The sequence below is a fragment of the Streptomyces sp. NPDC051104 genome (assembly GCF_040682835.1).
Lineage (GTDB): Bacteria > Actinomycetota > Actinomycetes > Streptomycetales > Streptomycetaceae > Streptomyces > Streptomyces cynarae.
Genome location: NZ_JBFBBS010000044.1, coordinates 1 through 46,332, shown reverse-complemented (window position 1 = coordinate 46,332; position 46,332 = coordinate 1). Strand labels below are relative to the sequence as shown.

Here is a 46,332-nt window from a genome sequence, read left to right as displayed (position 1 = left end):
TGACGAACTACACAACGTTACCAGGGGATATTTCTACCCCAACCCGGAACCGGCGAGCGTCTGACCTGCACCGACGTGCTAACTCACCGGCATTGTTCTGACCTGGGACGATGGGACTTGTCTAGGGTCCTGTTCGTCGTCAGGAAAGCTGCACTCCTCAGGTGAAGAAGAATACCGGGTCGTACCCCCGTGTCCGTGTTGAGGGCGGTGGCCGCGGAGTGGTCTCGCAGGCCGGGGCCGTGCTGTTGGTGGAGACGGTCCGTAAGAGCGGTCTGGATACGGCGATATCGGCGGCGTTGGCGCCGTGGCGCAAGGCGCGGGCGGTGCACGATCCGGGCAAGATCCTGCTCGATGTGGCGCTCGCGGTGGCGCTGGGCGGGGACTGCCTGTCCGATGTCGCCATGCTGCGGGCCGAGCCGGCGGTGTTCGGACCGGTGGCCTCCGACCCGACCGTCTCCCGCCTGGTCGACACGCTCGCCGGCAACGGGAAGCGTGCGCTGACCGCGATCCGCCGGGCCCGCGCCCAGGTCCGCGAACATGTCTGGGCTCTGGCCGGGGACGCCGCCCCCGACCAGAGCGGACAGGTGATCGTGGACCTGGACGGGGTGCTGGTGATCGCGCACTCGGACAAGCAGGACGCCGCGGCGACCTGGAAACGGACGTTCGGCCACCATCCGATCATGGGGTTCGTCGACCACGGGGCGGGAGGCGCCGGTGAGCCGGTGGCGGGCCTGCTCAGAGCGGGGAACGCAGGCAGCAACACCGCCGCCGACCACGTCACGGCCACCCAACTGGCCCTGGCCCAGCTCCCGAAGAGGTTCCGGCGCGGGCGCCGCACACTGATCCGCACCGACTCCGGCGGCGGCACCCACGAGTTCGTCAACTGGCTCGCGGCCCGGGGCCGGTGGCTGTCGTACTCGGTCGGCATGACCATCACCGACGCCATCCACCTGGCTGTGCTCCAAGTCCCGGCATCGGCCTGGACCCCGGCCGTCGAGCCCGGCGGCGAAGTCCGCGACGGCGCCTGGGTGGCCGAGATAGGCGGGGACTGCCTGAAGGGATGGCCGAAGGGGATGCGGCTGATCGTCCGCAAGGAGCGCGCGCACCCCGGAGCCCAACTCCGCTTGCAGGTTCAACGGCTTGCGCGACGTAATGCCTGTGCGTGACAGGAAGCGCCCGAGCGGCTTCGTGCTTGCCCTCAGCCATCGCCCGTGCAGTTCCACGGCTGTAGCTCCTGACGGAGGCGCAGCACTTGGTGGTTGTCTGTCAGACCCCGAACTTCATCTCCACGCGGGCAGCCACACCCGGACTGCGCACCGGGGCCAGCGTCCTGGTTTACTTGGGCCGTATGAGGGAGCGCGACACGGTCGGTGCAGTGTGAAGTCGGTGCCGAGGGACGGCATGAGGTTTGACCGTGAGCTGGTCGAGAAGTACGACATGAGAGAGGGCGCGGAGTGATGCAGCCGGAATTGACGCCGCTCGCACCAATCGCGACGCTCCCCCAACGTGGCGTCATGGGGCGTGCTCTCGGGGGACTGTTCTTCGTTCTCGCTCTGGTGATCTTCGGGGTCGGCCTTTACAACGCGTCCCACGCGGCCGGCGTCGTCGGCATCCATGGCACTCTGACCGTGGAGCGCTGTTGGGTCAAACAAGGTAGCCGCAGCTCCAGTGACACCACGGTATGCGGGGGGACCTTCAGGTCCGACGACGGCAAGGTCGTCGACGATCAGGCGAGCATCCGGGCGAAGGTGAAACCGGGTAGCAAGGTTTCCGTGCAGCAGGCTGGGGGCTGGTACGTGAAGGTCGGCTTCGGTGAGACGACCCGGTGGATCGCCCTGTTCTTCCTCGGCTGGCTCGTAGCGGCGTTCGGCATGGCGTTCGCCGCCACAGGCATGTTCCCCCGCAGCGGGATGCAAGTGGCCCTGATCACCCGGGCGGTATCAGGCACCAGGGTCGGCATGGTGCGAAGGTGGTTCGTTCGCGGAGGCCTCGCCGGTGCTGGTGTCTGCCTCCTCCTGACGCTGCTGGCCTGGCTCCTGAGCTGAGGGCGGCTACACCGCGGGATTGTCATAGCTCTTCCCTGGCTCGGGAAAGCTTTTCAGGGCGACGCTGAGCCTGCCGACCACCAATCCACTGGCGGTCGTGGCCACATCCACGGCTTGCTGGGCAGCACTGTAGGCTTCGGTGATACGCCCCCACGTCTTGATCATCTCGGCGATTTCCAGAGCAGCAGCCGCATAGCCCACGACGGCACCCACACCCGTCTCGGCCAGCAGTGTGCCCGCCGCGAGCTCGACCTCCGCGATGATTGCCTCATCCGCTAGTTGTTCAAGCAGGCCCTTGATGAGGTCTGCACCCCTGGCCACGGCGAGGCCGACCTCCTTGTAGGCGCTCTGAAGCTCCTTCAGGTCCCCGTCCAGGGAGTCGATCTTCTTCGCCAGCTCATTGAAGTAGACGTAGGCGGCATCGGCCGCGTTGCCGTTCCACGTCGCGTCCAGCTCTCTGTTGCCGGACTTCAGGTTCGTTGCTACGTCCTTGGCGAGCTTTCCCGTGTTCGCCCACATTTCGCCGCACTTGACGTACGACTCCCAGTCACCGGTGAACCAGGCGATGGCCTCTTCCAAGGGATTGAAGCCGAAGACGAACTCAATCGTCGAGAGCGCCCATTCGCTGGGACTGAGGAAATCGCTCACCGTGCTGACGGTGTCACCGACAATTCCCTTGGAGAACTCCTCGGGCTGGCTGGGTGCTTTAAGGTTGTCGACAGGTTCGACAGTGTCTGTGAAACTCATGTGAGTAAGGTCTCCAGGTGCGTCAGCGCTTGCTCGGCGGGTACGTGGCGTCGAGCTTTGACGCCTGGTCCTGATCGGTTGTGCGGTAGTACTCTGCGGACTTCGACAGCTCCTTTGCGCTGGCAGTCAGGAGGCCATGAAGTCGGGTGACCACGTCGTTGACCCCGTCCATTGCCTGCGAATGCATGCCGGTCGCCCATAGGAACAGCCCCTGCCCGGTGACTGCACCCATATCGCCGTACTTCTTGATGTACTCCTGCGCCTGATGCACGTCTTCAGCTGCACGCTCCACCTGGCGGCTGAACCCATCAAGATCGTCCGGCTTGACCTGGAACGTCATTCCTCACCCCGTCAACATGCTTCCGATCTACAGCCGCAGCTACTCTAGCGCTGTCCAGGAACCCCACGTGAGGAGCAGTGCGCATGGATGAACGCGAGGTCGGAGACGAGGAATTCCTTGACATCGCCAAGGACCCGGCTCGGGCCCGGGCGTTGCGCAAGTCGCTGCAGAAGCTCGCGGGTAGCGGAGACGAAACCTTGCGGGAGATGGCCCGCGAAGTGCTGGCCGGCAGGGTCGGGTTGCGCCAAGCGATGCGGACGGGAGCCTATCGGGAGGCGCTGCACGAGAGGGCCACGCTGGGAAAGCGTGCGTACGAGCAGATGAGTGCTGAAGAGCGCCGCGCTGCAGAAGCCGAGGGCCAGCGGCAATTGGACGAGTACCAGAAGGAGATCGACCGGGAGCAAGCTGAGCGGCAGGGGGAGCGGGGGACCGGCAAGAAGGGGACGGCAGCTCGACATCATAGCCGTGGCTGGCAGCTGTGAAGCATCCTGGGGGCAGGTGCCGGAGCTCCCACCCATCCGGAGTGCTTCACGCGGCGAGGCGGGGGCAGCAGGGGTAGCCTCCGGCGCGCTTCATCCCGCCTGCATGGACGAGTTCGCGGCAAACATCCCCATTGCTGGGTGAATGATGCGACTCCACTCGCAGAGCGACCGGCGTATTCAGGATTCGTCGGATCCTCACCGTCTTGACCCTGCAGGGTGCCAACCGCAGTCCTCCGACCGATTCGCCGGCCAGCTCGCCCAAGGCCGTTCTGAGTGGCTATCCACTCGTTGTCACGTACACGGTGTCCTTGTGCATGCGGACCACGGGCGCTCGCTGACAACGGCAACAAGACCCACGACGACCTAATTTCCGACCGGCTGCTGCTGAAACTGGACAAGCCAGCGGCATCTCCCTGAACCTCGCCGCGGCCAGGGCCAGGTACCCGCGCCGGGACGGAGCACATAGCCCGGCGCGGGACGCTGTCAGGGGACGGTCTTCATCGTGCGGCGGCAAGTGGAACCCGACCGCGACGCGGCGGCTTCCGCCGAACCAGGCAGACAGCTGCGCGCTGGCAGCGGTCGGTGCGAGCGAGCCCTGTCGACTTCTGCAGCCGCCTGCAAGCGGCAGGCTGCAGATGGCCGATCGAGATCGAGCAGCTGATCGCGGGCTCCGCTCAGCGGAACCCGCTTGCTTCCTGTCCGGAGGGCGACCGCGATTGCTTCCTGTCCGGGTGGCGACCGCGATTGCTTCCTGTCCGGGTGGCGACCGCGATTGCTTCAGGCTGCCGCCACGTGGCTACGAACCGTCTGCGTGGACCGCGTACACGTACCGTTTGCCGACGTACTCGCTGAGGTTCCAGATGACGGACTCGTTGTAGGCCCAGCCGGACGCGCCACTGCTGTGGTAGCTGAGATCCTCGCAGCCGATGGCCAGGTCACAGACGGTGGTCGCGGTCGAGTCGCCGGAGCTGAAGGTGCGCAGCGAACCCTTCGTGGACGGACCGGCGCTCGTCGACAGGTAGTGCTTGCTGTTGCGCGACACCACTCCCTGGATCTTCTGCTGGGCGACGGTGACGGCTTCGGACGCGGTGAGAGAGGCGATCTGCCGATCGGTGTAGTCGAGGTTCCAGCGGACCACCTTGGGCGTGGTCGTACCGGGGCCCGTGCCGTTGCAGGTGCCGTCGGTGTAGTCGACGGTCCCGGACAGGGAGTACTCGCTCACCACCAGGCTGTCGGGGCTGCTGGCCCGGTCGAGCCCGATCGTGGTGTAGCGCAGGTACGTCCCCGCGTTGTCGTAGGCGTGGCTCTGCGGCAGGGCGTACTGGTACCCGTAGCCGTAGTAGGACCCGTCGATGTGCAGGCCGCACACATCCGTTTGAGCGGTGGCGACCTTGAAGAGGGTGTTCAGGTCGAACACCCTCAACCCCTTGTAGGTGTCGACGACATAGAGCAGGTTGCCATACCACATGATGCCGCCGGCGTGCTTGCGGATGGGGTTGAAGGAGTACTCCCCGGTGCCGGTTCTGACCGGCTCGACCAGAAGGACGTGCCGGTACGTCGGCGTGCCGGCGGTGGTGTAGTCGACGAACGTCAGTCGCAGGCCCTTGTCGAGCGCGTACTCGTCGACGCCGTCGTCGTCGGGGTCTGTCTCGAAGTACCAGGAGACGAGGACGACCCTGTTGCTGCCGCCTGCCGGGTAGACCCCGTTGCCGTAGGCGTCGGCGCTGGTCGTGATGCCTTGCGGGATCCAGTAGTCCACCGCCTGGTCGGCGCTGTCCCAGGCGAATCCGGTCGCGAACGCCTCGACGGTGCTGGGGGCGCTCGTGAGGTGGGTGGCGTTGCGGTTGGTGTCGGCGATGACGGTCGTCGCGTCCACCTTGGTCAGCTTGGTCGCCAGGCCGGCGGTCAGATCGGCGAACTCGCCGTAACTGTTGGAGGATCGGATGCTGAGGCTGAACTGTCCCGCGTCGATGGTGGCCGCTTCGGCGACGGTGGGGGCCGTCAGGCTGCCGGCGGCTGCGACGAACGGGGCCGTGGCCAGCGCCTTGAGGATCGTTCTCCGTGTCATGGTCATGAGGCGGAGAGCTAAGCCCACTTGATCGAGCAGTACAACCCGGCTTGCCTCGCTGGCGAACACCGTTGGCATGGCCGGCGGAGAAGAAGGGGCCATCCCCGCATGCGCGGGGAGCACCGCCTCAGAAAGGTGGGTGGATGACAGTCGCGCGCTGGGGGGCCTCTGTCACGCGAAGAACGTCACCAGCAGGCTGATGGCGAACCCGACAACGCCCACCGCGACCAGTATGACGGTGGTGCGCAGGAGCGCCTGGCTCGCCGGCTGCCTGGAGGAGAAGCCGGTGACCGTGCCGAGTAGGCCGACGGCGAGGGGAATCAGGGCGCCGAACCACCATGCGCAGCCGACGGCGATGGCGCCGACCCAACCGTGGTCCAGCTTGTAGGAGGTGTCGCCGCTCTTGCGGGCCTGGAGGACGTGGCCGCGCTGGTACAGGGCGTCGCTCTTGAGTTCGGCGTTGAGGTCCTTGACGCTGCCGTCGTCGGCGGTGAAGGTGCCGTAGCACCACCTGGTCCTGGTCTCCTTCCGCGAACTGCTCGACGCGCCCCGGTACTTGTAGTCGACGGTGCAGGTCTCGACGGTGAGCTTGCCCGGTGTGGACGTGGCGTAGGTGTAGGGGCCGAGGAAGGCGCCGAGGGCCAGGAGGACGAGGCCCACGAGGATCAGGCCCGCGCCGATGAGGCGGCCGAGGCGCATCCGGTCTCCGGATACGGCGGCATTCGTCGCGGCGTTCCCGTGTACTTGGGTCATTGGGGGTTCCTCAGGATGGGAATGCGGGCGTCACAGGGCGAGTGAGCATACGAGCGCTGCCAGGACGCCCACGGCGAAGATGCCGCCCAGGACGGGTCCGGTCACGGTCGCGGCCGGCAGGCTCTGCCAGGAGGCCGTGAACCCGGGGCCGTTGCGTGTGCCGAAGCCGGTGAGGAGGCAGTAGCTGCCGAATGCCAGCAAGGAGAGGCAGAATGCGAGAATCGCGGCGTCTTTTCCGGGATCCCGTTCCTGCGGCTGCTCGAAGGTGTCGTCCACTTGTACAACGGGGATTTTCGTCCCGGTCTCGAAACGCGACGAAGTCTGCACTGCCACGTCCTGGTAGGTCGCCCCACCGTGTTCTGCGGTCCAGGTTCCCGTGCAGCTGAACTTGAGTTCCGTTGTACGCCTGTGCGTGCCGTAGTGGGTCTTCGTGTGCGCTTCGCATGAAGAGACGGTGAGGGTCCCGTCGGTGCCCTCGCCGGCGAGTTCGCTGCGCAGATCCGGAATGGTCAACGCGGCGACGACCGCGGCCACGACGAGCAGTCCCAACCCGAGGAGTCTTCCCGCCCACAGGCTCCCTGTACTGCTGTAACGCGGCTGTGCTGTCAGCACTGTTGGTTCCCCCGGGCGACTTGACGATCTCTTGACTGACGGGCTGGCTGGGTCGTGCGCGAGGAGTCTAAGGTATCGGCCTGTCGTGCAATACGAACAGTTGCAACGGGGAGTCCGGGGGAGAGCGATGGAGTTCGACACCTTTGACGTTGACACGGCCGTGCTCCGGAAGCAGGGGCAGAACTTCGTCGACCTCGGGGGTGATTTCTCGAAAGCCTCCAAAGGGCTTCAGGACACCCTCGAAGGGTTGGGAGAGCCGTGGGAGGACGCGGACTTCGGGGAGCTTTTCGGCCAGGTCTACACGCCGATTCGCGAGGGCATCCTCACATCGATGGACAGCCTTGCGAAACGGCTCCAGCAGTTGGGCCACAACCTGCAGGACATGGCACGTGACTACGACGGATCGGACGCGTCGAACAGCGACCTGCTGAACGGTATTTCCGGCCACATCTAATCAAATACGGGGCTATTGGCATGTCGCTCACACTGCCCGGCGAGCTCGTTTGGGTGCTCGACCTCCTCGGCTACAGCTGGCCCGAAGCCGACGAAGAAGCACTGCACGAGGTCGCCGAGGTCTGGCGGAGTTTCGGCAAGGCGCTCGAAGACATCGAGACGCAGGGCGAACGCTTCGCCCGCACCGTCGTGGCCACCAATGTCGGCACGGCCGTCGACGGCTTCAGCAAGTCCTGGGGCGCCTACACCGGCGCGAACGGCGAGGACAGGTACATCCCCGACGCGAAGACCGCGTGCGAGGGGATCGCCCTCGCCTTCGACGCGGCCGCGGTGGCGGTCCTCACGGCAAAGCTGTCCGTGATCGCGCAGCTCGTCGCCCTCGCCTTGGAGATCATCGCGGCGCAGGCGGCGGCCCCGTTCACCTTCGGACTGTCCGAGATCGGCGGGCTGGGCGCGACGCAGGCCACGCGCGTGATCGTCCGGGAGCTGCTCGACAAGCTCAAGAGGGAGGTAATGGAGGCGATCACCAAGGCAATGGAACACGCCTCCATGGACGTTCTCAAGAAGATCGCCAAGGAGCAGCTCGAGAAGATCACCAAGGAGAAGGTCAAGCAGTACGCCAAGCAGCAGATCAAGGAGCAGTCCAAGCAGTTCGTCCAGGAGAAGGTGGTCGACGCCGCCAAGGACAAGGCCAAAGAGGCCGCCATCGGAATGGCGCAGGACATAGGCCGGCAGAGCATCGAGACCTACTTCGACGCGCGGTCCGGCATCGACCTCGGGGAGACGGCCGGTGTCGCCAAGACGGCGGCCGGCGAGTACGTGGACGGCCTCGAGAACGAGGTCACCGGGGGCGAGGGTTCGACCTTCGCCGACTACACCGACGTGTCCGGGCACGTGGACAACGCCGTGGACAGCGCGACGGAGAAGGTCAGCGGGGCGGTCGGGGACCGCGTACAGCGGGGTGTCGACACGCTGGCCGGACACGGTGCCCATACGACGCAGGCGTCCAGCGGAGCTGAGGCCACCGTCTCCACGGAGGGTTCCGGCTCCTCGGGCACCACGCAGGCGTCCAACAGAGCCGTAGCCACCGCATCCGCGGCGCACTCCAGCTCCTCGAACACCTCGGAGAGCACGGACGACTGGGCTCGAAGCGAGTTCGGATGACGCCGACGCTGCCTTTCCCCGCGCTCACCGCACTCCCCGCCCTCGCCGCCCTCATGCCCGTCAGGAAGGACGTGCCCGACCCATGACCGCCGACCGGGAGATCCAGGACGAGGAACTCATGGGCATCGCCCGGGACCCCGAGCAGGCTCTGCGGCTGCGCCGCTCACTGCGGACCATCGCCGACGCGACATCGCTCGACCCCGCCCTGCGTGACATGGCGAGTGCGATGCTCAGCGGGCGCGTCGACGTCAAAGAAGCCTTCCAGGATCCGCGCTGCACCGAGGCCGTCTACCAGCGGCTCCACGGGATGCGCCGGGCGGTCGACGACCAGACGCACGCGGAACGCCAGGAGTGCAACGCCCGGTTCGGCGAGTGGAACGCGCGGCAGCAGGCGGAACTGGACCGCGAGCGTACCGAGCGGGATGCGCCGGTGCATGGCTCCGACCGGGGAGGGCGGTCTGAGCGGCGCTGAGGTTCGGGTGAGTGTGTCCGAACACGAAGCCGTTCGGATACGGCGCCGTATCCGAGCAAGAAGTCGTTCGGATACGGCGGCACGGTACGGGCGCTTCGGCCCACATCGGTCGAAACGGTGGACGAGCAGGTGGAGTTGGGGATTGCTCCGGTGACGAAGTCGTCGGCTAGGCTGTGCGCCTCGAACTCATGAGTGAGCAGTAGCAACGGGGGTTGCCTTATGTCCACTTGGGTGGACGTGCCATGCCCTGAAGGGCACTTGGGCCGGCCGACCGGGAGCCGACGTGGCTTCCGACTTCTCCCGGCTGATGAAGCAGGACTTCTCCGACCTGGAAGCCGCTGCCAAGGTCTGGCGCAATCTGTCGACGACCATGGACTCCCTGACCGACCGCCACCGTCGGCAGGTCACCGGACCACTGCACCAGTCCTGGAAGGGCGACGACGCCGACGCGGCCCTCTTCTACCTGGAGGACGTCGAATCGCGGATCGGTGTGGTCGAGACGGAGGCCATGGCCATCGCCGAGGTCCTGGACACCACGAAGTTCTGGATGGAGCAGGCCCAGAGGGACCTCCGCAACGCCGTGCGGCGCGCGGAGGAGGACCGCTTCGAGGTCGACGGCGACGAATGGGTCAGCGATCCGACGACCACCGGCCTGCCACACCAGGACCCCGACGCGCGGGAGATCATCGTGGACCGCAGTGCCCTGATGGGAGAGCACCGTGCGGCCATCGACGAGGCCCCGACCGCCGCGCACAAGGCAAGCAATGACGGCGCGAAGGCCCTCGCGGAGCTGAACGGTGACATCCTCACCGACCCGCTCAGCCATGACGCGGCAGCCGAATCCGCCCAGGACGTCAAGAAAGCGATGAAGGCGGTGGGCGTCCAGCCTCCGCAGATCCCCGACGACGACCCGAAGGCCGCTGCCGAGTGGTGGAAGGCCCTCAGTCCCGAGGAGCGTCAGGCCTACACCACGCTCTATCCGAAGGAGATCGGCGCGACCGATGGTCTGCCGACCGATGCACGCGACGACGCCAATCGCACAGCCCTCGCCCAGGAGATCGATCTGGCCCAGGAGGGCAACTACGCCGAGGGGTTCCCGGGCGACAGCCTGGAGACGGTCAACAGGCGCCTGAGCAACATGCTGGTGCTCAACGAGCGGCTCGACGCGGCGGACGGCGCGCCCAAGGGCAAGGAGCTGTACCTCCTCGGCTACGACTCCAAGGACGACGGACGGGCCCTCATCGCCATGGGCAACCCGGACACCGCCGCGCACACCGGAATCCTGGTGCCGGGCACCAACACGAACATGGACGCCGTGCCCGGACAACTCGAACGCATCGACAGACTGCAGTCGGCGGCGGAGCAGCACTCCAAAGGCGAGAGCCTGGCGATGATCACCTGGCTCGGCTAAGACGCCCCCGAGGCTTCCACGACCGACTTCAACAGCGTCGGCGGGACCGGCCGGGCCGATGCCGCCGCTCCGGACCTGCGCCAGTTCGTGGCAGGCACGCACGCCTCACACGACGGATCGCCGAGTCACACCACCGTCCTCGGACACAGTTACGGCTCCACAGTCGTCGGTGCCGCGCGGCGGGGGACTCCGGTCTGGGAGCGGACGACGTGGTGGTGGTCGGCAGTCCGGGGATGACCGTGGACAGAGCCCAGGACCTGCAGATGGATCCGGAACACGTGTGGATCGGCGGGGCGGAGGACGACATCGTCATCAACCACTTCTCCGACTACACCCTCGGCCGCGACCCGATGCTTGGAGCCTTCGGTGGAAACAATTTCGAAGTCGACACCCACGGCCACAGCGGCTACTGGGACAAGGGCAGCGACTCTCTCGACAACCAGGGAAGAGTCATCGCGGGCAGGCAGCCCGCGGAGGTTCCGAAGGAGGGCGGTGACCAGCCGCCGGAGGCCTACATCGTCCCCGGCCTGTAACTCCCTTCTCCGCACGGTACTCGCCGTCTCCGCGGCCGTGCTCCTGACTGGAGGCTGTATGTCCCAGAGTGACGACCGGAATGCCCCGCTGCCCCGCATGGAAAAGGAAGCCGCGCTGAAATGGGCCAAGGACTACACCGAGTACATGGCCCGGCTCACCGGTGTCGAGCTCACCGCCTCGACGGCCAAGGTGCACTTCGAGGCGTGCGTCGGGGAGAACGATGAGGTCGCCGAGGACGGCCGGTACAGCCTCTTCTACTACGTCTACTCCCCGGCCCCTGTCACGGAACACACACGCGTCGCGAAGACGCTGCGCCGGGAACTCTCCCAACAGGGGTATGAGGTCACCTCATACCGGGAGTTCAAGAACGCCTATACATCGATGATCTTCAGCGCTCGCAACAAGAAGAACTCCTATCGGGTCACGGCCGACACCGTCGGTTCCGGCAAGACGGAGCCGCAGGAACTCTCCTTCGCCGTACGCACCCCTTGCATGCTCCCGCCCGGCGTGAAGCAGCAGCAGTTCTGAACGGCCAAGAGGAACTGAGAGGAACCGCACGTGTCCCAGCGCACCGACGTCGACCCGGCTGAACTTCGCGCCTCCGCCGGAGCCTGCGACGGCATAGCCCGGACCATGAAGGACCCCGCCGACAAGGCGGTCAAGGAGACCGGCGCCGCGGGTACCTCACTCACCGGCTGGTCGATCGGACCCGCCCTGGCGGAGATCGCCACCAGCTGGAAGCCCGCGCTCGACGGTCTACACGTCCGTATCCAAACCGGCGGTGACAATCTCAGGTCGTCGGCAGACGGCCATGAGTGGAACGACGAGCGGGTCTCCCAGGACTTCGAGAAGATGGGCGCGGACACCGCGACGCAGGCCACCCCCGGTGTGATGCCCGCGGTGCTGCGCCCGAGCGGGGGCGAGCAGCACCCCGTCCGGCACCCGGGCGCCGCCCCGGGCTTCGACCCGGGGGGCCGCCCATCCGGCGACGGACCACTGGACCCGCGCACCTCGTACGAGTACGGCACCGACATGCCGACATACGACGAGACCATCGGCACCCGCCCCACGCCCGGCACGAACGACTTCGGCTGACTCGCTGCACGTGCCTCACCGAGGTAGCCGCGTACGGCCGCCCCTGGCAGCGTGAGGATCCGCGCACACACTCCCGGTGCCCCTTGCGGTCGGGAACGCCCATGTAGCCGGCCTTTTGCCCATCTTGCTCCGGTGCACCCCGACTCCGGCGAGGCTCACCGCTCTGTGCCCCGGAGGACCGGGGACGGGCAGGATCCGGCCACCGAATGGAGCCCCGCACCGGGCCACCGGGCCGGGCCACCGGGCCGGGCCGGTGGCCCGGTGGCCCGGCCCGGCACCCGACGACGAGTCACGTCGGACGGCGCCTGTTGCCGACGGCGTAGGCAAGACCCCAGGCGGCGGCCGCGGCGACCACGAGGCCGAGCGGGGAGAACCAGTCGACTCCACCGTGGGCTTCACTGGTCCACCAGGCCTTGGCCGGGAAGAAGGGCTCGGCCTCCAGCAGGTCTCCGAGGGCCATGGGCGACCGCTCCCAGGCGAAGATCAGCGGGAGGGCGTTGGCGTAGCCGAAGAAGGCGCCGAGCGCGGCGATGACGGCCCCACCGATCCGGGCGCCGTTGCTCCGGTGAGCCGTCAGGCCGACCAGGGAGCCTACAACCGCGCCGTTGAGCAGCGCGTGGGCCAGGTAGAGGGTGTTCGCCGTGGCCGTCGACTGATCCTTGTACGTGGCCAGGATGAGACCGCTGTAGAGCAGCGAGACGACGACCGAGACGAAGAATCCCAAGAGGACCGCGCCGACCGGATTGCCGCTTGCCTGCGATTGCTGCCCGAAGGTGGCTGCCTGGAAAGGTGGTCCGGGCTGCGTCGGATAGGGCGGTTGCACCGGCGGCCGGCCTGGGACGGGCGGCGGTCCCCCGTACACCGGAGCCTGGCCAGGAATGGGCGGCAACCCGGCCTGCATCGGGGGCTGACCCGGAACCGGCGGCCCGGGCTGCATCGGGGGCTGCTCAGGGGCAGTCGGCGGTCCGAATCCAGGCGGCTGCTGCGGCGGCGGGGCGGGCTGGGCGTACGGGTTGGAGGGGTTCTGCGGTGGCTGCGGTGGTGGTTGGAACGGCGGCTGGCTCATGATTCCCCCATGGAGTCAACTGGCAGAAGCAGCAAGCTATCAGGGACATCAGGAGACGGCCGTCGCAGCCGGAGCGAGCTGCGTGAAGGGTGCTGAGGGGGCAGATGCCACGGAGCTGGCCTGCCGTTTGACGAGGTACGGTCGTCGGCCTGACCCGTCATCAGGAGTGTGGATCACGTTCCTCAACGATGCATCATCAGCAACCGCGGTTGCTGCGGGGCGCGTTGGCCGTCGAGCGAACTTCTCCTAGGAGTCGTATGTCCGAGCTGATCTCCGATCCCGACCCGCTCTCCGCAGCACAGTTGACCGCGCGTGTGGTGGCTTGGTGGCATGAGAGACGCCTCGGCGGGTCCGTGCTCCGGGTCACCAGCCAGTCCGGCAGTGCCCCCGTGTTGTGACGTCGTCGCCGAACTTCCGCCACAGGGCGGCGCACTCCTTGAGCTTGTCCTCGTCTGCCGTCGGCCAGCGGTAGCCGAGCATCTCGAGAACCCATTCGAGCTCGTCCGGCAGCATCATCGACACAGCAGAAAGCACCCCCGTCAGCCGACACGGCCCTCCAACTCCCTCATAGGTCAAGGGAGATCACGCAGGAGTACAGCCGTCCGCAAAGTTTACGGAATCACTCGCGGACGACTTCAGACGTCGCTGTCACAAATCCGTTGCAGGTCATGACGGTTGCTTCGACATACACGACCGTCACCGGCGCACGTCGCGCGAACCGGCCGCCGCCGGCTCCTGCGGACGGCGGCCGAAAGGCGGGGCGACCCGAAGTCAGACCTTGGTGAAGCACAGCGCGTAGCTGAGCTTGTGGCCGTTGCGTACTGAATGCCGTAGTCGTACTCCGACCCGCACTCCCTGTCCTTGCCGGGGAGCATCTCGCCCAACTTGTACTCCGCCTCGCCGGAGTTGCAGTCGACAACCGTAGGAAGCGGCTCGCCCTGAGGGTCCTTTACCTTGACGCAGTCGCCGATCTCCGGGTCGTGAGCCTCCGAGTACACGGACGCCGAAGCCTCCGCCTTCGCCTTGCCGCCCGTGGGACTCGTGTTGTAGTCCCAGACGTAATGGGCCAGGCCGCCGAAGATCGCCATGAGTAGCCTCCGAGGTCAGTCGGCCCCCCCCTCCCGGGCCGGTCAGACGAAGTAGCTGACCAGGAAGGACACCCCGGCTCCCACGATGCCCACGCCGATCATCCCGATCAGGACCGGACGCGTCACTCCCCGCCCCGCCGCCTCCCATGCCTCGTCGTACGAGACGCGGCTCGGGCCGAAGGGCGCGTAACCCGTGGCCAGGCAGAAGACGCCGAGGCCGGTGAGGACCCATCCGCCGAAGAAGGCCCCGAAGAAGCGCCAGGCGCGGTCCATTCCGCCCTGGACGTAGTCGCCGTTCCCCGAGGTGGCCGTCGTCGGCGCGTCCGTCTGCTGCACCGCCAGCCCGGTGCCCTGCGTGTACCGGTGCCTGACCTGCACCGCCGCGGCCGCGTCCTTGCTCTTGCCGTCGTCGGACACGAAGGTGCCCTCGCAGCGGACGGGGCGGCGGTTCTTACGGCTGCTCCGCGAGGCGTTGTTCGGGTAGCTCACCTCGCACTGCTTCACCGTCAGGGTGCCGTGCGTGCCCGCCCAACCCGCCAGGTACGCCCCCTCGTACGCCCCCCACCCGCTCAGGGCGAGGCCGGCGAGCAGGAAGACCAGACCGCCCCAGCGCCCGAGGCGGCCGAAGGCCCTGCCGACGAGACCGGCGGCCGGGGAGCGGTCGGTTCCTTTGTCCTTTCCCGTGCTGTGCGTCTGAGCCATGACGACGAAGTCCTTCTCCTTCTCGGCGGATTGGGGGGTCAGCATGGCATCCACCCGTTACGGGAGATACTTCGGGTGTCCGAGGAACGAGGGCAGCGAGGAGAAGCGGACATGGCCAGGCACCCCGAGAACTCACCGACCCCTTACGGCTCTTCGCAGGACCGCGGGGTGCTGGACGAGGCACTCGAACCGGAGCAGATCCGATCGCTGAACTCCGCCCTGCGCAAGCTGTCCGAGACCGACGGCGTCGGCAAGGACATGCAGGACGCGGCGAAGCGGTTGCTCTCCGGTCGGCTCGCCCTGCGCGACGCCCTGGACGACCCCGCCGTGGCGCGCGCCCTGGGCGGAGGCCTGGCGTCCCTGCGTGGCCAGTGGGAGTCGCTCTCCGAGGAGGAGCGCGAGCAGATCAGGCACGGGGAGCCGCTGTCGGGCGGTGACCCGTCCTCGGGACAGTCCGAGCCGAGGGGCTCGGCCGCCGAGGCCCCGCAGTCGAGGAGGAAGGGCCAAGGGCGGCACAGCGGCGGCTTCTCGCTGTACTGATCCCGTACCGATCACTGGCGCTGTCTGCGGTACAGATCGATGGCCGCCGGGTTCGGGAAGTTGGGGACGGTGACCGTCTCGCCGGTCTCCTTGGAGACGACGATCTTGCTGCCGCCGGGCGGAGCGGGCTGAGGCCGGCCGGCGGCGTCGGTGACCGGCGGGAACTCCGCGTACACCAGGTATCCGATGTCGAATTCCTCGACGCGAAGCTGGGCGGGCGTGCCGTCCGGCAGCTTGGGCTGGGCGTACCGGCTGCGGACGATGTCGAGGGCCTGTTCGGCGGTGGTCGGCGGTGCCGGGCTGTCCGATGTCACGGGTGCTCTCCTTGTTCTCTCGGTTCTCTCAGTTCTCTCGGCGGGGTCTCCAGAGGGCCGATCAGAACAATCCGTGCCACATCTGCTCGACGATCACTGACCACCAGGTGTCGGCGTTGGCCAGAGCGGACGCGTCGACGGCCACCAGCTGCTCCTGCAGTGCCGCCACCTCCGCGCCCGCCGCGACCGGGTCGAGGCCCCGCATCCGCTGCCGTACGGTGGCCAGCAGCGCCAGGGAACGGGCGAAGGCGGCCGCCGAGACGTTCACGTAGCGGGCCTCGGCCGTGACCGGGTCCACGGCCCACAGGGCGCCGAGGCCATCCGGCTCCGTCGTCCCGGGCACGCACTGCACCGCGATGACCGCGACCCCGTCGAAGCCGATCCGGGCCAGGTGGGCCAGGGCGCCGATCTTCTCCTCGCCCGCAGGGCTGCGGCGCTCGCGCAGGTTCGTGGCGACGTCGGTGAACAGGCCGCCGGCCGAAGCGGCGTCGGGCCGGTCCGCGGTGAAGAAGAGGGGAAGGTCGGCGGGGAGTCCTGCCCCGGTGAGCGTCGACTTGGTGGTGTCGGGCAGGGGGCTGTCGGCGACGTCGTCGGCGTCGTAGCGCCGTACGCCCTCCTGGCCGAAGACCTCCTCGAGATGGTGGCCGAGGGCCGCGTCACGCATCGGCTCCGCGGGCGCGACCCGGGCGGGAACCGGGAGGCGGTGCGGGCGGGGCGGCGGCTGCCGGCCGGCCACTCGGTGCAGCATCTCGACCTGCTCGACCAGCGCCGCGACGCCCTGCGCACGCTCCTCGGGCCGGGCTCCGTAGGTCTGCGAGCAGGAGAGCTGGGCGTTCGGGAAGGCATTGAGGAGTTCGGCCGTGTAGCCGCCCGGGAGCAGGCTGGGACGCAGGTCGGTGTGGACGGCGACGACATTGTCGACGGGTACGTTCATCCGCCGGAGCTCGGCCCAGCACTGGTACTCGGCGGGCGGCAGGCCCGGGCCCGAGTTTCGGAAGAGGGTGGTCTCCTCGCCGCCCGCCGGATCGACGTAGGTGAAGACGGCGGTGTTGCCCGGGCCGGTGACCGGACGGGCGTCTTCGGGCGCGTTGGCGCCCTGTACGGCCGCCTGCTCCTGGCTGGTCAAGGGGAGGCTCCTTCGAGATGGCTGGTCCAACGGGTGAGGACGGGGTGTGGCTACGGGTGGGGACGCGGTGTGACTACGAGGCTAGCGTCGCGTCGGTCGGGTGGATGCGCAGGGCCTTCACCCCGCGCTCGGTGGCCACCAGGAGGATGCCGTCCGGGGAGAGGTCGGCGGCGGTGAAGGGCGTGTCGGAGATCAGGGCGGCCACGACCTCCTCCCTCGTCCGGTCCCAGACGCGCAGGTAGTCGGCGCCTCGGCTCAGCCCGAGCTGGGCGGCGGTGCGCTCCTCCTCGGACGGGCGCAGGATCTGTGCGCGATCGGTGCCGCCGAGGTCATCCGGTTGTACGAGGCCGCGGACGAGCATCGCGGAAGTGCTCGCCTCCTCGGGCTCTCCGATCGGGCGCGCACCGGGCGTGCCCGGGGGTACGACGAGGACAGCGACAGCAGTGGCCGGCCCGTCCGGACTCGGGAGGCTGCCGACGGTCACGGCACTCACACCGGCGACCGGCAGGCTCCACAGGGTCCGCCAGGGCAGCTCGAAGCCGAGCCGGTGTATGGCGTCCGCGAACTCGGTCAGGCCGTCCTCGACGAACGCGGTCTCCAGCAGGGCGGCGCGCAGCACGGCAGGGGCCTGCGTGCGGGTCAGCAGGGGGGCTGTACGCAGGTACGTACGGGCCGGCGCACCGAGCGCCTCCACAGGAACGGCCTCGATGGCGGCGCGCAGCGGTACCGGGTCGGCGTGCACGAACAGCCCCGGGTCCGTGAGGAGTTGGGGCAGCAGGCCCGCTTCCAGGGTGTGACCCGCGATGTGGTCGCGCACGTAGGGGTCGGCCTTGCTCCAGTCCTGTTCGGGCACGGCCCCCAGCAGTGCCATCGCGATCTGGGACTGGGCGGCGCGGACGTTCGGCAGGCCGGCGCGGATCTCGTCACCGATGGCCGGGTGCAGCAGCCGGAGCAGCGTACGCCCGCCGTCCCCCTCTTGTTCCTCCGGCTGCACGAACGGCGCGGCGAGCAGCATCCCGCCCGCGAGTGCCTGGCTCATGTCCTGTCCGGCGACCGCGCTCGCCAGCCGCGCCCACAGATCGACCGGAATGCCGTCGGCCTCGGCCAGGGCGAGCGGTGCCAGCATGAGCCGCAGGGTCTGCGGGTCGGCGCCGAGCCGTCCGGCGTGCAGGTCGAGGGCCTCGCCGACGGACGTCGGCAACTGGCTTTCATCGGTCGGATCGAAGCCCTCGGGGGCCATCAGGATGCAGTTGACGGCGAGTTGGACGACCAGTGGACTGGTCCCGGCGCGGCGGCCGACGGCCGCCGCCAGGGCGAGGCGGGCGGCCGGATCGACGGTGAACGGCAGTTCCGGCACACCGAAGTCGGGGTTCAGCGCCGCCTGGGCGTGCAGCACGAGGCCCTCGGGGTCGGCCCACTCCGACTCGTCGAGATCGATGATCCGCACAACGCCCGGCGGCAGCCCCGCGGCCAGCTCGGCGGCCAACGGGCGCGGCACCTCGGCCAGGAGCCGTACCGTCTCGGTGGCGGCCAGCGGAGCGAGGACCTCCCGGACAAGCCGTGCGGGCTCGCCCGTGGCGCGTACCGGACCGGCGCGGTCGACATCGGGTACGACGACGGTCACCGGCTCGTCGAGCGCGGCCAGCCCGGCGTACACGTCCTCGGTGCTGATGGCCCTCAGCTCGTGGTGGTCGGCGAGCAGCCACAGGACCTGGGCCGCGGTCAGCCCGTCGGGGGCCGGCACAGCCGGGGCCGGCAGCTCAGGCGGCACCGTCGACGGATCCATCTCGGCCAACGGCAGCTGCTTGCGGAAGTCCGGCTCGCACAGCATCAGGAACCCGGTGAGCAGCCGCGAACGACCGCTGCCGGAGCTGCCGGTGAGCGCGACCACGCGTGGAGTTCCGGGCGCGGCCGCGCGCCATGCGGCGAGCGCGCGCAGCGCGGCGGTCCGGCCGCCTATATGGGGGTGCGGTGCGTAGTCCTCGGTCGAGCCGGTCATGGGTCCCCGTCCTCCGCCGTCGCGGACGCCTTCGCCTGCGACGTCGATCTTAGGTGCCGATCGCGCCCCGTTTCCCTCACCGTACGGCCGCCGCCGTACGGTGAGGGTTCATTCCGCCGGGGAGCCTTCCCTTTGTCCGCGTCAGTCCGTTGTCCGGCCGGTTCACTGGCGATCAGCAAAGTTGTAGTCCTCGAAGACGCGTTGCCAGCACTGGGCGGCGTAGGCGTCCGGATCGATGCGAGCGAGCCACGACCGCAGGTCGGCTTCAGCGTCTTCGATGGGCCAGTCGGAGGCGAACCACCAATAGTAGAGCCGGACCATGGTGACGAACTGTCGCAACGAACTCCCGGCCAAGGGATCACTGATTCCGGACGATCCGTCCTGCAGAACCTTGCCACTGGTTCCGTTGAGCAGTAGCTGCGCTCCTCGCCAGGTTCCCAGCAGAAATCCGGTCCCATGGCTGACCGGAGAATCGGAAACCTCCGGCAGACCGGAAGCGGTCAGATCCCGGGTTTCAAGCTCCAGGAAGCCGCTGACATGAGGGAAGCCGACCTCGGTCAAGAACTGGCGGGCGCCCGCATCGGAGAGGCTCGAGGGCGGAGCGTCCTGGGCAACCCGCTTGAGCCGGGTTGCGCCCCATACGTTTTCGAACCACTCGGCGGAAGCCCGCAGCGCGTCAGCGGGAAGGCCGACGGTCCCAAGTCTGGCAGCCGTGCGCAACATTCTCTTCAGGACGCCTGCCTGGCCTTCCGCCTCCGTCGAGAGGATGGCAATGGCGAAGACCCCGTCACTGGAGGACATCACAGCACGGTCACCAACACGAACGGCACGTCGTACATGACGCGGCATACGAGGTAGATCGACGTGCCCTTCAGCCGCTCCAGCAGGCCTCCACCCCGAAGGGCCCTGGTCCGCCGCCACAGACTCAGGTGCCGTGGGTGCGTCACCAGGGCCGACAGCGGGCTCTCCGCTGTCGAGGTGCCGCACCACGTTGTTGCCCTGACCATCCGTGGCAATGGCCAACGAGCCCGACTCATCCCGCACCACGTGCAGTGCGCGTACGGTTGGCCGCTTGATCAAGCGCTCGGTGGTGGCGAGCCCGGGACCAGTGCCATGTGCCCACACGGTGTGCCAGGGCAAGGTGGAGGCGTCCACAGCGGCGAGAAGCCGATCGGCCAAGGCCTTGTCCGACGGTCCCCGATTGAGGAGGGAGTGATGCAGGAGAGCCAGCCACTCGCCGTGTGCAGAGGGCCAGACACCACGTTCGGCGAGGTAGTAGAGGTTGGCGGCGAGGCTTGCCGGGGGGATCGGGCGGTCGTGGTGAGCGGCTTCGAATGCCTCGAACAGGGTGTGATGGCCGACCTTTGCCAAAGTGGGCGCGTCTTCCAGCAGAGACTCGAAGTCTCCGGCCGCGGCGGCGTGGCCGGCCGCCGCGCGATGTACGTACCAATGGACTGCGGACGTCGGCTGCGCGGACCGCAAGGCGGAGATCACCTGCACATGGAAGCGCTCTGCCTCTTGCTGAGCGCCCCCGAGTGCAAAGTGACATGGGAGGTGCCCTTTTGGCCCGGAGTTACAGATAGTAGAAATTCTCCTCGTCCAGGACATGTCCCCAGTTCTGCGTTGCCGCGGCGGCCGGGTCGAGGACGGAGAGCCATGCGGTGAGTTCAACGAGCAGATCCTCGCCGTCGAGCCCGCCGGACGTGCGGTAGGCGAGCATGTACTCCCGTTGCAGGCACACCATGGCGACGAACGAGGCAAGGGACGAACCTGCCAGGGGCTCGCCGGGGCTGCTGTCGTCGACGGCGCCCGGCCGTGTCTGACGCAGTACGCGGCCGGTGGGTCCGTCGAGGAGAAGGACGCCGCCGATCCAGGTGCCCAATTCGTAGAACGGGCCGTCACCGACGGGCGTTCCGAAGTCTCGGGCGCCTTCCCACCGGTGCTCCGCCAGGCCGGTCACGAGGAGATTGTGGAGGTTGAGGCTGTAGAAGTCGGAGACGGCGGGGAGGCCGACCTCGGTGAGGAATCGGCGAGTCGGTTCGTGTGTCAGGCCGGCGGGAAGCTGGTCTTCAGTCAGAGTGGGGACGGTATCGGCGCGGAAGATCTCAAGTACCCGGGCCCGGGTGGGGCGGCAGGCGGCCTCGTCGTAGGGGCGCGGTGTGATCTTTCCTCGTGGGCCGACGGCGGGCAGGGCGCGGAGCGGAGCACTGTCGGTGTAGTGGAGGTTGGGCTCGATGGCGTAGATGCCCCGCTTCCCGCCCAGTACCACCAGATCGCCGACACAGATCACGTCCCCCACCGTGGGTGCCTGCACCTGCCGGGTTGTGGACGGATCACCGGCGAGTGTGAGACGGGCCAGGTTCCAGGACTGCTCGGCCCGCCAGACAGCCGTCTGTGCGGTGCCACCCGGCATCGCCTCGCCGGTGTCGCCTCGGTTGCCCTCCTCGAGGAGTTGCCCCGTGGCCGCGTCCCAGACTTGCCGCCCGCCGCCCTTGGTGAGGCCGGTCACCGTGGACTGGGCGAGCCCGGCGTGCAACTGGTCCACCGCCACGCTCCGGGGCGGGTTGGTGCGGAGCCGGCTGGGTGCCCGCCAGTGGGACCACACAGTCTTCCAGGGCAGCGGTCCGCCCTGTTCTGTCAGAGCGTCGGCTCGCTCCTCGTCGCCTTGGCTCACTGCCAGGAGATGCAGAAGCGACACCCATTCTCCGTCCGAGGAGGGTGCCACGCCGAGGGCGTCGAGGTAATGCAGGTCCGCGGCGAAGGAGCCGGCGGGGATGCCATCGGGGAAGGCAACGGGCAGTGCCTCGATCAGAGCAGTGTGATTGCACTTGACGAAGAGGCTGGGAACGGCGAGAAGCTCCTCGAAGCGGCCGACCACGGCTGCGTGAGCGGGCAGAGCGCGGGCCAGGTAGTCCCCGAGCGGGTCATCGTCGCCGGCTGCGAACAGCCGGTCGAAAACGGCATTGTGGAAGGCGCGGAACTCCTCGGGGGACACCTCGGTGTTCCGTAGCCTTTGCGCGTCGGACTCGTGGATGAACGACACGGGCAGATCGCTGTCGCCGTTGATCGAAATGTACTCCGACTCATCTGCGATCGACTGCAGTTCTGAGCGGTCGAATTCGGCGCCGAGGAGAGAACAGAGCGCACTCCACTCTTCCAAACGAATTCTGCGCGGCTCGGCCAATGAAAGGGCGAGGATGGCAGTGCGCTGCCGGGCCGGGAGTGAGTCGAAGGGAGCGCGGGTCGTGGCGGGACGGGAGTCGACCCTGAGGGGGGAGCCGTTGCGGGGGCTGAGATCGTGTACTTCGCTGTCGACTTCGATGACGAATCTGACGCCGGTCTTCCTGAAGTCCAGTCCCAGGTTGCCCGCAAGGTGTTCCGCGGTGTGCCGGGGCTCGGTCGTCGACCGGGTCCGTCCGGCCCACTGCGTGTTGGAAACGAGGACGAGGGAGTGGGCCGGCTCCTGCTCTTCCATGTAGTCCACGAGAAAATAGGCGTCCCGGTAATCCCCGTAGGAGACGCCGAGGGATCGCATGACGCGGTCCAGGACCGCCTCGGTGGAGAGACCTGCGGCATCGATGAGGGCCGTGTCCGGCGTGGCCTCGGCGAAGTCACGAAGGAGCGCACTCTTTCCGGAGCCGGCGGGGCCGTCGACGAAGAGGAAGCCGCGCTTGGGAGAGGGGTCGTTCGCCCATTCGCGTAGTAGGCTTGCGGCGTCATACGGGCTGCTGTCGGGTGTCATCGCCATCGGTGAGTCCTTCCCTGCCGGTGTCACTCTGTGCCGGTGCCCATCAGGCCGCCTTCCGACATCGCGCGTGTCCAGATCTTACCGAGCGCAACAATGTTCTTGGCCAGATCGATGTCGAACCGCTTCTTGTGACCGCCCTTTGGAGATTCGTCAGGGTCTACCACTTCGGCCTGCTTTCGATATCCGGTCCCATAGTAGACGTCGACGCCAGGCATTTTCTCCGAAAGTAGCCTCGCGCAGTTCGCGTACCCTTGGCCACGGCCGCACGGCTCACGGTCCGAGTACATGCTGAGGGGTTCGTACTTCTTCCCGTCCGGGCGACCCTCATTTAGGGTGTCCAGGTAGTCGAGAATGTTCCTCTCTGAATGTTTGCCTTTCTCTCCGCCGCCGGGATTCGGATAGGAACTGTCGACCACGTAACTGATCTTCCCGCTCGCTGGATCGTGTACTTCGACAGCTGCGTAATTCCGTCCGGTGAAGTCGGGGCGGTGTTCCCCTGAATCTCGCAACGCCCCGGTGAACCCTGCCTTTCCGAAGGCCTCATGGATCGCCTTTTCCAAGCCGTCCGGGTCGTCGGACTCGTTCGGGTCCTCCCGCCGGTGCGCTGGGTTCCAGCCCGCGTTTTCATGGGCTTTTGTGGCGTGGTTGGGATACCCCGGCGTGTGTTCCGGGCTCGCTCCCACGGCGTGCGACTCATGGAAGTTGAGGCTCAATCGCGCGAGCGAGGCGACCACCGCGCCGCGTTCCCCGGGATGCATGTCGTCGAAGCCCGGAAGTATGCGGGCGAGGTCCTCGTGCCGCAGAATCCTGGGGGCGTGATCCGGATCGTCAGGGCGCGGGGGAGCGCACTCGCGCAGGGCATCGACAAGGGGGATCCGGGTGCCGTTGCCATCGTCGTTCGGGACGGGGTCCAGCCAGCCGTTCAGCTGCTGGTGGACTGGGTCCAGTCCCACCTGCCGGACGTCGTTCGTCTGACGCAGGTTCTGCTGGTCGGGCATGGGAAGCATGCCGTAATGCGTCGAGTGGACGGTCTCCGGCTCAGTGAGGCGGGGGTGGTTGGTGCGACTGGGGTCGTCGAGGGGGTGGTGCGACTCGGCGGCCGGGTCGTGTTGCTCGGTGTGGCTGTTCTCTGCCGAGTTCGGTGAACCGGCCGCTGGTTCTTCAGGTGCTTGCTGATGGGCGCCGGCTGGCGCGGGTGGAGCGTGGGTGGTCGGGCCGCTCGGTGCCGCATGAGGTGCCGAAGGCGTCGCCTCGTCCGTGACAGGGTGCTTGTCAGGGGCACCGGAGCGCTCGGTCGGTGAGGGCGTCTGATGCTCAGAGATCGTGCCGTTGGTATGGGGGCCGTGCGTGTCGGTCTCGTCGGATCGGGTGCCCTTGTCCGACGTCGGTGCGCCGCTCCGCGTCTGGGATGTGTCTCTGTCGCTTCCGTTTCCATCCCTGCTGTCATCGCTGATGTGCGGTGGGTTGGGATCCGGCATATGTGCGGTGTCGGATGCGCGACCTCTCGAGGGCTCTTCGGACTTCGGTGTGTCCGCGTGGGGCGGTCCGTCCTTGGTGTGGCCGTCGGTGTCGGTGAGCGATGGCGTGCCCGCAGTGGGCGTGGATTCCGGGTGGTCCGGGTTTTCACTGGGGGCGTTGTCCGGAGTCCCGTGTGACGGGTTCGGTTCGGGGGTCTTGTGGTCCTCGTTCGCCTGGGAGGAGTTGTCGGGCCCCTGGTCGGAAGTGTCGGTCCCCTGCTGGGGTGTGTCCGAATCGTGGTGGGTGGTGTCGTTGTCGGTCTGGGTGGGGTGGATGGGGTTGCGGTTGGCGTCCAGGGGGATGTGCCAGACGCCGGTCGCGTTCGGGATGTGGAGAGGCTGGTGGCTGACCTCGCCGCTCTGGGTGTCGATCCAGATGATGTGGCCGTGGTGGTTGACGGCGTTGAAGGCGTGGCCGCCTCCGCCGGGCCAGGAGACCTGGACGATGGCTGCCGAGCCGTGGCCGGCCTGCTGCAGGTCCCACGCGATGCGGGCGGGGGTGTGGGGGTCGCTGCCGGTGCCCGCGTAGATGTGCGAGGCGCCCGCCCAGCGGATCTGGTTGGCGTTGGCGTTGTGCTCGGGGGACCAGGGGTCCGGGTTGCCGTTTTCGTCGACGTCGAGGGTGCGCGGGGCTGAGACTTGGGGATTTCCGTACCAGGTCTCCAGGAACGAGCGGGAGCAGTCGGCGCAGTTGTTGCTGCGTCCGGGGACCTGGTTACCACCGTCGTTCTGGAGTTGGGACCAGTGACCGAAGGGGTCCGGAAAGCGTTGCGGGGTGCCGTCGGGATTGTGCGGCACCGCGTTGACCAGCGCCTGCTGGTCGTCGGGGTGTGGTTCGGTCAGGCCGCCCGGATAGTGGTTCAGGTCGTTGCGGATGTTGTTCAGGCTGTCCTGGTGCGGGTGCTGCTGAGAGGCGCCGGGTTGGGTGTGGGGCGCGCCCGGGGGCGGTGGCGTGGCATGCGTCGCATGTGACGGTGGTGAGGTCGGGGCGGCGTGCGGGACCGTGTGGATCGGGACCGGCGTCACCTGGTGGTGCTGCGGGTCGTGAGAGGGGTTCGTCCCGGATTCGGGCGTCTTCGACCTGCCGTGCTGTGACGCCGGCTCCTGCGGGGCGTGCGGGTGCGGAGGGGTGCCGGGAGCCGTGCCCGCGGGCTGGTTGGGCCCCCTGTTGGGTGTGGGACGAGTGCCCGGCTGGGGCTGGGTTCCGGGCGTGCTGGAGGCAGTGGGGGTTTGGGTGGGACCGGGCCGTGACGTCGAACCGGGCTCTGTCGAGGAGTTCGGGGTTTTGTTGCTCGGCGTCGAGGTCTGCTCCGGGCCACCGCCGGACGAGGGGGAGGAGGTCTGGCTCGGGCTCTGGTTCGGTGACGGGTTCCGGTTGGGACTCGTACCCGGGTCCGGGTTTGGACTCGGGTTCTGGCCCCGGCCGGGTGTGCGCGCGGCGGTCGTGTCCGACGTGTTGCGGGGCGCGGTGCGGTCGCCCGGCGTGGTGCCGGGGGTGTTGCGCGGTGTGGTGCGTTCGTCCGTCATGTTCCGGGGCGGAGTGCGGTCGCCCGCAGTGGTGCCGGGGGTGGTGCGGGGGGCTGTGCGGTCGTCCGGAGTGGTGCGGGACGGAGCACGGCCGTCCGGGGCGGTGCCAGGGGGGCGCTGGGTCGGTATGCGGCCGTCCGTCGTGCCGGGCGTGCGGCTGTCGCTCGTACCCGATGTCCGACCGTCGCCCGCACCGGCTGTGCGGCCGTCCGGCAGCGAGGTGCGCGGTGCCCGGGGCGTCGTCGTGGACGTCGTAGGGCTCGGAGTGGAGGCGGGGCCCGTTCCCGTTGTTGAGGGCGTGCTGGGCGTGGTGGAGGAAGGATTCCTCGCCGGGGTGGCGGTGAGGGTCGGGCTGGTGGGGCTCCCCGTCGAGGAGGTGGTGTGGGGTGCGCTTGCGCTGGAGCGCGGAGCCGGACCGCTGTCCATGGTTGACGGAGGTGTGGGCGAGGCCGGCATGGCCGACGTGCCGTCCGGCCGGACGCCGGTTCCGCCGGGGGAGTGATCGGTCGTGGTCGGTGTGGGTGCTGCGGTGGAGTGGGTGGGGACGCCGGCGGCGAGGCTGTCGATCGATGTGCCGATTCCGCCGCCGCCGTTGCCGCCTTCCGCCGGGGATGCCGTACCGCTGGAGGGGGCGTGGTTGGGTGTGGCGTGCGGTGTCGGTGAGGTGATCCCGGATGGGGAAGAGCCTCCGCTGGTGCCGGAGGGGGCGGACGTGCTGGGAGCGGCGGACGAGTTGGTGGTGTTTGAGGCGCTGTGCGATGGTGCGCTGGGTGCGGGGTCGTCGAAGTCCGGCAGCGACGTCGTATGCCTCGGGGTCGGAATGTCGGAGGTGGAAGGGTTCTGCCCGGTGTCCGACCCGGAGCTGTCGGAGTGGGGGCCCGCACCCAGATCCGGGGCGCCGACGTGGGTGCCGCCGGTGTCGGCGGATATCCCGCCACCTATGTTCGTGCCCGGGCCGCTGTCCGAACGTGTCGACGGCGAGGAGTCCGGCCCGGACGAGTGGGAGCCGTTGGAGCTGGAGTGGGAGCCGGCGGTGGATGAGTCGGAGGAGGACGAATCGGAGGACGGGGAGCTGGATGACGAGTCGGTGGAGTTGTTCGAGGACGAGTCCGAGTCCCCGTCGTTGCCCGACGAGTCGGAACCCCCGTCATTGTCGCTCGAGCCGTCCTGGCCCTCGCTCCCCGATGCCTCATGCCCGTCGATACGGCTGTCGATGGCGTGGTGGGCGCGGTGGCCGGCCTTCTCGCCCAGGCTGTCGCGCACGCCCTCGGCGAGGGTCTGCGGGGTCTGCTTGATGGCGTCCCAGGCGCTGTCGGTGCCCTTCTTGACGGTGGTGGCGAGGTCGTAGCCCTCCTGGGCGCCGAAGCCGACGTTGACCGTCTGGCGGATCAGGTCGGTGATGATCGCCTCGATCATGGAGATCGCGGGCTCCTTCATCGCCTCGACGATCGCCTCCAGCAGTGCCTCTTTGAGCTCGTCGAGGAGGCGGCGCACGATCAGCCGGGTGGCCTGGGTGGCGCCCAGTGCGCCGACTTCGGACAGGCCGAAGGTGAAGGGGGCGGCGGCCTGCGCGGCGGCGATCTCGATGGCCAGGGCGATCAGCTGGGCGATCACCGTCCACTTGGCGAACTCGACGAGGTAGGCGCAGGCCTCCAGCACGGTCGCGATGATGTAGGCGGCCTGTGCGGCGTTGGCGAGGTAGCCTCCGGAGCCGCCGCCGTCGAACTTGGCGTAGACCTTGGTGAACGCGTCGATCGACTCGCCGGCGTTGTGGGCGACCACCTGGCGGGCGCTGGCGTTGGCCGCGGTGTGCAGTTCGGTGACGTCGTCGCCGAACTTCCGCCACAGGGCGGCGCACTCCTTGAGCTTGTCCTCGTCTGCCGTCGGCCAGCGGTAGCCGAGCATCTCGAGAACCCATTCGAGCTCGTCCGGCAGCATCATCGACACAGCAGAAAGCACCCCCGTCAGCCGACACGGCCGTACAACTCCCTCACTCAGCAGAGGGGATTGCGAATGGAACAGCCGTACACACAGCTTACGGACCCACCCGCAAGCAGCTTCAGGGGGTTGCTGTCACAAATCCGCTTCAGAGAGAGCCACTTGCGCAAACCAATGACAGCCCGACCAAGGAGCAGACAGACGCCGACGAACCAAGCGGCTCGACGACGGCCGTCAAGCAACTCGGCGACGCCTCACACCTCTCGACCAGGAGTCCCTCACGCCTCTTGGCGGCGACGCAGATGGTGCGGCCCCGTCGGCATCTCCACCTGCCCGTCGTACTCGGCGGTCGTCTTCCGCCAGATGTCCACCTCGTTGGCCTCGTTCTGCTCGTGGGCCACGCCCATCTTGGTGAAGGCGATCCCCATCCCCGCCAACCGCTCCGCCAGGCTGCCCATGGACTGGTACATGCCGTCGCGCAGACCCTCGTAGGCGACGCCGAACTTCTCGCCGATGTCGTCGTCGCCCCACGGCGGGGTGTCACCCTGCTCCAGCTTGTTCAGCCCGTCCTGCAGGCTCTTCACGGCTTTGGCGAAGTTCTGGCCGACCGTGAACATGTTGAAGCCCTCGGTCTTGAGGACCGTCGGGTCGGAGTCCATGTAGTCCGACGACACAAGTGCCCCCCGTGGCTCGCCCTTTCGTTGGCAACGCCACCTTAGCGGGTGATGTGCCCGTACGAGAGGGGGCGGCACCCGCGTGGGTACCGCCCCCTCCGGCTGCGACAGCCGGGCCTCAGAACCGAGCCGGCAGCCAACCCGTCTGGATCAGCTGTCCACCGCGCCGCCGCGTGTGGAAGTAGCCGCGTCCGGGCGGCAGCTGCGACGGCGTGATGTTGCCGAGCAGCGCACCCTCCGTCCGGTCGCCGGAGAGCACGATGCCCTGGGCGCCGAGCTCGCGCATCCGCTGCATCACCGGCTCGTACAGCGACCGGCTCGCACCGCCCGAGGCGCGCGCGATGATGACGCGCAGACCGATGTCCCGGGCGAAGGGCAGGTACTCCAGGAGCGGGGACAGCGGGTTCATGCCCGTCGCCACCAGGTCGTAGTCGTCGATGATGACGAACGCGTCCGGGCTGCTGTACCAGCTGCGGTTGCGCAGCTGCTCGGGCGTGACGTCCGGGCCCGGCATACGACGGCTCATCGAGCCGGCCAGGCCCTCCAGCGTCTCCGCCAGGGCCGGCGCCGACGCGCAGTACCGCGACAGGTGGGAGTCGGGCACACCCTCCAGGTGGGCGCGCCGGTAGTCACCCATGACGATCTTCGCCCGGTCCGGCGTGTAGCGCTCGGTGATCTGCTTGATGAGCAGCCGCAGCACCGCCGACTTACCGGACTCGCTCTCACCGAACACGATGAAGTGCGGATCCGTCTCGAAGTCGACGAAGACCGGCGCGAGCGACGACTCGTCGATGCCGATCGCGACACCGCGGTCCGGGTGCTCGAACCCCTTGGGCAGCCGGTCCGCCGGCAGCATCGTCGGCAGCAGCCGCACCGCCGGCGCGTGGCTGCCCTGCCAGTTGTCGTTGACGCCCCGGACGAGGATCTGCGTCGCCTCCGCCAGGTCCTCCGTCACCGAGGAGCCGTCGACCCGCGGCAGCGCCGTCATGAAGTGCAGCTTGTCCAGGCTCAGACCGCGGCCCGGCACGGTGGCGGGGACGTTCTGCGCGACCTTGCGGTCGATCTCCGACTCGGTCGGGTCACCCAGCCGCAGCTCGATGCGGTTCTGCAGCATGTCCTTGAGCGCGGGCCGCACCTCGGTGTAGCGGCTCGCCGTCAGGATGACGTGCACACCGAAGCCGAGACCGCGCGTCGCGATGTCCGTGACGGTCGCCTCGAGCAGCTCGTAGTCCGTCTTGAAGGACGCCCAGCCGTCGATGACGAGGAAGACGTCCCCCCAGGGCTGGTCGGGGAGCAGACCCGCGGCCCTGCGCTGCCGGTACGTCTGGATCGAGTCGATGTTGTTCGCGCGGAAGTACTCCTCGCGCGCGTTCAGGATGCCCTCGACCTCGCTGACCGTACGGCGCACCTTCTCGGCGTCGAGCCGGTTGGCGACCCCGCCGACGTGTGCCAGCTCCTCCATCGAGATCAGGCCGCCGCCGCCGAAGTCCAGGCAGTAGAACTGCACCTCGGTGGGCGTGTGGGTGAGGGCGAACGACGAGATGAGCGTGCGCAGCAGAGTCGACTTGCCGGACTGCGGGCCGCCGACGAACAGACCGTGGCCCGCACCGCCGGAGAAGTCCCGGTACAGCACGTCGCGCCGCTGCTCGAACGGCTTGTCCACCAGGCCGACCGGCACGTTGAGCCGGCCGAGCGCCGTGTACTCGGGCGCGGTCAGGCCGCGCTCCGGAGTGACGGCGAGCTGGGGGAGGAGCTGCTCCAGCGAAGGAGCCTCGTCGAGCGGGGGCAGCCACACCTGATGGGCCGGCGGTCCCTGGTTGACCATCCTGCCCACGATGACGTCCAGGACGGTGTCGGCGAGCGCGTCGTCCACCCTGTCGTCGGCGTCCGGTTCCTCGACCACCGGCTGAGGGGGCAGCGCCACGTGCCCGGCCGTGAACAGCGCGGGCCGCAGCTGGGTGGAGCGGTTCACCCGGGACGGGCCCTCGCCGTGGTAAGGCCCCGACACGTACGCGGCCTTGAAGCGGACCATGGTGTCGGTGTCGTAGCGCAGATAGCCGGAGCCGGGGATCGACGGCAGGTGGTAGGCGTCGGGGACGCCGATCGCCGTACGGGACTCGGCGGCCGAGAAGGTGCGCAGACCGATCCGGTACGACAGATAGGTGTCCAGTCCGCGCAGCTTGCCCTCCTCCAGGCGCTGCGACGCCAGCAGCAGGTGCACACCCAGTGAACGGCCGATACGGCCGATCTGGATGAACATGTCGATGAAGTCCGGCTTGGCGGTGAGGAGCTCGGAGAACTCGTCGAGCACGATCACCAGTGAGGCCATCGGCTCGAGAGCGGCGCCCGCCGCCCGGGCCTTCTCGTAGTCGTGCAGATTGGCGTAGTTGCCCGCCGTGCGCAGCAGCTCCTGGCGGCGCTGCATCTCACCCGTGATGGCGTCGCGCATACGGTCGACGAGCGTGAGGTCGTCCGCGAGGTTGGTGATGACGGCCGCGGTGTGCGGCATGTCCGCCATACCCGCGAACGTCGCACCGCCCTTGAAGTCCGCGAGGATGAAGTTCAGCGTCTCCGAGGAGTGCGTCACCGCAAGACCGAGCACCAGCGTGCGCAGCAGCTCCGACTTGCCGGAGCCGGTCGCGCCGACGCACAGGCCGTGCGGGCCCATGCCCTCCTGCGATGCCTCCTTGAGGTCGAGCATGACCGGCTCGCCGTTCTCGCCGACACCGATCGGCACCCGCAGCCGCTCGTGCAGCGTGCGCGGACGCCAGGTGCGCGAGACGTCGACGGACCCCGCGTCGCCGATGCCCATCAGGTCGGTGAAGTCCAGATTCGACAGGAGGGGTTCGCCCTCCTCCGCCGAGCCGACCCGGAACGGGGCGAGCTGCCGGGCCAGCGACTCGGCCTGCGCGTCGTTCAGCGCGTCGGGCTTGCCGGAGTACGCGGACTCGTGGCCGACGAACAGCCGCATCCTGCCGGGCTTCACATGGACCGTCAGGCCCGCGCGCAGGTCCTCCTCCAGCTCGCCCGGAGCGATTTCGAGGAAGGTGACGCCCTGGAGCCCTTCGCTGCTGGCGAGTTCGGAGTCCGGCGGCACGGTGCCGCCGTCGAGGACCACGATCAGGTGCGGCTGGTCGTAGACGGGGTTCGCGTCCGGGTTCCAGCGGGGCCTGTCGTCCAGCTGGTCCGCCAGCGCCTCCTCCAGTTCCCCGAGGTCGTCGAAGAGGAGCCGGGCCGAGCCCGCACCGTCCTTGGCCTTCGGGTGCTGGCTGTGCGGCAGCCACTTGATCCAGTCCCAGTCCGCCGCCGCGGAGGGGTGCGCCACCACGGCGACCATCAGGTCCTCCGGCGAGTGCAGCGTCGCCAGCTGGGCCAGGGCCGCGCGGGCGTTGCCGTACACCGTGTCGGTGTCCCCGCACAGCGTCACGTGGTAGAAGGCGCGCAGCGAGACGGACACGGGCAGGTCGGACAGACTGCCGTGCGCGTCGAGGAAGGCCTTCATGGCCGCCGCGGTCAGCGGCTCCAGCTCCTCCTTGGGCGCGGTCTCCGGGGCGACGAGCGGGGTGTTCAGCTGCTGGGTGCCGATGCCGATCCGTACGGATGCGAAGTCCGCGTCGGTCGGGCGCCGCTCCCACAGGCGCTTGCCGTCGGCAGCCACCGCCCACAGCTGCTCCGGGTCGGGATGCTGGAACAGCTGACTGCGGCGCTGCAGGTCGGCGGTCTTGTGGACGTCCTTGCGGACCTGTTCGAGATAGCGGAAGTAGTCACGCCGGTCCTGGGCCATCCCGGCACCGCCGCCGCCCTGCCGGGACTTGGCGAACTGGGCGATCGCCATGGCCAGGGTCGAGGCCAGCATCAGCCCGCCGACCACCCTCATGTAGGAGGGGAGGCCGGGCATGAAGAAGAAGCCGACGGAACCCAGCATGCCCATCATGGGCAGCAGGGTCATCAGCATGCTTTCTTCGCCCTCACGGGGGATCTCGGGCGGCGTCTCGAGTCTGACCTCGCCGTCCGGGACGACCGGGGGCGCTATCCGCGGCGGTCGTTTGATGATGACGACGCTCACCGATGCACTCATCCTTCGCGATTGATACGTCTTGGCACCGACGCCCCCGTGTACCGCGACATGTTCTCGTTCGCGCAGGCGTCGTTCGCGCAGGCGTCGATCCTACTGATGAGCCAAGTGCGCAAGGGAGGCAGGAGGATGGAGATGCCGAGGGGGTCCTGGGGGAAAAGGGGTGGGCGGGCCCTGCGCCGCACACCGCAACGGATATGGTGGCGCTCCGCGCCGTAGCAGCGGCGTGAGGAAGCCTTGTCCAACAGGGGGAACAACCAGGTGAGCACGGGGACTTCGACGGGTTTCTGCCGAATCACCATCGCAGCGCCGGACAGCCGTGTCGATGTCGCGCTGCCGGAGGACCTGCCGATCCAGGACCTCTTTCCCGAGATCGTCAGGCTCTCGGGGCTGGTCCAACCGGACACCGGTCCCGCCGGCTACCACCTGGTACGCCGCGAGGGCCAAGTCCTCGACGCGAGCCGTTCGTTGCTCGAGCACCGGGTCAGGGACGGCGAAGTGCTGCTGCTGCGGACCTTCGCCGACTCGCTGCCGCCGGCCGTCCACGACGACGTGGTGGACGCGATCGCCGCCGCGGTCAAGCAGGACATCCGCAGCTGGAACGACAACCTGATGCGGGTGGCCGGTCTCGTCGCCGGATCGCTGCTGCTGATCATGCTCGGCTTCGTGTTCTGGTTCGCGGACCCGATCCGGCACGACATGCACGGCCTTCAGGGCATCCTCGCCGGGGTTGTCGCACTGGCCCTGACGGTGCTCGCGGGCGTGCGGGCCCGGGTGTACGACGACCGCGGTTCCGCCGTCGCGCTCGGCGTCTCGGCGCTTCCGCACGCGCTCATCGCCGGCTCCGGCGTCATCCCCCAGGACGCGGGTCACGGCCCCGGCAGGATCCAGTTCCTCGTCGGCTGCGTGGCCGTACTGGTCTTCTCGGTCGTGCTGATCATGCTGCTGCCGCAGGGAGACGCCCCGTTCGTGGCCGCAGCGCTGGCCGCCGCGATCGGCACGCTCGCCGTGTTCTGCGGTGTGCTCACCGAGGCGGAGCCGCGCGAGATCGCCGCCGGCACCTCGGTCGTGGCGCTGGCGGTCGTCGGCTTCCTGCCCGGATGGTCGGCCCGCTTCGCCAAGCTGCCGATCGGTTTCCGCAACCCGGAGGACCTGGCCAGGGCCCGTCGTGAGGGCCGGGAGGGCGACCTCGAGGCCGTCGACGTGCAGCGCATCGTCGCCCAGACCAGCCGGGGCCACGAACTGCTGCTCGGGCTGGTCGGCGGCTGCGCGGCCGTGATCATCGGCGCGGGTGGCGCGGTGCTCGGCTTCAGCGACAGCGGCTGGGCCCAGCTGCTGGCCTTGTGCACCGGTCTCGCCGCGATGATGCGGGCGCGCCTGTTCCGGTACACCGCCCAGGTGACGTGCCTGTTCGTGGCCGGTGTCGTCACCCTGGGTCTGCTCGTGCTCGGCCTCGCGATCTCGCCCCCGGCCGGGATCGTCCTCGAACTGCTCAAGGGCAACTCCGGCCCCGTCGACATCAGGACCCTGTGGCTCGGCGCCTCGGTCGCGGCCGGTGTGCTGCTGCTGATCGCGATCGCCCTGATCGTGCCGCAGAAGGGGCTCTCCCCCTTCTGGGGCCGCATGCTGGACCTCGCGGACTCCCTGGTGCTGCTCTCCCTGGTCCCGGTCTGCCTGGCCGTCCTCGACGTCTACAGCAAGGTCCGCGGCGGCGTCTGATGTCAGCTCGGCGGCCGGCGGCGCTCGGCCGCCGCGCCGGATCGCCGAGCCGACCGGGCCCCTCGAGAGAGTCGCCCTCTGCCGCACTCCGGGCCACAGGAAGTGCGGCAACCACGTCATCGTGCCGACGATCCTCGTCGTCGGCCTCGCCGCCCACGCCCTTCGGCTTCCGGCTGTCGTGATCCAGCGGCCGGCGAACCGGCGGCCTGCGAGCCCTGGCCGGCCCCGGCCCCTGCCCCCGCCGGTGCCCGGGCCGGGACACCCCTGCCCGGCTGGTACGCTGTGTGACGGCCGTATGTGTACGCGCCTCCGGTTCCCCCTGGAGGACGCGCCCAGCGGATCCTCGCCTCCCGAGTCGTGGAAGCTCCCCTGAGAAGAAGACCAGGGGCACTCGGTGGCAGCTGAAGAAGACTACGAGGAGTACGCGTGTCGCTCGACGCCGCTACGAAGAAGCAGATCGTCGCCGAATTCGGTACCAAGGAGGGTGACACCGGCTCCCCCGAGGTCCAGGTCGCTCTGCTGTCCCGTCGGATCTCCGACCTGACCGAGCACCTCAAGACCCACAAGCACGACCACCACTCCCGTCGTGGTCTGCTGATCCTGGTCGGTCAGCGCCGTCGCCTGCTGCAGTACCTGGCGAAGAAGGACATCCAGCGCTTCCGTACGCTGGTCGACCGCCTGGGCATCCGCCGCGGTGCGGCGGGCGCCAAGTAAGACGCCGTGAAGGGAGCGGTTCCCGTACGAAAGGGGGCCGCTCCCTTTGCTGTACGTGCGGACTGTCACCACCGCTTTGTAGTGTGGTAGCACAACGCAAGACGTAGGACACCGTGTGAGGGGTACCTGGAAGCACCAGGCGGCACCGCACACACCGAACGAGGAGGAGCGCACCTCGCCGCCGCCGGTCCTCGGTAGTGGCCCCCGGGGAAGAGACCCCGGGTGCTTCGATCGAAGACCGGCCCGCACCAGACGGAGCGCTTCTCCGCCACCGTCCCCCTGCCACACGGGCAGCCGGGGACGAAGACGAGGAGAAAACGCTAGTGGAGAACGAGACCCACTACGCCGAGGCCGTCATCGACAACGGCTCCTTCGGCACCCGCACCATCCGCTTCGAGACGGGCCGCCTGGCCAAGCAGGCCGCCGGTTCCGCCGTGGCGTACCTGGACGACGACACCATGGTGCTGTCGGCCACCACCGCCTCCAAGAACCCCAAGGACCAGCTCGACTTCTTCCCGCTGACGGTGGACGTCGAGGAGCGGATGTACGCGGCCGGGAAGATCCCCGGTTCCTTCTTCCGCCGTGAGGGCCGTCCTTCCGAGGACGCGATCCTCACCTGCCGGCTCATCGACCGCCCGCTGCGCCCGTCCTTCAAGAAGGGCCTGCGCAACGAGATCCAGGTCGTCGCCACGATCATGGCGCTCAACCCCGACCACCTGTACGACGTCGTGGCGATCAACGCCGCGTCCGCTTCCACGCAGCTGGCCGGTCTGCCCTTCTCCGGTCCGATCGGCGGCGTCCGCGTCGCGCTGATCCGCGGCCAGTGGGTCGCGTTCCCGACGCACACCGAGCTCGAGGACGCCGTCTTCGACATGGTGGTCGCCGGCCGAGTCCTGGAGGACGGCGACGTCGCGATCATGATGGTCGAGGCCGAGGCCACCGAGAAGACCATCAAGCTGGTCGAGGGCGGCGCCGAGGCACCCACCGAGGAGGTCGTCGCCGCCGGTCTGGAGGCCGCGAAGCCCTTCATCAAGGTCCTGTGCCGGGCCCAGGCCGACCTCGCGTCCAAGGCCGCCAAGCCGACCGCCGAGTTCCCGATCTTCCTGGACTACCAGGAAGACGTCTTCGAGGCCCTGACGGCCGCCGTCCGCCCCGAGCTCGCCCAGGCGCTCACCATCGCCGGCAAGCAGGAGCGCGAGTCGGAGCTGGACCGCGTCAAGCAGCTCGCCGCCGAGAAGCTCCTGCCGGAGTTCGAGGGCCGCGAGAAGGAGATCTCCGCCGCGTACCGCTCGCTGACCAAGGCCCTGGTCCGTGAGCGCGTCATCAAGGAGAAGAAGCGTATCGACGGCCGCGGTGTCACCGACATCCGCACCCTGGCCGCCGAAGTCGAGGCCATCCCGCGGGTGCACGGCTCCGCGCTGTTCGAGCGTGGCGAGACCCAGATCCTGGGCGTCACCACCCTCAACATGCTCCGCATGGAGCAGCAGCTGGACACCCTCTCCCCGGTGACCCGCAAGCGCTACATGCACAACTACAACTTCCCGCCGTACTCCACCGGTGAGACCGGCCGCGTCGGCTCCCCGAAGCGCCGCGAGATCGGCCACGGCGCCCTCGCCGAGCGCGCGCTCGTGCCGGTGCTGCCCGCGCGCGAGGAGTTCCCGTACGCGATCCGCCAGGTGTCCGAGGCCCTCGGCTCCAACGGCTCGACGTCCATGGGTTCGGTCTGCGCCTCCACCATGTCGCTGCTGAACGCCGGTGTGCCGCTGAAGGCCCCGGTCGCCGGTATCGCCATGGGTCTGATCTCCCAGGAGATCGACGGCGAGACGCACTACGTGACGCTGACCGACATCCTCGGCGCCGAGGACGCCTTCGGCGACATGGACTTCAAGGTCGCCGGTACGAAGGAGTTCGTGACCGCCCTCCAGCTCGACACCAAGCTGGACGGCATCCCGGCCTCCGTGCTGGCCGCGGCCCTGAAGCAGGCCCGTGACGCCCGCCTGCACATCCTCGACGTGATGATGGAGGCCATCGACCGGCCCGACGAGATGTCCCCGCACGCCCCGCGGATCATCACCGTCAAGATCCCGGTCGACAAGATCGGCGAGGTCATCGGCCCCAAGGGCAAGATGATCAACCAGATCCAGGAGGACACCGGCGCCGAGATCACGATCGAGGACGACGGCACGATCTACATCGGTGCCGCCGACGGCCCGTCCGCCGAGGCCGCCCGCGCCACGATCAACGGCATCGCCAACCCGACCATGCCGGAGGTCGGCGAGCGCTACCTGGGTACGGTCGTGAAGACGACCACCTTCGGCGCGTTCGTGTCGCTGCTGCCGGGCAAGGACGGTCTGCTGCACATCTCGCAGATCCGCAAGCTCGCCGGTGGCAAGCGCGTGGAGAACGTCGAGGACGTCCTCGGCGTGGGCCAGAAGGTCCAGGTCGAGATCGCCGAGATCGACTCCCGCGGCAAGCTCTCCCTCATTCCGGTGATCGAGGGCGAGGGCGACGAGGCCGACGAGGCGAAGGACGACACCGACAAGTGACGTCCCGTGGCTTCAAGGCGACGGCCCGCACCTCTTCGGAGGCGCGGGCCGTCGCCCGTACCCAAACCCTGATCAAAGGCGCGGGCGGCATCGGCACGGTCCGCAGAACCACCCTCCCGGGCGGTCTGCGCGTCGTCACCGAGACGCTGCCCTCCGTCCGCTCCGCCACCTTCGGCATCTGGGCGCACGTCGGCTCACGCGACGAGACGCCCGCGCTGAACGGCGCCACTCACTACCTGGAGCACCTGCTCTTCAAGGGCACGTCCCGCAGGTCCGCCCTGGACATCTCCTCCGCCATCGACGCTGTCGGTGGCGAGATGAACGCGTTCACGGCGAAGGAGTACACGTGCTACTACGCGCGCGTGCTCGACACCGACCTGCCGCTCGCCATCGACGTCGTCTGCGACATGCTCACCGGCTCGCTCATCCTGGAGGAGGACGTCGACGTCGAGCGTGGCGCGATCCTCGAGGAGATCGCGATGACGGAGGACGACCCGGGCGACTGCGTGCACGACCTCTTCGCGCACACGATGTTCGGCGACAACGCGCTCGGCCGCCCGGTCCTCGGCACGGTCGACACCGTCAACGCGCTGACCGCCGACCGCATCCGCCGCTTCTACAGGAAGCACTACGACCCCACGCACCTGGTGGTCGCCTGCGCCGGCAACGTCGACCACCAGAAGGTCGTACGCCAGGTGCGGGCGGCCTTCGAGGAGGCGGGCGCCCTCACGCGGGGGGACGCGTCGCCCATCGGCCCGCGCGCCGGCCGCCGCGCCATCCGCACCGCCGGGCGCGTGGAGCTGCTGGCCCGCAAGACGGAGCAGGCGCACGTCGTCCTCGGCATGCCGGGCCTGGCCCGCACCGACGACCGCCGCTGGGCCCTCGGCGTGCTGAACACCGCGCTCGGGGGAGGCATGTCGTCCCGCCTGTTCCAGGAGGTCCGGGAGAAGCGGGGCCTGGCCTACAGCGTGTACTCGTACACGTCCGGCTTCGCCGACTGCGGCCTCTTCGGCGTGTACGCGGGCTGCAGGCCGAGCCAGGTGCACGACGTGCTCAAGATCTGCCGCGACGAGCTGGACCACGTCGCGCGGAACGGCCTGTCGGACGACGAGATCGCCCGCGCCATCGGCCAGCTCCGCGGTTCCACCGTCCTCGGGCTCGAGGACACGGGCGCGCTGATGAACCGTATCGGCAAGAGCGAGCTGTGCTGGGGCGACCAGATGTCGGTCGACGACATGCTGGCCCGGATCGCGGCGGTCACCCCGGACGACGTCCGATCGGTGGCGCAGGACATCCTGGGACAGCGGCCCTCGCTGTCGGTCATCGGCCCGCTCAAGGACAAGCAGGCGTCCCGACTGCACGACGCGGTCGCGTAACGGCCTGGCGGTCACTGCGGTCGTCAACCACTCCGGTAAGGAAGCAAGAGAGATGAGCAAGCTGCGCGTGGCGGTCCTCGGCGCCAAGGGCCGGATCGGTGCTGAGGCGGTACGGGCCGTCGACGCCGCCGACGACATGGAGCTGGTGGCCGCCCTCGGCCGCGGCGACCAGCTGGAGACCCTCGTCGAGACGGGGGCCCAGGTGGCGGTGGAGCTGACCACTCCGGCCTCCGTCATGGGCAACCTGGAGTTCTGCGTACGGCACGGCATCCACGCCGTGGTCGGCACGACGGGCTGGACCGACGAGCGTCTGGCGCGGCTGAAGGGCTGGCTCGCCGAGTCGCCTCGGACGGGCGTCCTGATCGCCCCGAACTTCTCCATCGGCGCAGTGCTGACCATGAAGTTCGCCGAGGCGGCCGCCCCCTACTTCGAGTCCGTCGAGGTCGTCGAGCTGCACCACCCGAACAAGGTGGACGCCCCCAGCGGCACCGCCACGCGCACCGCCCAGCTCATCGCCGCCGCCCGCGAGAAGGCGGGCAGCGCCCCGCAGCCCGACGCCACGGTGACGGCGCTGTACGGCGCCCGCGGCGCGAACGTCGACGGCGTCCCGGTGCACGCCGTACGTCTGCGCGGCCTGCTCGCCCACCAGGAGGTGCTGCTCGGCGGCGAGGGCGAGACCCTCACCATCCGCCACGACTCGCTGCACCACAGCAGCTTCATGCCGGGCATCCTGCTCGGCGCCCGCCGCGTCGTGACCACTCCGGGCCTCACCTTCGGCCTGGAGCACTTCCTCGACCTCAAGTAGCGGGAAGCAGCAGCGATGCGCGCGAAGATCACCTATGCCGTCACGGCCGCCGTCCTGGTCTTCTACTTCGTCCTGGTCGGCAGCCGCGGCGTGCTCCTGATCGAGAACGGCACCCCCGTCACCGTCGCGTTCGGCATCGCGGTGCTGATCCTGCCGGTCATCGGGGTGTGGTTCCTGTGGAAGAACACCCAGTTCGTCCGCAAGGCGAACCGGCTCGCCGCCGAGTTGGAGGCGGAGGGCGGCCTGCCCGTCGACGAGCTGCGACGCACCCCGAGCGGCCGGATCGACCGCGACTCGGCCGACGAGGTCTTCGCCAAGCGCAAGGCGGAGGCGGAGGCGGCCCCGGACGACTGGCGCACGTGGTTCCGCCTGGCGATCGCCTACCACGACGCCCGCGACACGCCCCGCGCCCGCAAGGCGATGCAACGGGCCATCGCCCTCCACGAGGGCCGCACGATCGCGACCTGAGGCCGTCGGCTGTCCCTCTGCCCCACTGCCCCAGAGGCCTCCACAGGCCCGCAGACGACCGAGAGGCCGCCCCGCAGTCTGGGGGCGGCCTTTTCCGTTCAGGGCCCTGGGACGGTCAGCTCCGCCCGAACTCCGCCGCCCACGCCTCCACCGTGTCCGCCGCCCGGTCGAAGGCCTGGGGGCGGGCCAGGAAGTCGGCGTTGTGGCTGGTCAGGAGGGTCTCTGCGGCGGGCCCGCCGCCCTGCCGTACGAGGACCAGCGCCTGACCCTGCACCGTGCGCGGCAGTCCCAGCCAGCGCACCGGCTGCTGCACGGTGCGCACCGTGACGATCTGCTGCCACCGCACCGCACGCGTGAGGAGGAAACCCACTCGGCGCAGCCCGCGCGCGCTCACCCAGACGCCCATCCGCAGCAGCCGCAGGGCTCCGGCGATGACGGCCAACGCCACGCCGAACACCGTGCCCGCGCCCGACGGGGTGCCGGTGAGGGCGATGACGACCGCCGCGAAGAGCACATACGACGCGAACAGCAACAGGAGCGCGGCCGTGCCCACCCGCCACGGGCCGGGCCGGTAGGGGCGGCGCCAGCGGTCCCGGTCGTCGTACGGCAGCGGCAGGTCGTCCGCCGCCTGGTCGGAGGCACGGTCGGCCGTCAGGAAGGGCAGGGGCACGGCTGATCCTCACTCGGTGCACGGAGCTGTGACCGGTGAGGCTATCGAGCCGTGTCCCCGCTCACCACCCTCGGGGGCCGACGGGGTGGCCCGTCGCGCCTGCGGGCGACGGGGAGAGTCAGCGGCCGTTCGATGCCACGGACTGCTGTGTCGCCGCGGGCGCCTGGTGCGACATGGCGGGCATGCCGATGACCAGGGAGCCCACCAGCCCGGCGACGATGGTCAGCCCCAGCAGCCAGCGCCCGGCCGTCTCACCGGCGGAGGCACGCCGGCGGGGCGGGGGAGTGACATTGCTGCGGAAGGAGTCGGCTTCGGAGAGGAAGGCGAACGGTACGGGTTCGCGCCGACGGGACATGGGGAGTGCTTCTCCTCTTGAGGCTCGTAGGGTCCGATGGATCAGCTGTCTGAAGACCGGGTGACGCGAACGAATCGCCGTCACCGGCACAGACGAGCGGGTGCCCGAAAAGGTGCCCTGAATCACCGATTTCGCAGAACTTCGACGGGCTTCGCCGGCGAATGTCGCGGACCGGCACCGAACGCCCCGTTGTCAGTGCCGGGCCGTAGAGTGGGCGGCGCCCGAGCTTGTGATGGGAAGGACCTTCCACACCGTGACCGACACCCCCGCCGACGACCTCAAGCCCAGCTTCCGCAGCGACGTCACCGTCGAGTTGGTCAAGCACAGCGCGGCCGACTCCGACGTGCTGTGGGCCGCCCGCGTCTCCACCGCCGGCGAGCAGTCCCTGGACGAGCTGAAGAAGGACCCGGAGCGCTCCAAGGGCCTGATCAACTATCTGATGAGGGACCGGCACGGCAGCCCCTTCGAGCACAACTCGATGACCTTCTTCATCAGCGCCCCGATCTTCGTCTTCCGCGAGTTCATGCGGCACCGGGTGGGCTGGTGCATCGCCGGCGACACGGAGATCACCCTCGAGAGCGAGGCAGGAAACCTCCGGCGCCGTACGATCGAGGATCTGTACAAGCTGTGGCACCTCGGTGTCGAAGACCGGCTGCCGCACTCGGCGGGCGGTGTGACCTGGCACGCCCGCGCCGAGAAGTGGATGGCGCAGGTCCGCCGCGGAGAGACCAACCACTACCTGGGGCTCTACGACAACCGGGAGGCCGCCGACTGCGCCGTTGCGGAATTCCGCGAGAAGCACCCCTCCACCCGTCTCCGCAAGCTGGAATCGGTCAGGCGCGATCACGTTCGCTGCTACGACGAGGAGACGCTGACAGCGAGGAGGGCCCCTGTCCTCGATGTCATCCAGTCGGGCATCAAGCCTTTGATCAAGCTCACCACTGGCGGTGGCAAGGTCCTGCGCTGCACCGTCGATCATGCGGTGCTCACCCCGGAAGGCTGGCGGAAGGCCGGAGAGCTGGCCGTGGGTGATGCGGTGATGGGCGCCGGGACGGCGCCACGGCCCTCGGAGAGGCTCGTTCCGCCCAGCCTCCGTCGTGGCGTGGGCGTCTGGACCTCGATGCAGCGTGACCGCCTGATCGGCGAGACCGACACCTGTCACCTGTGTGGAGAGTCGTTCCCGCGTGACCAGCTCGCGCTCGATCACGTCGTCCCCGTGACCGAGGACCTGACCCGCGCCCTCGACGAGCGAAACCTGGCTCCCGCCTGTGAGCCGTGCCATGCAGCCAAGAGCGCCGAGGAGCAGAAGCTGGCACGTCGCGGCGGAAAGATCGCCGTGGCTGTTCCGGATCCGATCGTGTCCATCGTGGACGACGGCGAGGAGATGACGTACGACCTCACGGTGGAGGGTCCCTGGCACAACTTCCTGGCCAATGGCGTTGTTGTCCACAACTCCTACAACGAGGAGTCCGGCCGGTACCGAGAACTCCAGCCCGTCTTCTACGTCCCCGGTGAGGACCGCAAACTCGTCCAGCAGGGACGTCCGGGCAAGTACGAGTTCGTAGCGGGCACCGACACGCAGCACGCGATCATGGAGCGCGCGATGCAGGATTCGTACATCCATGCGTACGAGCGTTACAAGGAGATGCTCGCCGCCGGCGTCGCCCGTGAGGTCGCCCGCTCGGTCATCCCGGTCGGTCTGTTCTCCTCGATGTACGCCACCTGCAACGCGCGCTCGCTGATGCACTTCCTCGGCCTGCGCACCCAGCACGAGCTGGCCAAGGTGCCCTCCTTTCCGCAGCGGGAGATCGAGATGGTCGGCGAGAGGATGGAGGCCGAGTGGGCCAGGCTCATGCCGCTCACGTACGCCGCGTTCAACGCGAACGGCCGCGTCGCGCCGTAAGCACACGCGCGTCCCGGTCGGGCAGGGAAGGGCCGGGTACAGATGTACGGGTCAGCCGAGCGAAGTGTCCGTATTGCGGCATTTCGCGAAGTTCATCTAGCCTGATCAAACGGACCCGGTACTGCTTGAACCCCCGAGCAGGCAGTACCGGGCTCCACCTTTGTCAGGACTTTTGCCGACCCCCCTAGGGCAGACCACGATCGAAGCAGCGAGTAGCGTGTTGTCCATGGCTCCGACCTCCACTCCGCAGATCCCCTTCGGGCGGATCCTCACCGCCATGGTCACGCCCTTCACGGCGGACGGCGCACTTGACCTCGACGGCGCTCAGCGGCTCGCCACCCACCTGGTGGACGCAGGCAACGACGGCCTGATCATCAACGGCACCACGGGTGAGTCCCCCACCACCAGCGACGCGGAGAAATCGGACCTCGTACGAGCCGTGCTGGAGGCGGTCGGCGACCGGGCCCACATCGTGGCCGGCGTCGGCACGAACGACACCCACCACAGCATCGAACTGGCGCGCGCGGCACAGAAGGCCGGCGCGCACGGTCTGCTGACGGTCACGCCGTACTACAACAAGCCCCCTCAGGACGGCCTCTACCGGCACTTCAAGGCCATCGCCGACGCCACCGACCTGCCGGTGATGCTCTATGACATCCCCGGCCGCAGCGGCGTCCCGATCAACACCGAGACCATCGTCCGGCTCGCCGAGCATCCGCGGATCGTCGCCAACAAGGACGCCAAGGGCGATCTCGGCCGCGCCAGCTGGGCCATCGCCCAGTCCGGCCTCGCCTGGTACTCCGGCGACGACATGCTCAACCTGCCCCTGCTGTCCGTGGGCGCGGTCGGCTTCGTCTCCGTCGTCGGCCATGTCGTCACGCCCGAGCTGCGCACCATGGCCGAGGCCTACGTCAGCGGTGACGTACAGAAGGCGCTGGAGATCCACCAGAAGCTGCTCCCGGTCTTCACCGGCATGTTCCGCACCCAGGGCGTGATGACCACCAAGGCCGCCCTCGCCCTCCAGGGCCTGCCCGCCGGGCCGCTGCGCCCGCCCATGGTCGAACTCTCCCCCGAGGAGACCGCCCAGCTCAAGATCGATCTTGCCGCCGGCGGGGTACAGCTCTGACAAGGACTTCACAACTGAATAGGCAGGACCAAGTGCCTGCACCCCACATCGACAACTGCTTTTGCACGAACGTCATACGCGCCACGTGCCCTACAGGTACGTGGCGCGCATGGTGAGGAGGGTCTTTTGAGTCATCCGCATCCTGAACTCGGCCCGCCGCCGAAGCTCCCCGAGGGCGGCCTCCGGGTCACCCCCCTCGGTGGCCTCGGGGAGATCGGCCGGAACATGACCGTCTTCGAGTACGGAGGCCGTCTGCTGATCGTCGACTGCGGAGTGCTCTTCCCGGAGGAGGAGCAGCCCGGAATCGATCTGATCCTGCCGGACTTCTCGTCCATCCGCGGCCGCCTGGACGACATCGACGGCATCGTCCTCACCCATGGCCACGAGGACCACATCGGCGGCGTCCCCTACCTGCTGCGGGAGAAGCCCGACATCCCGTTGATCGGCTCCAAGCTGACCCTCGCCCTGATCGAGGCGAAGCTCCAGGAGCACCGCATCCGCCCGTACACGCTGGAGGTCGCGGAGGGGCAGCGCGAGCGCGTCGGCCCCTTCGACTGCGAGTTCATCGCGGTCAACCACTCCATCCCGGACGCCCTCGCGGTCGCCATCCGCACCCCCGCCGGCATGGTGGTCCACACGGGCGACTTCAAGATGGACCAGCTGCCGCTGGACAACCGGCTGACGGATCTCCACGCGTTCGCCCGGCTGAGCGAGGAAGGCATCGACCTCCTGCTCGCCGACTCGACGAACGCCGAGGTCCCGGGGTTCACTCCGCACGAGCGCGACATCTCCAACGTGCTGCGCCAAGTATTCGCGGGCGCCCGCAAGCGGATCATCGTGGCGAGCTTCGCCAGCCATGTCCACCGCATCCAGCAGATCCTGGACGCGGCCCACGAGTACGGCCGCCGGGTCGCCTTCGTCGGCCGTTCCATGGTCCGCAACATGGGCATCGCCAGGGACCTGGGCTACCTGAGGGTCCCGCCGGGCCTGGTCGTGGACGTCAAGGCGCTGGACGATCTGCCGGACCACGAGGTCGTCCTGGTCTGCACGGGCTCCCAGGGCGAGCCGATGGCCGCCCTGTCACGCATGGCCAACCGCGATCACCAGATCCGCATCGTCCAGGGCGACACGGTTATCCTCGCGTCCTCGCTGATCCCTGGCAACGAGAACGCGGTCTACCGCGTGATCAACGGCCTGACCCGCTGGGGCGCGAACGTCGTCCACAAGGGCAACGCCAAGGTGCACGTCTCCGGTCACGCGTCCGCGGGCGAGCTGCTGTACTTCTACAACATCTGCCGCCCGAAGAACCTGATGCCGGTCCACGGCGAATGGCGCCATCTGCGGGCCAACGCCGAACTGGGCGCACTCACGGGTGTCCCGCACGACCACATCGTCATCGCCGAGGACGGCGTCGCCGTCGACCTCGTCGAGGGCAAGGCCAAGATCTCCGGCAAGGTCCAGGCCGGTTACGTCTACGTCGACGGACTGTCGGTCGGAGACATCGGCGAGCCGGCGCTGAAGGACCGCAAGATCCTCGGAGACGAGGGCATCATCTCGGTCTTCGTGGTGATGGACTCGTCCACGGGCAAGATCACCGGCGGCCCCCATGTCCAGGCCCGCGGTTCGGGCATCGAGGACTCGGCCTTCGGCGACGTCATCCCGAAGATCACGGAAGCGCTCGAGCGGTCGGCACAGGACGGGGTCGTCGAGCCCCACCAGCTGCAGCAGCTGGTGCGGCGCACCCTCGGGAAGTGGGTCTCCGACACGTATCGGCGCAGGCCGATGATCCTTCCGGTGGTCGTCGAGGTCTGACGCTCACTCAAGTCCGTGTGAGGGCGAACCTGGAGCGGGGCGCCTCGATTTGCATCGAGGCGCCCCGCTCCAGTACGTTTACGGCTCCGCCAGCGGGGGACCCGACGCAACCGAGCGCCCGGGAACCATCCCCGGCAGGGCGGAAAGCCCGACTCAGAACTTCTGATAAAGTCGGAACCGCCGGAAAGGGAAACGCGAGAGCGGGAACCTGGAAAGCACCGACGAAATCGGATCGGAAGATCTGATAGAGTCGGAAACACCGAAGGGAAGCGCCCGGAGGAAAGCCGAGAGAGTGAGTCTCTCCGGTGAGTACAAAGGAAGCGTCCGTTCCTTGAGAACTCAACAGCG

The 46,332-nt window shown here is 68.5% G+C and carries 36 protein-coding genes and 5 pseudogenes; 22 read left to right on the top strand and 19 right to left on the bottom strand.

Annotated features, from left to right (window positions below):
- Positions 1-161: 161 nt before the first annotated feature.
- Positions 162-1,127 (top strand): annotated as a pseudogene (locus AB0N14_RS34155) (IS1380 family transposase); the annotation flags it as partial.
- 330 nt (positions 1,128-1,457) lie between these two features.
- A complete protein-coding gene (locus AB0N14_RS34150; RefSeq protein WP_366029585.1) occupies positions 1,458-2,045 on the top strand; it encodes a hypothetical protein in 588 nt (195 codons plus the stop codon).
- 6 nt (positions 2,046-2,051) lie between these two features.
- Here the strand turns inward: AB0N14_RS34150 and AB0N14_RS34145 are convergent, their stop codons facing one another.
- Together AB0N14_RS34145 and AB0N14_RS34140 are read right to left on the bottom strand one after the other, a co-directional pair.
- Positions 2,052-2,792, bottom strand: a complete 741-nt coding sequence (locus tag AB0N14_RS34145; RefSeq protein WP_366029584.1) for a hypothetical protein — start codon at positions 2,790-2,792, stop codon at positions 2,052-2,054.
- 22 nt (positions 2,793-2,814) lie between these two features.
- Complete coding sequence (locus AB0N14_RS34140; RefSeq protein ID WP_366029583.1) at positions 2,815-3,132, bottom strand: type VII secretion target; 318 nt, start codon at positions 3,130-3,132, stop codon at positions 2,815-2,817.
- 83 nt (positions 3,133-3,215) lie between these two features.
- On the opposite strand from AB0N14_RS34140, the gene AB0N14_RS34135 reads away from it, so the two are divergent.
- Positions 3,216-3,614 carry a hypothetical protein gene (locus AB0N14_RS34135; protein WP_366029582.1) on the top strand — a complete coding sequence of 133 codons (399 nt, stop codon included), beginning with the start codon at positions 3,216-3,218 and terminating at the stop codon, positions 3,612-3,614.
- A gap of 796 nt (positions 3,615-4,410) precedes the next feature.
- On the opposite strand, the gene AB0N14_RS34130 is transcribed toward AB0N14_RS34135, so the two are convergent.
- The 3 genes from AB0N14_RS34130 to AB0N14_RS34120 form a co-directional block, all read right to left on the bottom strand.
- Positions 4,411-5,682 carry a hypothetical protein gene (locus tag AB0N14_RS34130; protein WP_366029581.1) on the bottom strand — a complete coding sequence of 424 codons (1,272 nt, stop codon included), beginning with the start codon at positions 5,680-5,682 and terminating at the stop codon, positions 4,411-4,413.
- Between the two features lie 171 nt (positions 5,683-5,853).
- The gene (locus AB0N14_RS34125) at positions 5,854-6,435 is read right to left on the bottom strand and encodes a hypothetical protein (RefSeq protein WP_366029580.1); all 582 of its coding nucleotides are present in this window, start codon (positions 6,433-6,435) and stop codon (positions 5,854-5,856) included.
- A 30-nt stretch (positions 6,436-6,465) separates the two neighbouring features.
- Entirely contained in the window at positions 6,466-6,984 is a 519-nt protein-coding gene (locus AB0N14_RS34120) for a hypothetical protein (protein ID WP_366029579.1), read from the bottom strand.
- A gap of 190 nt (positions 6,985-7,174) precedes the next feature.
- Between AB0N14_RS34120 and AB0N14_RS34115 the strand changes: the two genes are divergently transcribed.
- The 7 genes and pseudogenes from AB0N14_RS34115 to AB0N14_RS34085 all read left to right on the top strand — a co-directional run bounded on the left by AB0N14_RS34115 (position 7,175) and on the right by AB0N14_RS34085 (position 12,176).
- On the top strand, positions 7,175-7,501 hold the full coding sequence (locus AB0N14_RS34115) for a hypothetical protein (RefSeq protein WP_366029578.1): 327 nt from the start codon (positions 7,175-7,177) through the stop codon (positions 7,499-7,501).
- 20 nt (positions 7,502-7,521) lie between these two features.
- Complete coding sequence (locus AB0N14_RS34110; protein ID WP_366029577.1) at positions 7,522-8,664, top strand: PE-PGRS family protein; 1,143 nt, start codon at positions 7,522-7,524, stop codon at positions 8,662-8,664.
- Positions 8,665-8,746: 82 nt separating this feature from the next.
- Positions 8,747-9,136 carry a hypothetical protein gene (locus AB0N14_RS34105; RefSeq protein WP_366029576.1) on the top strand — a complete coding sequence of 130 codons (390 nt, stop codon included), beginning with the start codon at positions 8,747-8,749 and terminating at the stop codon, positions 9,134-9,136.
- 307 nt (positions 9,137-9,443) lie between these two features.
- Positions 9,444-10,784 (top strand): annotated as a pseudogene (locus tag AB0N14_RS34100) (alpha/beta hydrolase).
- Positions 10,742-11,080, top strand: coding sequence for an alpha/beta hydrolase (locus AB0N14_RS34095; protein WP_366029586.1), 339 nt, complete (start codon positions 10,742-10,744; stop codon positions 11,078-11,080). The pseudogene AB0N14_RS34100 and the gene AB0N14_RS34095 overlap by 43 nt, the downstream one beginning before the upstream one ends.
- 58 nt (positions 11,081-11,138) lie before the next feature.
- A complete protein-coding gene (locus tag AB0N14_RS34090) occupies positions 11,139-11,609 on the top strand; it encodes a hypothetical protein (protein WP_366029575.1) in 471 nt (156 codons plus the stop codon).
- Positions 11,610-11,639: 30 nt separating this feature from the next.
- Positions 11,640-12,176, top strand: a complete 537-nt coding sequence (locus tag AB0N14_RS34085) for a type VII secretion target (RefSeq protein ID WP_366029574.1) — start codon at positions 11,640-11,642, stop codon at positions 12,174-12,176.
- Positions 12,177-12,465: 289 nt separating this feature from the next.
- Here the strand turns inward: AB0N14_RS34085 and AB0N14_RS34080 are convergent, their stop codons facing one another.
- From AB0N14_RS34080 to AB0N14_RS34065, 4 genes are all read right to left on the bottom strand, one after another.
- On the bottom strand, positions 12,466-12,900 hold the full coding sequence (locus AB0N14_RS34080) for a hypothetical protein (protein ID WP_366029573.1): 435 nt from the start codon (positions 12,898-12,900) through the stop codon (positions 12,466-12,468).
- Between the two features lie 705 nt (positions 12,901-13,605).
- The gene (locus AB0N14_RS34075; RefSeq protein WP_366029572.1) at positions 13,606-13,776 is read right to left on the bottom strand and encodes a hypothetical protein; all 171 of its coding nucleotides are present in this window, start codon (positions 13,774-13,776) and stop codon (positions 13,606-13,608) included.
- Between the two features lie 101 nt (positions 13,777-13,877).
- A complete protein-coding gene (locus AB0N14_RS34070; protein WP_366029571.1) occupies positions 13,878-14,330 on the bottom strand; it encodes a hypothetical protein in 453 nt (150 codons plus the stop codon).
- Between the two features lie 42 nt (positions 14,331-14,372).
- Positions 14,373-15,077: a hypothetical protein gene (locus tag AB0N14_RS34065; RefSeq protein ID WP_366029570.1), complete on the bottom strand. Its 705-nt coding sequence runs from the start codon at positions 15,075-15,077 to the stop codon at positions 14,373-14,375.
- A 66-nt stretch (positions 15,078-15,143) separates the two neighbouring features.
- Between AB0N14_RS34065 and AB0N14_RS34060 the strand changes: the two genes are divergently transcribed.
- A complete protein-coding gene (locus AB0N14_RS34060; protein WP_366029569.1) occupies positions 15,144-15,572 on the top strand; it encodes a hypothetical protein in 429 nt (142 codons plus the stop codon).
- A gap of 11 nt (positions 15,573-15,583) precedes the next feature.
- Here the strand turns inward: AB0N14_RS34060 and AB0N14_RS34055 are convergent, their stop codons facing one another.
- The 8 genes from AB0N14_RS34055 to eccCa all read right to left on the bottom strand — a co-directional run bounded on the left by AB0N14_RS34055 (position 15,584) and on the right by eccCa (position 32,481).
- Positions 15,584-15,886 carry a hypothetical protein gene (locus tag AB0N14_RS34055; protein WP_366029568.1) on the bottom strand — a complete coding sequence of 101 codons (303 nt, stop codon included), beginning with the start codon at positions 15,884-15,886 and terminating at the stop codon, positions 15,584-15,586.
- Positions 15,887-15,947: 61 nt separating this feature from the next.
- Positions 15,948-17,012: an SUKH-4 family immunity protein gene (locus AB0N14_RS34050; RefSeq protein ID WP_366029567.1), complete on the bottom strand. Its 1,065-nt coding sequence runs from the start codon at positions 17,010-17,012 to the stop codon at positions 15,948-15,950.
- Positions 17,013-17,085: 73 nt separating this feature from the next.
- Positions 17,086-19,011 (bottom strand): ATP-binding protein, encoded by a 1,926-nt coding sequence (locus AB0N14_RS34045; RefSeq protein WP_366029566.1) that lies wholly within the window; start codon positions 19,009-19,011, stop codon positions 17,086-17,088.
- A gap of 162 nt (positions 19,012-19,173) precedes the next feature.
- Positions 19,174-20,505, bottom strand: coding sequence for an SUKH-4 family immunity protein (locus AB0N14_RS34040; RefSeq protein WP_366029565.1), 1,332 nt, complete (start codon positions 20,503-20,505; stop codon positions 19,174-19,176).
- 79 nt (positions 20,506-20,584) lie between these two features.
- Positions 20,585-22,759, bottom strand: coding sequence for an SUKH-4 family immunity protein (locus tag AB0N14_RS34035; RefSeq protein WP_366029564.1), 2,175 nt, complete (start codon positions 22,757-22,759; stop codon positions 20,585-20,587).
- Positions 22,760-22,782: 23 nt separating this feature from the next.
- Positions 22,783-27,762, bottom strand: a complete 4,980-nt coding sequence (locus AB0N14_RS34030; RefSeq protein ID WP_366029563.1) for a toxin glutamine deamidase domain-containing protein — start codon at positions 27,760-27,762, stop codon at positions 22,783-22,785.
- Positions 27,763-28,019: 257 nt separating this feature from the next.
- Complete coding sequence (locus AB0N14_RS34025) at positions 28,020-28,400, bottom strand: hypothetical protein (RefSeq protein ID WP_366029562.1); 381 nt, start codon at positions 28,398-28,400, stop codon at positions 28,020-28,022.
- 133 nt (positions 28,401-28,533) lie between these two features.
- Positions 28,534-32,481: a type VII secretion protein EccCa gene (gene eccCa / locus AB0N14_RS34020; RefSeq protein ID WP_366029561.1), complete on the bottom strand. Its 3,948-nt coding sequence runs from the start codon at positions 32,479-32,481 to the stop codon at positions 28,534-28,536.
- A gap of 270 nt (positions 32,482-32,751) precedes the next feature.
- Here eccCa and eccD point away from each other — a divergent pair, with 270 nt between their 5' ends.
- The 6 genes from eccD (at position 32,752) to AB0N14_RS33990 (ending at position 40,118) form a co-directional block, all read left to right on the top strand.
- Positions 32,752-34,209, top strand: coding sequence for a type VII secretion integral membrane protein EccD (gene eccD / locus AB0N14_RS34015; RefSeq protein WP_366029560.1), 1,458 nt, complete (start codon positions 32,752-32,754; stop codon positions 34,207-34,209).
- Positions 34,210-34,635: 426 nt separating this feature from the next.
- The gene (rpsO, locus tag AB0N14_RS34010; RefSeq protein WP_329512278.1) at positions 34,636-34,923 is read left to right on the top strand and encodes a 30S ribosomal protein S15; all 288 of its coding nucleotides are present in this window, start codon (positions 34,636-34,638) and stop codon (positions 34,921-34,923) included.
- Positions 34,924-35,246: 323 nt separating this feature from the next.
- Complete coding sequence (locus AB0N14_RS34005) at positions 35,247-37,469, top strand: polyribonucleotide nucleotidyltransferase (protein ID WP_366029559.1); 2,223 nt, start codon at positions 35,247-35,249, stop codon at positions 37,467-37,469.
- A complete protein-coding gene (locus AB0N14_RS34000; protein WP_366029557.1) occupies positions 37,466-38,845 on the top strand; it encodes a pitrilysin family protein in 1,380 nt (459 codons plus the stop codon). The genes AB0N14_RS34005 and AB0N14_RS34000 overlap by 4 nt, the downstream gene beginning before the upstream one ends.
- 52 nt (positions 38,846-38,897) lie before the next feature.
- Positions 38,898-39,650: a 4-hydroxy-tetrahydrodipicolinate reductase gene (gene dapB, locus AB0N14_RS33995; protein WP_366029556.1), complete on the top strand. Its 753-nt coding sequence runs from the start codon at positions 38,898-38,900 to the stop codon at positions 39,648-39,650.
- A gap of 15 nt (positions 39,651-39,665) precedes the next feature.
- Positions 39,666-40,118: a tetratricopeptide repeat protein gene (locus AB0N14_RS33990; protein ID WP_366029554.1), complete on the top strand. Its 453-nt coding sequence runs from the start codon at positions 39,666-39,668 to the stop codon at positions 40,116-40,118.
- 115 nt (positions 40,119-40,233) lie between these two features.
- On the opposite strand, the gene AB0N14_RS33985 is transcribed toward AB0N14_RS33990, so the two are convergent.
- Together AB0N14_RS33985 and AB0N14_RS33980 are read right to left on the bottom strand one after the other, a co-directional pair.
- Positions 40,234-40,788 (bottom strand): hypothetical protein, encoded by a 555-nt coding sequence (locus AB0N14_RS33985; RefSeq protein WP_366029553.1) that lies wholly within the window; start codon positions 40,786-40,788, stop codon positions 40,234-40,236.
- A gap of 118 nt (positions 40,789-40,906) precedes the next feature.
- Entirely contained in the window at positions 40,907-41,143 is a 237-nt protein-coding gene (locus tag AB0N14_RS33980; protein ID WP_366029552.1) for a hypothetical protein, read from the bottom strand.
- A 253-nt stretch (positions 41,144-41,396) separates the two neighbouring features.
- Between AB0N14_RS33980 and AB0N14_RS33975 the strand changes: the two are divergent.
- The 5 genes and pseudogenes from AB0N14_RS33975 to AB0N14_RS33955 all read left to right on the top strand — a co-directional run.
- Positions 41,397-41,687: pseudogene (locus AB0N14_RS33975) on the top strand (FAD-dependent thymidylate synthase); the annotation flags it as partial.
- Positions 41,667-42,593, top strand: a pseudogene (locus AB0N14_RS33970) (HNH endonuclease); the annotation flags it as partial. The pseudogenes AB0N14_RS33975 and AB0N14_RS33970, both read left to right, overlap by 21 nt.
- Positions 42,594-42,596: 3 nt before the next feature.
- Positions 42,597-43,046: pseudogene (gene thyX / locus AB0N14_RS33965) on the top strand (FAD-dependent thymidylate synthase); the annotation flags it as partial.
- Between the two features lie 226 nt (positions 43,047-43,272).
- On the top strand, positions 43,273-44,172 hold the full coding sequence (gene dapA / locus AB0N14_RS33960) for a 4-hydroxy-tetrahydrodipicolinate synthase (protein WP_263232406.1): 900 nt from the start codon (positions 43,273-43,275) through the stop codon (positions 44,170-44,172).
- A gap of 126 nt (positions 44,173-44,298) precedes the next feature.
- Positions 44,299-45,984 carry a ribonuclease J gene (locus tag AB0N14_RS33955; RefSeq protein ID WP_366029551.1) on the top strand — a complete coding sequence of 562 codons (1,686 nt, stop codon included), beginning with the start codon at positions 44,299-44,301 and terminating at the stop codon, positions 45,982-45,984.
- Positions 45,985-46,332: the final 348 nt, after the last annotated feature.

Coding starts and splice junctions, on each gene's coding strand:
- AB0N14_RS34150 (WP_366029585.1), top strand. CDS start 1,458: ATGCAGCCGGAATTGACGCCGCTCGCACCAATCGCGACGCTCCCCCAA.
- AB0N14_RS34145 (WP_366029584.1), bottom strand. CDS start 2,792: ATGAGTTTCACAGACACTGTCGAACCTGTCGACAACCTTAAAGCACCC.
- AB0N14_RS34140 (WP_366029583.1), bottom strand. CDS start 3,132: ATGACGTTCCAGGTCAAGCCGGACGATCTTGATGGGTTCAGCCGCCAG.
- AB0N14_RS34135 (WP_366029582.1), top strand. CDS start 3,216: ATGGATGAACGCGAGGTCGGAGACGAGGAATTCCTTGACATCGCCAAG.
- AB0N14_RS34130 (WP_366029581.1), bottom strand. CDS start 5,682: ATGACACGGAGAACGATCCTCAAGGCGCTGGCCACGGCCCCGTTCGTC.
- AB0N14_RS34125 (WP_366029580.1), bottom strand. CDS start 6,435: ATGACCCAAGTACACGGGAACGCCGCGACGAATGCCGCCGTATCCGGA.
- AB0N14_RS34115 (WP_366029578.1), top strand. CDS start 7,175: ATGGAGTTCGACACCTTTGACGTTGACACGGCCGTGCTCCGGAAGCAG.
- AB0N14_RS34110 (WP_366029577.1), top strand. CDS start 7,522: ATGTCGCTCACACTGCCCGGCGAGCTCGTTTGGGTGCTCGACCTCCTC.
- AB0N14_RS34105 (WP_366029576.1), top strand. CDS start 8,747: ATGACCGCCGACCGGGAGATCCAGGACGAGGAACTCATGGGCATCGCC.
- AB0N14_RS34090 (WP_366029575.1), top strand. CDS start 11,139: ATGTCCCAGAGTGACGACCGGAATGCCCCGCTGCCCCGCATGGAAAAG.
- AB0N14_RS34070 (WP_366029571.1), bottom strand. CDS start 14,330: ATGGCGATCTTCGGCGGCCTGGCCCATTACGTCTGGGACTACAACACG.
- AB0N14_RS34065 (WP_366029570.1), bottom strand. CDS start 15,077: ATGCTGACCCCCCAATCCGCCGAGAAGGAGAAGGACTTCGTCGTCATG.
- AB0N14_RS34060 (WP_366029569.1), top strand. CDS start 15,144: ATGGCCAGGCACCCCGAGAACTCACCGACCCCTTACGGCTCTTCGCAG.
- AB0N14_RS34045 (WP_366029566.1), bottom strand. CDS start 19,011: ATGACCGGCTCGACCGAGGACTACGCACCGCACCCCCATATAGGCGGC.
- AB0N14_RS34035 (WP_366029564.1), bottom strand. CDS start 22,759: ATGGCGATGACACCCGACAGCAGCCCGTATGACGCCGCAAGCCTACTA.
- AB0N14_RS34025 (WP_366029562.1), bottom strand. CDS start 28,400: ATGGACTCCGACCCGACGGTCCTCAAGACCGAGGGCTTCAACATGTTC.
- dapB (WP_366029556.1), top strand. CDS start 38,898: ATGAGCAAGCTGCGCGTGGCGGTCCTCGGCGCCAAGGGCCGGATCGGT.
- AB0N14_RS33990 (WP_366029554.1), top strand. CDS start 39,666: ATGCGCGCGAAGATCACCTATGCCGTCACGGCCGCCGTCCTGGTCTTC.
- AB0N14_RS33980 (WP_366029552.1), bottom strand. CDS start 41,143: ATGTCCCGTCGGCGCGAACCCGTACCGTTCGCCTTCCTCTCCGAAGCC.
- dapA (WP_263232406.1), top strand. CDS start 43,273: ATGGCTCCGACCTCCACTCCGCAGATCCCCTTCGGGCGGATCCTCACC.